We start from the raw sequence: 57,671 nt of genomic DNA on the forward strand, positions 1-57,671 counted from the left end.
TGCCGAATGAAAAAGCGGCGGATTTCTGGCGTGCGCTGGTGGAGGCGGGCGTGAAGCCGTGCGGTCTTGGCGCGCGCGACACGCTGCGTCTGGAAGCAGGCATGAACCTGTACGGTCAGGAGATGGATGAAGGTATCTCTCCGCTGGCGGCTAATATGGGATGGACTATCGCCTGGGAACCTGCTGACCGCGACTTTATTGGCCGTGAGGCGCTGGAGATGCAGCGTGAAAAAGGCCATGAGCAGCTTGTCGGTCTGGTGATGACCGAGAAAGGCGTATTGCGTAATGAACTGCCGGTGCGTTTTACCGATGCGCAGGGCAACCAGCAAGAAGGCATTATCACCAGCGGGACGTTTTCCCCAACGTTGGGCTACAGCATTGCGCTGGCGCGCGTTCCGGCGGGCATCGGCGAGACGGCGATTGTACAAATTCGTAACCGTGAAATGCCGGTAAAAGTGACTAAACCTGTTTTTGTGCGTAACGGCAAAGCCGTCGCGTGATTCATCCTTTTTTGGAGATTAATTGATGAGCAACGTACCCGCAGAACTGAAATACAGCAAAGAACACGAATGGCTGCGTAAAGAAGCGGATGGCACTTACACCGTTGGCATTACTGAACACGCTCAGGAGCTGTTGGGCGATATGGTTTTTGTTGATCTGCCGGAAGTCGGCGCGACCGTAAGCGCGGGCGACGACTGCGCCGTGGCGGAGTCCGTAAAAGCGGCGTCCGACATTTATGCGCCGGTAAGCGGCGAGATCGTAGCGGTAAACGATGCGCTGAGCGACTCCCCGGAGCTGGTGAACAGCGAACCGTATGCCGGTGGCTGGATCTTTAAAATCAAAGCCAGCGATGAAAGCGAACTTGAATCGCTGCTGGATGCCACCGCGTACGAGGCATTGTTAGAAGACGAATAATGTTGTGCCGGATGGCGCTAATGCTTATCCGGCCTACTCACTGCAACGCGAATTATTTTGCGTATTCGTTTTCGCACGCGTAGGCCCGGTAAGCGTCAGCGCCACCGGGCAACTGAGTTAGAGACAATCACGATTCACTGCACGTTTCAGGAACCATCGCCCATGACACAGACGTTAAGCCAGCTTGAAAACCGCGGCGCTTTCATTGAACGCCACATCGGACCGGACGCCGCGCAGCAGCAAGAGATGCTGAATGTGGTTGGCGCCGAGTCGTTAAACGCGCTGACAGGTCAGATTGTGCCGAAAGACATTCAGCTCGCGACTCCGCCGCAGGTTGGCGAGGCGGCAACCGAATATGCCGCACTGGCGGAATTAAAAGCCATCGCCGGGCGTAACAAGCGCTTCACGTCCTACATTGGCATGGGCTACACCGCCGTGCAGCTACCGCCGGTTATCCTGCGCAACATGCTGGAAAATCCAGGCTGGTACACCGCTTATACCCCGTATCAACCGGAAGTCTCTCAGGGGCGTCTGGAAGCGCTGCTCAACTTCCAACAGGTGACGCTGGACCTGACGGGGCTGGACATGGCTTCCGCCTCGCTGCTGGATGAAGCGACCGCCGCCGCTGAAGCGATGGCGATGGCAAAGCGCGTCAGCAAACTGAAAAATGCCAACCGGTTCTTTGTCGCCTCTGATGTCCATCCGCAAACTCTGGACGTCGTGCGTACTCGCGCCGAAACCTTTGGCTTTGACGTCATTGTGGATGACGCGGCGAAAGCACTGGATCACCAGGATGTGTTTGGCGTGCTGTTGCAGCAGGTTGGCTCCACGGGCGAAATTCACGATTACAGCGCGCTGATTAGCGAACTCAAAGCCCGTAAAGTGATTATCAGCGTCGCCGCCGACTTTATGGCGCTGGTGCTGCTGACGGCTCCGGGCAAACAGGGCGCGGACATTGTTTTCGGCTCTGCGCAACGTTTTGGCGTACCGATGGGGTACGGTGGCCCGCACGCGGCGTTCTTTGCCGCCAAAGACGAATTTAAACGCTCCATGCCAGGCCGTATTATCGGCGTCTCAAAAGATGCGGCGGGCAATACCGCACTGCGCATGGCGATGCAGACTCGCGAGCAGCATATCCGTCGTGAGAAAGCGAACTCCAACATTTGTACCTCGCAGGTACTGCTGGCTAACATCGCCAGCCTGTATGCCGTTTATCATGGTCCGGTCGGTCTGAAGCGCATCGCTAATCGTATCCACCGCCTGACCGATATTCTGGCGGCAGGTCTGCAACAAAAAGGACTGAAGCTGCGTCATGCGCACTACTTCGACACCCTGTGTGTGGAAGTGGCTGATAAAGCTGCGGTACTGGCGCGTGCGGAAGCGGCAGAGATCAACCTGCGCAGCGATATTCATAACGCGGTGGGTATTACCCTCGATGAAACCACCACCCGTGAGAATGTGGCGCAGTTGTTCAATGTTTTGCTGGGCGACAGCCACGGTCTGAACATTGAAACACTGGATAAAGACGTGGCGCTTGATAGCCGTTCTATTCAGCAAAGTATGCTGCGTGACGATGCGATTCTGACGCATCCGGTATTTAACCGTTACCACAGCGAAACCGAGATGATGCGCTATATGCACTCGCTGGAGCGTAAAGATCTGGCGCTGAACCAGGCGATGATCCCGCTGGGTTCCTGCACCATGAAGCTAAACGCCGCCGCCGAGATGATTCCTATCACCTGGCCGGAATTCGCTGAACTACATCCGTTCTGCCCGCCGGAACAGGCCGAAGGATATCATCAGATGATTAGCCAGCTTTCGGACTGGTCGGTGAAACTCACCGGGTACGACGCCGTCTGTATGCAGCCGAACTCCGGAGCACAGGGGGAATACGCGGGGCTGCTGGCGATTCGTCACTATCACGAAAGCCGCAACGAAGGGCATCGCGATATCTGCCTGATCCCGGCTTCTGCTCACGGCACTAACCCTGCTTCTGCACATATGGCAGGAATGCAGGTGGTGGTTGTGGCGTGTGATAAAAATGGCAACATTGATCTGACTGATCTGCGCGCGAAAGCCGAACAGGCGGGTGATAATCTCTCCTGCATCATGGTGACCTATCCGTCCACCCACGGCGTCTATGAAGAAACGATCCGCGAAGTGTGTGAAGTTGTGCACCAGTTCGGCGGTCAGGTTTACCTTGATGGCGCGAACATGAACGCCCAGGTCGGCATCACCTCACCGGGCTTTATTGGCGCGGACGTTTCGCACCTCAATTTGCATAAAACTTTTTGCATTCCGCACGGCGGCGGCGGCCCAGGCATGGGACCGATCGGCGTGAAAGCGCATCTGGCACCGTTTGTACCGGGTCATAGCGTGGTGCAAATCGAAGGCATGTTAACCCGTCAGGGCGCGGTGTCTGCGGCGCCGTTCGGCAGCGCCTCCATTCTGCCAATCAGCTGGATGTACATCCGCATGATGGGCGCAGAAGGCCTGAAGCAGGCAAGCCAGGTCGCGATTCTTAACGCTAACTACATTGCCAGCCGTCTGAAAGACGCGTACCCGGTACTGTATACCGGTCGCGATGGCCGTGTGGCGCACGAATGTATTCTTGATATTCGCCCATTGAAAGAAGAAACCGGCATCAGCGAGCTGGATATTGCCAAGCGTCTGATCGACTACGGTTTCCATGCGCCAACCATGTCGTTCCCGGTGGCGGGCACGCTGATGGTTGAACCGACGGAATCTGAAGGTAAGGCTGAGCTGGATCGCTTTATCGATGCGATGCTGGCTATTCGCGCAGAGATTGACCAGGTGAAAGCCGGTGTCTGGCCGCTGGAAGATAACCCGCTGGTGAACGCGCCGCACATTCAGAGCGAACTGGTCGCCGAGTGGGCGCATCCGTACAGCCGTGAAGTTGCCGTATTCCCGGCAGGCGTGGCAGACAAATACTGGCCGACGGTGAAACGTCTGGATGATGTTTATGGCGACCGCAACCTGTTCTGCTCCTGCGTACCGATTAGCGACTACCAGTAATTTACTGATTCGACTGTTTTCTAAAGGCGCTTCGGCGCCTTTTCAGCTTGTTAATAAAGTGCGTTTTGTTTATGTCGGATGCAGTGTGAGTGCCTTATTCAGGCTACAAAGTGTTACTAATTCAATACATTACAGTAAATCGTTGGCTCCTGTCAGGCAACCTGGCGTCTGTATCAGTGTATTAGCCAGAATTAAATTACCGGTTTTTTAGAGCCTAATGATTCATTGTGCATCATTTTTACCTTGCTGTTATTTAATCAAAACAACACAGTATATTTACATGTAGTTACAAATAGTTTCTCTCCGGAATCGTTATTTACCTCTCAATATAGTTACAAAAATTTCCGTATATTAAATTCATCAAGTTATTAATTTAAATTATAAATTAGAAATAAACATAAATAACGTAAATATTTATTAACTTAGCGCTTTGTTTTTTTATACCTGGAGGGAATAATGAAACGATTTATATTTCTGCCATTAATGACATATTTTCTATTAATGAATGCAATGGCAGCTAACGGAGAAAATAATCCCAGTAATCTATTAGGTGCACCAGTTAATACCGCTATTTCTGGTGGTTCAGTATTGCCGGAAGGAAAGTTATTAACCGCCGTGAATAGCTCATTTCGCGATAAAGATCATCAAATCGAGGGGCACGGAAGTCCGGATGTTTACTCCCAGATATGGTTATTGAAGATTCGTTACGGTTTGACCGACAGACTGGAATTATCAACTGTGGGTTCCTATATCAATAACAAACGAGACAATCTGTCTCCTGAGCACATAGAGGGAATGGGCGACCAATCGGTGGGGGTCAATTATGCTTTAATGAGCCAGCGAAGAGGTGATCCGTTTTGGGTTACGGTAGGTGGGGCAGTATTACTACCCACCGGGCAAGATGGAGATAATCATTTGCCTGGGAATAGCGCCTGGGGAGGAAGAGTAACACTCACTTTAACAAAATTATTTACTCCTAACATTAAAGGGGATATGGGTTTTGTATATCAGGGACCATTTGAGCGCGGTAACAAGGACGTGAAACGAGGTAACGAATTCCAGTGGAATACCCAGGTACGGTATATGTTTAGCGATTTACCGTTGGATCTTGGTCTGGAAAGTGCCTACAGCAATAATGCCTCTGGAACGAAAAAACTGTCTAATGGCAGCGTAATTAATAACCATTCTGGAACTACCGAATGGGTTGTTGGTCCGTCATTTAATATTGCCGTCGATTCACTGAAATTATGGTTTGGTGCCGGAGCCTTCTTCCCGGTAATGCAGGAAGCGAAGTCGCCAACCAAAATGGAAGATGTACGCTGGGAATTTAAAATAGGTAAGACCTGGTAAGACTCGTTCAAAGTGTTACCCGCCGACTGGCGGGTAACGTGCAGGAGTTAAAGCTTCTCGCCGTTGCTGGCAATCACCTCTTTGTACCAGTTGAAGCTCTTCTTACGCGAACGCGACATATCGCCCGTACCGTCATCGTGCTTGTTCACGTAGATGAAGCCGTAGCGCTTGCTGTACTGACCGGTGGTGAACGACACGCAGTCGATGCAGCCCCACGGCGTGTAGCCCATCAGGTCGACACCATCGTAAGTCACCGCTTTTTTCATCTCTTCAATATGGGCGCGCAGGTAGTCAATTCGGTAGTCGTCGTTGATGCTGCCATCTTCTTCTACTTTGTCGTAAGCACCAAAACCGTTTTCGACAATAAATAGCGGCTTTTGATAGCGTTCGTACAGTTCACACAATGAATAACGCAGGCCCACCGGGTCAATCTGCCAGCCCCAGTCAGAGGCTTTAACATAGGGGTTCGGTACGCTGCCTTCAAAACCGGAAATCGCATCGCCGCTACCGCCTTCGGCTTTGACCGCGTTGGTCATGTAATAACTGAAACCAAGATAATCGCAGGTGCCTTCGCGCAGCACTTCAAGATCGCCATTTTCCATTTTGATGTTAAATCCGCGGCGCTCCCACTCGTTCAACACATAGGACGGGTAGTAGCCGCGCAGCTGTACATCGGTAAAGACGTAGCGTTCACGCATCGACTCCTGAGCAAACATCACATCTTCTGGTTTACAGGAGAAAGGATACAGCGCGACCATCGCCAGCATACAGCCCACTTTCATCTGCGGGTTAATGCGACGTGCCGCTTTTACCGCCAGCGCGCTGGCGACAAACTGATGATGTAAGACCTGATACATGGTTTCTTCTGGATTCTCATGCTCGGTATACACCACGCCGGAACAGCAGTAGCCAAACAGCGGCGCGCGCCAGTTACGCTGGTTGTTAATTTCGTTGAAGGTCATCCAGTATTTGACCTTATGTTTGTAGCGTTCAAACACGACTTCAGCAAAACGGACAAAGAAATCAACCACTTTACGATTGGTCCAGCCGCCGTAGTGCTGTACCAGATGTAATGGCATTTCAAAGTGGGAAAGGGTGATGACCGGTTCGATGTTGTATTTGAGTAACTCATCAAACATGTCGTCGTAGAATTTCAGACCGGCCTCGTTTGGCTGGGATTCGTCGCCATTCGGGAAGATACGCGTCCAGGCAATAGAGGTACGGAAGCATTTGAACCCCATTTCGGCGAAAAGACGGATGTCTTCTTTGTAATGTCCGTAAAAATCCACCGCCTCGTGGTTCGGATAGTATTTGCCAGCAACGACATTCTGGGTGATTTCGCGTGGCACGCCGTGTGCGCCGCTGGTTAGCACGTCGCAGATGCTGGGGCCTTTACCGTCTTTATTCCAGCCGCCTTCAACCTGGTGTGCAGCAACCGCGCCGCCCCATAAAAAATCTTTTGGCAAGGTGAGTTTTCTCATTGTTGCATAATCTCAATTTATTTAGTCTGTTATCATTCATTCTGCACCAAGTGGCATGTAAAGCGTACGCAAAATTCCAGGATGCTCGCGTGTCGGGGCAAGAACACATTCAGATCGTAACATCCACTTCAAGGGGCCATATTCAGGGGGATAACCACATGCAGCCAAATGACATTACTTTCTTTCAACGTTTCCAGAATGACATTCTGGCAGGGCGTAAAACCATCACTATTCGTGATGCCTCCGAGTCCCACTTTAAAGCAGGCGATGTTCTACGCGTGGGGCGGTTCGAAGATGATGGCTATTTTTGCACAATCGAAGTGACAGGAACGTCAACTGTGACGCTGGATACGTTGAACGAAAAACATGCGCAACAGGAAAATATGTCACTTGATGAGCTGAAACGGGTCATTGCTGAAATCTATCCCAACCAGACGCAATTTTATGTGATTGATTTTAAATGCCTTTGATAAATATGAACGCGTGTTAGTTGAGTTTTTGTAGTTAATTTGTTGAATAATAAACAAAATTTAATTTTGCGAATTTATTTTAGCTAACATGTGTTCACTGGAACCATTCTCAGTTACGCTAGAGGTGCAGTTCATCGTTATGAACGTTTCTCCGGAGTAAGTTATGGTGCAAAAACCATTAATGACGCAGGGATATTCGCTGGCTGAGGAAATCGCCAACAGTATTAGCCACGGCATTGGATTGGTATTTGGTATTGTCGGCCTGGTGCTGTTGTTGGTTCAGGCGGTAGAGGCGAATGCGGGTATGACGGCTATCGCCAGCTACAGTTTATATGGCGGGAGCATGATCCTGCTTTTTCTTGCCTCAACGCTTTATCATGCCATTCCTCATCAGCGGGCAAAAATCTGGTTAAAGAAATTTGATCACTGCGCTATCTATCTGCTCATTGCCGGAACCTATACGCCATTTCTGCTGGTAGGTCTGGATTCGCCGCTGGCGCGCGGACTAATGATTGTGATCTGGAGCCTGGCGCTATTCGGTATCCTCTTCAAGTTGACGATTGCGCACCGATTTAAAGTGCTTTCACTGGTTACGTATCTGGCAATGGGCTGGCTGTCGCTGATAGTGGTTTATCAGTTGGCGATTAAGCTGGCGATAGGCGGCGTGACGCTGCTAGCGGTAGGTGGCGTCGTTTACTCGCTGGGCGTAATTTTCTATGTTTGCAAACGCATACCTTATAACCACGCCATCTGGCATGGCTTTGTGCTGGGCGGCAGCGTGTGCCATTTCCTGGCCATCTATTTGTATGTGGGACAGGCATAATTCCCGGATGCCGGTGCCGGATGGCGGCGCTGTCGCACCTTATCCGGCCTTGTATCCTGAACAGATAGCTGATTAGCTGTCAGCTATCTGAAACGGGAGAAGCTTGTATCCGGCCTGAAGACTCTGAGCTTCCGATGTAGCTTAAGCCTCCCGTTTCACCTTTCACGTCACTCAAAATCCGAACGGTAACCAGAAGCGTTGACTTCGTATGTACAAGGCTGGAATGGCGTGTTGGCTCAGGTGAAAGGAGGTGTTCTGTGTGTACTCTCGGTATTGATGTCAGTAAAAATAAAATCGATCTTTGTCTGCTTACTGCCGGCCCCGGCGGTAAAAAAAAGCACAAGGTTCTGACTAACGAACCCGCCGTTGCCCGTAAAGTTATCGACTGGCTGAACGCACAAAAATGTGTTCCTGAAAGCGTGACTGTCGTACTGGAAGCGACGGGTATTTACCATGAAAATCTGGCGTATGGCCTGCATGAGGCCGGTGTCAGCGTCTGCATGGCCAACCCCTGTCGTGTCCGCGAATTTGCCCACGGGATGGATATCCTCAACAAGAATGATGCTGTCGATGCCTTCGTGCTGGCCTGTTATGGCGAGCTGAAGTCCCCGGCTGTCTGGGTTCCTCCTTCGCCTGAAGTACGTAAGCTGAGGGCATTGCTGCGCCAGCGGGATGCGCTGAGAGAGGATGTACAGCGTACGGTGAACCGGCTGGAAAAAGCGAATTCCACATCCACACCACAGGAGGTCATCCGTTCACTTGAGCGAACAAAGAGCTGGCTGAACGAGGAACTGGCCCGGATAGAGAAGCTGATAACCGATCATACGGATAACGATCCGGGGCTGAAGGCTGATCTCGAGTTACTGAAATCAATCAAGGGAGTGAAAGATCAGGTCGGGCGGGAGATGCTGGCGTTGCTGAAAGACGGGACGTTCAAAAGCGCCTCACAGGTGGCGGCCTATCTGGGACTGACACCGGTAGAGAAAACGTCGGGGAGCTCAGTGCGTGGCAGACCACATATGTCAAAAACAGGACCGTCAGGAGTGCGGGCTAAGCTGTACGTTGCAGCGCTGACCGCGAGCCGCTGGAACAAACAGGCGAAGGCTATCTATGAAAGGCTGGTCGCAAAGGGCAAGGCGAAGAAAGCCGCGCTGGGAGCTGTGATGCGCAAACTGGTACATTTATGCTTCGGCGTGTTGAAAACGCGGCTTCCGTGGGATGAAAATTATGTAGCTACCGCTTGACGTTCAAGACGGTAGCTACGAGAACAGCACGTGCGAGCCTGATGGCGTTGCGCTATCAGGCTATCCGGCTTTTAACGTGATATCACTCTTCCAGCGAGTAGGGCAGCGGGACGATATGCAGGGTGTTGGCATCGTCGCGAACGCGGAAGACGCTTTCGGCTTCTAAATCGTTATTCATGACGGCCTGAACCAGTAACTGACCATCGTCCAACTGCGTCGCCGCCAGAATAGCGCCGGTACGACGCCAGTTCTCGCCCATCTGTAGCTCCAGATCTTCTCCTGCTTCCGGTACCCGGCTGGCTTTGCCCGCCAGCAACCAAAGCGCGCGTTTATTGGCGCCGCGGAATTTTGCCCGTGCGACCATCTCCTGTCCGGTGTAGCAGCCTTTCTTGAAGCTGATGCCGCCCAGCGCCTGTAGGTTAGTCGCCTGGGGGATAAACTGACCGCTGTTCGCCGCGTCAATCACCGGAATGCCTGCTTCAATATCCAATGCCAGCCACTGTTGGCTGTTATTCAGTTCGGCTTCGCCATGTAACTTCTCCGTTAACATGTTGGCCGTCGCGACATCGGTGACAAGCAGGAATCGTTCCGCAGGATGTTCAAACCATAGCAGCGTGGAGGCGCCGTCTCTGACCACCTGATTTTCGCTATTGGGCAGTACGCTAAAGACATTAGCCAGCGCCGCGCGGGCCTGAAAACCTGCCACGCCAAGCAATACGCGTTCGTCATCCGGCGCGATGACCACTTTGGAAAATACGGCGTACTTTTTCAGCTCCGTTAATTGCGCTTCACGCACGCTACGGCGTTCAATCCAGGTGAAACCGTCGCGCTCACGGAACAGGCGCAGAGTGCTCCACATCTTACCTTTAGCATCGCAGTGGGCGGCGAGAAGGTGTTGCTGTTCAGTCATCTGGCTTACGTCAGCGGTGACCTGGCCCTGAATATACTTTTCACTGTCTACGCCGGTAATGGTCGACAGCGCCCAGTCGTCAAGCGCGATCAGCGTCAGCGGCAGGCGGGCTGACGATGAAGGATGACGTGGTGGAAAGGAGATAAAAGCCATAAATAATGTCCTGGTTAGCTGCAACAATAATGGTTAATGGTAAAAGAGCCATCGGTCATTGCAAGTGCTTTAAATAGCCCATTGAGAGCGGATTGATCGTTTTGCGAGGCGGTATCCAAAACGGATGAACGTATTGATTCCCAGCCTTTTATTTCGCGATCGCGTTCCAGATTACTGAGATTCCCGTAAAACAACGCCAAAAACACGTTACAATAGCCCGGTACTTCATTTTCGCGAGGCAGGAAGAACATGGATATTCACAATAAAGCACGTATTCACTGGGCATGTCGTCGCGGTATGCGCGAACTTGATATTTCCATCATGCCGTTTTTTGAACATGAGTACGATAGTTTAAGTGATGAAGAAAAGCGTATTTTTGTCCGTTTGTTGCAGAGTGATGACCCGGATTTATTTAACTGGTTAATGAATCACGGTAAACCGGCTGACGCTGAACTGGAACAGATGGTCCGACTCATTCAGACACGGAATCGGGAACGTGGTCCTGTGGCAATCTGATTTACGCGTCTCATGGCGCGCTCAGTGGATCTCATTGCTCATTCATGGGCTGGTTGCCGCGGTGATTTTATTGATGCCCTGGCCGCTGAGTTATACCCCGTTATGGATGATACTACTGTCGCTGGTCGTGTTTGACTGTGTACGTAGCCAGCGCAGGATTAATACCTGTCAGGGAGAGATCAAGCTACTCATGGACGGGCGCTTACGCTGGCAGGGGCAGGACTGGACGCTCTTGCATCCGCCCTGGTTACTGAAGAGCGGGATGGTGTTGCGTTTACGCGCAGAGTCTGGACGTCATCAGCATTTATGGCTGGCGGCGGATAGCATGGAAGAAGCGGAATGGCGTGAGTTGCGTCGGATACTGTTACAGCAGCCGATATCAGGCCAACACTGACGGAACGGCGTAAACGCGGTTCCGTCGAGAGGGAAATACAGCGAGTAAGGCTTCAGGCGTAGTGTTCGGCCATTTCGCCGAGAATTTGTTCACACCAGGTCTGTATACGCTCATCGCTGAGATCGTACTGGTTCGTTTCATCCAGCGCCAGGCCGACAAACAGTTGCCCATCCGCAATGACCGGTTTATTGCTGGTAAATTCGTAGCCTTCTGTGGGCCAGTAGCCGACAAATTTAACGCCTTTGAGGGCAAGTTTGTCATGCAACATACCCAGCGCATCCAGGAACCACTCACCGTAGCCGAGCTGGTCGCCCATACCGTAAAGCGCAACGATTTTGCCTTCCAGATTGAGATCGTCCAGTTGCTCCCAGACGGCTTCCCAGTCCTCCTGAATTTCGCCAAAATCCCAGGTGGGAATGCCTAAAATGAGCACGTCGTACTGCTCCATTAAGGCGGGGGCGTCATCCTTAAGGTTATGTAATGTCACCAGCTCCGGGCCGAGGATATCGCGAATTTTCTCTGCGGCCATCTCGGTGTAGCACGTGCTGGAACCGTAAAAAAGACCCATGTTCATTACGTTACATCTCGATTCTGCTATAGCGTTGCGGGTAGTGTAACAGAATCGCTGCATTCACGGCACAATGAGGCATAATGCACCCAAAGTCAGCGTGAAGTGGGGAGCGCGAATGGAACAGGATTTAGCGCGTATTGAGCAGTTTCTGGATGCCCTGTGGCTGGAACGAAATCTGGCGGAAAATACATTAAGCGCGTATCGTCGCGATTTATCGATGGTCGTTGCGTGGTTGCATCATCGCGGAAAAACGCTTGCGACGGCGCAGGCTGATGATTTACAAACGCTATTGGCTGAACGGGTGGAGGGCGGATACAAAGCGACCAGCTCCGCACGCCTGTTAAGCGCTATGCGGCGCTTTTTCCAGCATCTGTACCGTGAAAAGTATCGTGAGGATGATCCGAGCGCGCAGTTGGCCTCGCCTAAGCTTCCGCAGCGTTTACCGAAAGACCTTAGCGAGGCGCAGGTTGAGCGGCTCTTGCAGGCGCCGCTTATTGATCAACCTTTGGAGTTGCGCGATAAAGCTATGTTGGAAGTGCTGTATGCCACCGGTTTGCGCGTGTCGGAACTGGTGGGGCTGACAATGAGCGATATCAGTCTGCGGCAGGGCGTGGTGCGGGTTATCGGTAAAGGTAATAAAGAGCGGTTGGTGCCGTTAGGCGAAGAGGCGGTATATTGGCTGGAAACGTATCTGGAGCATGGGCGTCCTTGGTTACTCAATGGCGTATCGATTGACGTATTATTCCCCAGTCAGCGTGCGCAGCAGATGACGCGGCAGACCTTCTGGCACCGTATTAAACATTATGCGGTACTGGCTGGAATCGATAGCGAAAAACTATCGCCGCATGTTTTACGTCACGCTTTCGCCACGCATTTGCTGAATCACGGCGCCGACTTGCGCGTTGTACAAATGCTACTTGGGCATAGCGATCTTTCGACGACACAAATTTATACGCATGTCGCAACGGAGCGTTTGCGTCAACTTCATCAACAGCACCATCCGCGGGCATGAGTGCTGACAGGAAAGGATAGTTTATGAAAAAGCGTTTTATGATGTTCACTTTACTGGCGGCGGCGTTTTCAGGCGTGGCCCATGCGGATGATGCGGCTATCCGTCAGTCGCTGGCTAAGCTGGGCGTTCAGAGTACGGAAATTCAGGCCTCGCCAGTGGCAGGGATGAAAACCGTCCTCACTCACAGCGGCGTACTGTACGTCACTGACGATGGCAAACATATTATTCAAGGGCCGATGTATGACGTGAGCGGCGCGCATCCGGTAAACGTGACGAACAAACTGCTGATGAGCCAGCTAAATGCGCTGGAAAAAGAGATGATCGTCTATAAAGCGCCGGATGAGAAACATGTCATTACTGTTTTTACCGATATCACCTGCGGCTATTGTCATAAGCTACATGAAGAGATGAAAGATTATAACGCGCTGGGGATCACGGTACGTTATCTGGCCTTCCCGCGCCAGGGGCTGGAAAGCCAGGCGGAGCAGGATATGAAATCTATCTGGTGCGCCAAAGACAAAAACAAAGCGTTTGATGACGCCATGGCAGGTAAGGGCGTGAAACCGGCAAGCTGTGACGTGAACATTGCTGATCACTATGCGTTAGGCGTGCAGTTGGGCGTTAGCGGTACGCCAGCCATTGTATTGAGTAACGGCTATGTGGTGCCTGGCTATCAGGGACCGAAAGAGATGAAAGCGTTTCTTGATGAGCATCAAAAACAGACCAGTGGTAAATAATACGCGTGAAACAACAGAGACAACTTCGTCGGCGTGAGGCTGATGAGGCGGCGGAACTCCCCGCCGATCTTCCTCCATTACTACGACGTTTATATGCCAGCCGGGGCGTTCGTAGCGCCCGCGAACTGGAGCGCAGCGTGAAAGGAATGCTGCCCTGGCAACAGCTTAGCGGCATAGATAACGCGGTGGAGATCCTCTACCACGCCTTTCGCGAAGGTACCCGCATTATTGTTGTTGGCGATTTTGACGCCGACGGCGCGACCAGTACTGCGCTAAGCGTATTGGGAATGCGTGCGTTGGGATGTGACAATATCAGTTATCTGGTGCCTAATCGCTTTGAAGACGGCTACGGTTTAAGCCCGGAAGTGGTCGATCAGGCGAAGGCGCGCGGCGCGCAGCTTATCGTCACCGTAGACAACGGCATTTCATCCCACGCCGGCGTAGCGCATGCAAAGACGTTGGGGATTCCGGTGATCGTGACCGATCACCACCTGCCAGGCGACACGTTGCCGGATGCCGAAGCGATTATTAATCCCAATCTGCGCGACTGCGAATTCCCGTCTAAGTCGCTGGCGGGCGTCGGCGTGGCGTTTTACCTGATGCTGGCGTTGCGAACATTTTTGCGCGACAAAGGATGGTTCGACGAGCGCAACATTGCGCCGCCGAATTTGGCGGAGCTGCTGGATTTAGTGGCGTTGGGAACGGTAGCAGACGTTGTGCCGCTGGACGCCAACAACCGTATTCTGACCTGGCAAGGGCTAAGTCGTATTCGTGCCGGGAAATGCCGTCCGGGAATTAAAGCGTTGCTGGAGATATCGAATCGCGATCCGCAGCAGCTTGCCGCCAGTGATTTAGGCTTCGCGTTGGGGCCTCGCCTGAATGCCGCCGGCAGGCTGGATGATATGTCCGTTGGCGTGGCGTTACTGTTGTGCGACAACCTCGGCGAAGCGCGTGTTCTGGCCAGCGAGCTGGATGCGCTTAACCAGACGCGCAAAGAAATAGAGCAGGGGATGCAGGCGGAAGCGCTTATCCTGTGCGAAAAGCTTGAGCGCAGTAGTGAAACGCTTCCGGGCGGTCTGGCGATGTATCATCCTGAATGGCACCAGGGCGTGGTCGGAATTCTGGCGTCGCGCATTAAAGAGCGTTTTCACCGCCCGGTGATCGCCTTTGCGCCTGCGGGCGACGGCACGCTAAAAGGCTCAGGCCGATCGATTCAGGGGCTGCATATGCGCGATGCGCTGGAACGGCTGGATACCCTTTACCCTGATCTGATGATCAAGTTCGGCGGTCATGCGATGGCGGCGGGATTGTCGTTGGAAGAGCATAAATTCGAGCAGTTTCAGCAACGTTTTGGCGAGCTGGTGACGGAATGGCTCGATCCTGCCCTGTTGCAAGGCGAGGTGATCTCCGATGGTCCATTAAGCGCGGCGGAGATGTCTATGGAAGTGGCGCAACTGTTGCGGGATGCCGGACCGTGGGGGCAAATGTTCCCGGAACCGTTATTCGATGGTCGTTTCCGTCTGCTACAGCAGCGTCTGGTGGGCGAGCGTCACCTCAAGGTGATGGTGGAGCCTGTCGGCGGTGGCCCGCTGTTGGATGGCATCGCATTTAATATTGATACGACCTGTTGGCCGGATAACGGCGTGCGGGAGGTAGAACTGGCTTATAAACTGGACATTAACGAGTTTCGCGGCAACCGTAGTTTACAGATTATTATCGATGATATTTGGCCGCTATGATCGGGGCGATTTAACAACACTTTCGCTGTAATTAAGGGGCGAAATCCGCTAATATTTCGCCCTTATAACCGCATTTTGACAAGTCAAATAAAAGAAATCAGACCATGTTTGAAATTAACCCGGTGAATAACCGCATTCAGGACCTCACGGAACGCACCAACGTTCTTAGGGGGTATCTTTGACTACGATGCTAAGAAAGAGCGTCTGGAAGAAGTAAACGCCGAGCTGGAACAGCCGGATGTCTGGAACGAACCTGAGCGCGCGCAGGCGCTGGGAAAAGAGCGTTCATCGCTCGAAGCGATCGTCGATACGCTTGATCAAATGACTCAGGGGCTGGACGACGTTTCCGGGCTGCTGGAACTGGCGGTAGAAGCTGACGACGAAGAGACGTTTAACGAAGCCGTCGCGGAGCTGAATACGCTGGAAGAGAAGCTGGCGCAGTTAGAATTCCGCCGGATGTTCTCCGGCGAGTACGATAGCGCCGATTGCTATCTCGATATTCAGGCCGGTTCTGGTGGTACTGAAGCGCAGGACTGGGCCAGCATGTTGCTGCGTATGTATCTGCGTTGGGCGGAAGCGCGCGGCTTCAAGACAGAAGTCATTGAAGAGTCGGAAGGGGAAGTCGCCGGCATTAAGTCCGCGACTATCAAAATCTCCGGCGAATATGCCTATGGCTGGCTGCGCACTGAAACCGGCGTACATCGTCTGGTGCGTAAAAGCCCGTTCGACTCCGGCGGTCGCCGTCATACCTCGTTTAGCTCCGCGTTTGTGTACCCGGAAGTGGACGACGATATCGATATCGACATTAACCCGGCGGATCTGCGTATCGACGTCTATCGCGCGTCTGGCGCAGGCGGTCAGCACGTTAACCGTACGGAATCCGCAGTGCGTATCACCCATATTCCCACCGGGATTGTGACGCAGTGCCAGAACGACCGTTCGCAGCACAAAAACAAAGACCAAGCCATGAAGCAGATGAAAGCGAAGCTTTATGAACTGGAGATGCAGAAAAAGAACGCTGAAAAACAGGCGATGGAAGACACTAAGTCCGATATCGGCTGGGGAAGCCAGATTCGTTCCTATGTCCTGGACGATTCCCGCATTAAAGACCTGCGTACTGGGGTGGAAACCCGCAATACACAGGCGGTACTGGACGGTAGTCTGGATCAATTTATCGAAGCAAGTTTGAAAGCAGGGCTATGAGGAATCAACATGTCTGAACAAAACGCACAGGGCGCTGACGAGGTAGTCGATCTTAACAATGAAATGAAGGCACGTCGCGAGAAGCTGGCTGCACTGCGTGAGCAGGGTATCCCGTTCCCGAACGATTTCCGTCGTGACCGTACCTCAGACCAACTGCACGCAGAGTTTGACGCGAAAGAAGCTGAAGAACTGGAAGCGCTGAATATTGAAGTGTCCGTCGCGGGCCGTATGATGACTCGCCGTATTATGGGTAAAGCCTCTTTTGTTACCCTGCAAGACGTAGGCGGCCGCATTCAGCTGTATGTGGCGCGCGATGATCTGCCGGAAGGCGTTTACAACGAGCAGTTCAAGAAGTGGGATCTTGGCGATATCCTCGGCGCGAAAGGTAAGCTGTTCAAAACCAAAACCGGCGAGCTGTCTATCCACTGCACCGAACTGCGCCTCCTGACGAAAGCGCTGCGTCCGTTGCCGGATAAATTCCACGGCCTGCAGGACCAGGAAGCGCGCTATCGCCAGCGTTATCTGGATCTCATCTCTAACGATGAATCCCGTAACACCTTCAAAACCCGTTCGAAGATCCTGGCCGGTATTCGCCAGTTTATGGTTGCTCGCGGCTTTATGGAAGTCGAAACGCCGATGATGCAGGTGATCCCAGGCGGCGCGTCTGCCCGTCCGTTTATCACCCATCACAACGCGCTGGATCTGGACATGTACCTGCGTATCGCGCCGGAACTGTACCTCAAGCGTCTGGTGGTTGGCGGCTTCGAACGCGTATTCGAAATTAACCGTAACTTCCGTAACGAAGGCATCTCCGTGCGCCATAATCCTGAGTTCACCATGATGGAACTCTATATGGCGTATGCGGACTACAAAGACCTGATCGAGCTGACTGAGTCTCTGTTCCGTACGCTGGCGCAGGATGTTCTGGGCACCACCCAGGTTCCGTACGGTGATGAAGTGTTTGACTTCGGTAAGCCGTTCGAAAAACTGACCATGCGTGAAGCGATCAAGAAATATCGTCCGGAAACGGATATGGCTGATCTGGACAACTTCGACTCCGCGAAGGCGATTGCTGAAAGCATCGGCATTCACGTCGAGAAGAGCTGGGGTCTGGGCCGTATCGTCACCGAGATCTTTGACGAAGTCGCTGAAGCGCATCTGATTCAGCCGACCTTCATCACCGAATATCCGGCTGAAGTGTCTCCGCTGGCGCGTCGTAATGATGTGAACCCGGAAATCACTGACCGCTTCGAGTTCTTTATCGGCGGTCGTGAAATCGGTAATGGCTTTAGCGAGTTGAACGATGCGGAAGACCAGGCGCAGCGTTTCCTGGATCAGGTTAATGCAAAAGCGGCGGGCGACGACGAAGCCATGTTCTACGACGAAGACTACGTGACGGCGCTGGAACACGGTTTACCGCCGACAGCGGGTCTGGGAATTGGTATCGACCGTATGGTGATGCTGTTTACTAACAGCCACACGATCCGCGACGTTATTCTGTTCCCGGCGATGCGTCCGGTGAAATAAGATGTAAATTGCCGGATGGGGCATTAGCCGCCATCCGGCATCTCTTCGTTCAGGCGTAGCGCCATCAGGCAATCTTTAACGCTGGCAGTAATTGAGCAGTCGTTCACGCGCTTGTTCGTCTGACGCTTGCATGACCATCCACGGGCTAAATGCCCACGGCGTAGCGAGAAGGCTTTTCCAGACGCTTTTAAATTCGCTCCACTGATAGTCCATCACCTCTTCGCTGTTAACCTGTAACACACTGGTTGCCCGCGCGGCAAATACCGGACAGACTTCATTTTCCACAATACCGTTTGGATCTGTCGCTCGATAGCTGAAGTGCGGATAGACGGGGGTGAGATCGGTAATTTCCACGCCGAGTTCGAACCGACAACGGCGGATGATCGCCTCTTCGGTGGTTTCGCCTTGTTGCGGATGACCGCAAACCGAATTCGTCCACACGCCTGGCCAGGCTTTCTTGCTCAGCGACCGTCGTGTTACCAGCAACTGACCATCTTCGTTAAATAGCCAGCAGGAGAAAGCCAGATGCAAAGGCGTATTAAGCGTATGAGCCGCATACTTTTCCAGTGTGCCGGAAGGCTTATCCTGCTCATCCAATAAAACGACATGTTCCTCAGTCATGAAAGCTCCTGAAAATTAAAATGACCCGGCAGCATGGCCAGGCCATATACTCAGACGATCAGCGTAGCGCATAACAGAAAGAAAGGCATTACCAAAACAGGCCCTGACAGAACGCAGACGAGCGCCATTGTGCCGTGATTCGATATTATGCTGGCATATCGGATATTCGCGGCATCATCATCCACGCGGCCCCTTTCCGGCGTCAATGGATTGGGCATACGGCATTTGGCTGCTATCATAAGGCGTCTGTCAATAGAGTGAGGAATGGTTTTGAGCGCAGGACGCCTGAACAAAAATAGCCTGGGTATTGCGGTGCTGTTATGCGCAGGGCTGCTGCTGGCGGGGTGTTCCAGTAATTCCGGCTCAGGAACGTATTCCGGCTCCGTCTATACCGTTAAGCGCGGTGATACGTTGTATCGTATATCGCGCGCTACGGGAACCAGCGTGAAAGAACTGGCCCGACTGAATGGCATTTCTCCGCCTTATACTATTGAGGTGGGGCAGCGAATTAAAGTGCGCGGCAGCGCAAAGAGTAGCAGTTCAACACGCAAAACCAGCAATAAAACAGCAACAAAAACTGCTGCGGTCAGACCGTCATCTTCGGTGCCAAAATCCTCCTGGCCGCCGGTGGGGCAGCGTTGTTGGGTATGGCCTGCTAACGGTAAAGTGATTTTACCTTATTCCACCGCGGAGGGCGGAAATAAGGGGATCGATATTGCGGGCGCGCGCGGAACGCCTGTTTATGCGGCGGGAGCGGGTAAAGTTGTCTATGTCGGGAACCAGCTGCGCGGTTACGGCAATCTCATCATGATTAAGCACAATGAAGATTACATTACGGCTTACGCTCATAATGACACCATGCTGGTTAATAATGGACAAAGCGTTAAAGCGGGGCAAAAAATCGCTACGATGGGCAGCACGGATGCCGCATCCGTAAGACTACACTTCCAGATTCGCTACCGGGCGACGGCCATCGATCCGCTGCGTTATCTGCCGCCGCAGGGGAGTAAACCGAAGTGCTGACGGCGAATTAATCGCCAGTCAGCCAGTAAGTCTCTTGCCAACCAGAGCGTAAGGTTTATAATGCCTTACGCATCTCAAAGCGGGCGTAGTTCAATGGTAGAACGAGAGCTTCCCAAGCTCTATACGAGGGTTCGATTCCCTTCGCCCGCTCCAGACAAATATCTTCTAGTATTTACTAAAACCACGAATTTACAGCAATTTTCCGTGTCGGCCCCACAGTACACAGGGTTTCAATACCTATGTCGGACGGCTATTATCAGCTGGCGACTCCGGTAATGACTTTATCATTCAGCCCGCAGCACAACGATGCCCGGTCTGGAATGCATGTATTCCATAAACGGTGTGTCCACCACTTTTCTGTTTGCGGCCAATGAGGAGGCGTTCCTGAACCACACCTGTTCATCATGGCGAACTACGATACCCACATGTGAAACGTCCAGCCCGTCAAGCGGGGAGTAGACACCGATATAATCCCCGTTTTTTAGGTGGTTCATGACCTGCTGGTTGATGGCTCTTCCGGGAATGTAATTTATTTTACGAGGATGGATGCCCAGACCAGGAATGTACTCGCCGCCATCAGGTTTATGGTTAAGCTGCTTGTCAACAACGACATAATCAGGGCTGATATCCGGCGTTACATCCCGTGCATTACGCGGTGCTGCGGCGAACCAGTCAGAGAAGAAGTGCCGGCGGCTGAGATAAGCAACTTTGCCCGCGGCGTAGCGAGTCCTGGCAAGATTATGCAGAAACGATTTCTGATTATCGCTGCGGGCCAGGGCTTCAACGTAATCAGCCAGGGTAAAGCAGTCCACGCCGTTGAAATTCGCTACAAGGACTTCGGGGATGCCGGGCCCACCGATGAGCGTATCCGCCTGATAAGGTGTTCCGAGAAAAGCAGACGATACGCGGCTGATAACTTCTCCATGGTTTTCGCCTTTATAAGGAATGACATCCGACTGGATAATCCGGCTTATTTTTTCTGCCGTAACGCTGTCCATGCTGGTCTGATATTTTTCTGTGCCAGGGACGGCACAGGCCGTCAGATGCGCCGACATAAGCAAAATTGTCCATGCATTTACCTTCATTATCATCTCCGGAAAGGTTCAAATCCCTTTTTTACCTTTACCGGAAATGGTTGTGATGGATACAGAAAAACGCCAGAGGTTGATTACAGGTTGAGTAATATGAACGCTGATGATGATAAATGTGAAGATCATCATACGACTTTATTCGCCGTTGTTTTTTGCCTGATCGTCAAAGCCAACATGCCCCTTCAGGCTGGCTTATAAGTCAGAGTGTAGATTGCGACGTGTCCGATCAGCGATTCTGACGCGTCCACCTCGGTGTGGCGGTCGTCGCTGACGATCACTTTGACATGGAGAATTTTGTACTCACTGAATGTTCGAACCGGACCACCTCCCAAGAGGTGAAGGAATAGTCCATCAGACGGATTTCCTGTCGCGCGGTCTCAATTATCTTAAGAACAAGCTGGAGATCTGTACCTTCCGGATAAAATCCTGCCTCAATGATGGCTGCGTAAGTATGCGGTACTGGCGCACACCGAGCCAGACCGAGCAAACCGGGCAGAAGCCATGGGCACATATGTTTTTTATGCCTTGTTTGCATGGTATTTCCTTCATTGGATGTATTCAGAAATGCCGGAGTCGGACAAGGATGCCCTGCGGAGTGCGCGTCATGTGACTGGATTATTTTTTCCTGTATATCTCTTTGACATATACATCGCCTCTACTCATAATGGATATACGCGTTGTATATCCAGAAAGGAGGCAGTTATGCACACAACACTTTTTTTTAGTAACCGGACCCAGGCAGTCAGATTGCCTAAATCGATATCCTTTCCGGATGATGTGAAACATGTCGAAATCATTGCGGTTGGTAGAAGCAGAATCATTACTCCAGTCGGAGAATCCTGGGACAGCTGGTTCGATGGCGAAGGCGCCAGTACTGATTTTATGAGTACCAGAGAACAACCCGCAGTACAGGAACGGGAAGGATTCTGATGCTGAAATTCATGCTTGATACCAATACCTGTATTTTCACCATCAAAAATAAGCCCGAACACATCAGAGAACGCTTCAACCTCAATACATCCCGAATGTGTATCAGCTCCATCACCTTAATGGAGCTGATTTACGGTGCTGAAAAAAGCCTGGCGCCGGAGCGTAATCTTGCCGTCGTGGAGGGATTTATCTCCCGCCTTGAGGTTCTGGATTACGATACACAGGCAGCGATACATACCGGTCAAATCCGTGCCGAACTGGCCCGCAAGGGAACACCTGTCGGGCCTTATGACCAGATGATTGCTGGCCATGCCCGTAGCCGCGGACTGGTCGTCGTCACAAACAATCTCCGCGAGTTTGAACGCATTCCGGGTATCCGAATCGAAGACTGGTGCTAATTTCTGCATCAGATGTTATCCCCGGATTCAAACTCTTTTCCGGATTTAGTGGCACAGTCAATTTGGTTACCTGCTTAATGGTGGTTTGCATCACATTTTTAGCTGGTGGTATTTTTTTATGTTGACTGGAGATATCTGCCAACAGCATAACTTTTACGGCCAGATAATAAATAAAAGAGTACCAAAATGTCGTATTCTGACATGTTTACGAAGGGAGTACCGCTCCCTTCTTTTTTTTCCTGGATACTCACTGAACAATGCCGTTACTGCCCGATAACTGCCGCACCCCCCTCTCCATAGCCGTTTCCTGCAACTTAAATCACAGACGTTGATTTACCAGGCCGATATGCCTTCTTTCCCGTTATATACCCTTCATACTTCAAGTTGCTTATGTGTTGGCTACGGATTACTCGGTCCATCCATGGGCCTCGCCCTGACGGGCCGTCGCACGCGACGTTCAAATCTGCTCCCGGCAGAATTGTCGCTCACCCCAGTCACATCATTATCTATGCTACTGGGGACTCACTCCCTTGCCGCCTTTAAGCAACTCAAATTATTTTGGGTATATATCAGTGAACTTCTATTTTTGTCAGTTTTTATTTTTCAGTTTATTTATTATTAAATACTGTTTCTGGTCTGGATATATTTTCGTGAATAGCTTCCCGACAGCCGGAGACAAAGATATTTGCTGGCGTAACAGCGCTCATAATTTAAAAGATTTATTTATAGTTTGTTATCACGGAAAGATTTTAACTTAATACATGCCAGTAAGGCATCAGGTAAAAATAACCGGAGAGAAGAAGATGAACAAAATGCTATTAGCCGGAAGTGCCGGTATTGTTCTGCTGTCTGCTGCAGCCAGTCCGGTATGGGCAGACGATAATGCCAGTACATTTTCACTTGGATACGCCCAGTCCCATACTAATCACGCCGGGACGTTGCGTGGGGTTCGGCTGGCAAACAACTATGAAATGTCACCGGACTGGGGGCTGACAACCTCATTTGCCTGGCTAAATGGAAGCCAGCGCTATTCCGATGAAAGCAGTAATGGTCGTGTAACAACCCGTTATTACTCCCTGCTTGCAGGCCCCTCATGGAAAATAAATAACCAGTTAAGTCTGTATAGTCAAGTGGGCCCCGTATTATTGCATCAGCGTGATCACGGGGTAAATGAGTCTGACAGTAAGGTCGGATATGGTTATTCTGCTGGCGTGGCTTATACGCCGGTCAGTAATGTCGCTATAACTCTGGGTTATGAGGGCGCGGATTTTGATGCTACCCATAACAGCGGAAGCCTTAATAGCAATGGTTTTAATCTTGGCGTGGGTTACCGGTTCTGAATAGGATAATCCGATAAAAAATGTTACTTTGTGGAGATGATGGATTATGAAAAGCCATATTATGCCAGGCGTTGCGCTGATGGTTATCCTGTTTTCAGGAAATATTATGGCCGCAACAAACATGACTGATAACGTTACTCTGAATAATGACAAGATATCCGGACAGGCCTGGCAGGCCATGCGTGATATCGGAATGTCGCGATTCGAGTTGTTTAATGGTCGCACCCAAAAGGCGGAACAACTGGCTGCGCAAGCAGAAAAACTCCTGAACGATGACAGCACTGACTGGAAGCTGTATGTCAAATCAGATAAAAAAGCCCCGGTTGAAGGAGACCACTATATTCGGATAAATTCATCGATTACGGTAGCCGAAGATTATCTCCCTGCGGGCCAGAAAAATGATGCTATTAATAAAGCAAACCAGAAAATGAAAGAAGGAGATAAAAAAGGGACTATAGAGGCCCTGAAACTAGCAGGCGTCAGTGTTATTGAAAATCAGGAACTCATTCCTCTTCAGCAAACCCGTAAGGATGTGACCACAGCGCTTTCCTTGATGAACGAAGGAAAATACTATCAGGCAGGTCTGTTACTGAAATCAGCTCAGGATGGCATAGTTGTAGACTCTCAGTCAGTTCAGGAATCATCCACGCCCCCCGTGCAGCACGACGCCGCGCATTAATATCCCCCAGCCTGCTGTATATATTACAGCAGGCAGCATTATGTCTGACAGCTATTACCAGTTTGTTCTTTGCTGTCGGCATTGTTTTTAAATTTCATCCGCGAAGTTCAGAAATGTCAGGGTACCTGCATTTATATCTATTGTGATGCCCATCACAAATACAGAAGAATATCATTTCATTTATTATTTTTTATTCCTTCCACTTATGATGGTTCATAATGATTTATTAAGTTAATGTTTTGGAATTAAATGCCTTTTACTTGCATTATATCCAGTTTTTTATGCTACCAGTAATTTCATTGTTATATATGATTAGTATTATGTTTTGTAAATATCCAGTGTAATGGAAAAGCAAAACATACATTCCATATAACATATTACAAAATATTTCATGTCCGCTGCGAATATCTGTCTGTTAGGTATTCACCCGCTTATAATTACATTAAAAAGTATTTCTTTGATGATTATTCTTAAATTACGATCATAATCATCGATCGTATCGATCTATTTTTATTGTTTTAATTTGAATAAGAATTTTCTTACAACTGATTAGGCATTAGCTGAAATCAATATTTTTCGATGGAAAGTTCAGGTGCTTCGTTTAACACCAGGCGTTTATTATTCATGCGAATCTTTTCTGAACGCTTTCATTAATACCCTCAGATTTGTTTTCAGCCTTTGCAAAATAATTCTCATTCACCCAAAGGACATATTATCTATGCGTAATAAAATAATACTTGCCATGGCGGCTGCCGGTATGATGTATGGCGCTTCTGTATATGCAGTCGATCCACCAACAGCAGGCCCGTTCGGCTCAGGTAAAATTACCTTTACTGGCACCATCACCAACTCCCCCTGTGATATCGCGCCGGGTGACGATGCGATCACCGTTCCGTTTGGACAGATTTCTTACCGTAAACTGAATACCGCCGATGCAACCACGGACTCAAAACCGTTCACTATTCATCTGCAGAACTGCGCCTTCGATCCGAATGATGCAGGTTCAAATCCTGCTGGCTCCGCAGGGAAAATGTCTAAAGTGACCGTCTCTTTCTCTGGCGGAGCCAATGTCGCGAAAAAGGCTTACACCACCAGCGGCAGCGCACAGCATGTTGGTGTCCAGCTACTGAAGAGTGACAACACCGCAATTATCGAGCCCAACACCCAGATGCCGGAGGACGACGCTCAGCAACTGCAGGCCGGAAACAACGAACTCAACTTCTATGCCCGGCTAATAGCACTGGATAATGGCGTCACGCCCGGTGACTTCACCGCATCTGTCACCTACACCCTGAAATACCTGTGATTTTACGCGGTAAATAACGACAGGGAGAAGCCGTCCACGGAGGGGTTCGGACGGCTTTTATATCTGACCATGCCTGCGGGCTGTCTGTTACACGGACGACAACACGAAAGCGCCATGCCATGAAAATTACCCGGCTTGCCATTCTGATTACCCTGACATTTTCCGTCCTGAAGTCGCAGGCCACGGAGTTCAATGCCAGCCTGCTGGACAGCGGGAACCTGTCCAACGTGGACCTCACGGCCTTCAGCCGCGAGGGGTATGTGGCGCCCGGTAACTATATTCTCGATATCTGGCTCAATGACCAGCCGGTACGGGAACAGTATCCGGTCAGAGTTGTACCGGTTGCCGGACGCGACGCGGCCGTCATCTGTGTGACAACAGACATGGTGGCCATGCTGGGTCTTAAGGATAAGATTATTCATGGCCTGAAACCCGTTACCGGTATCCCGAACGGGCAATGCCTTGAGCTGCGCTCCGCTGACAGTCAGGTACGGTACAGCGCTGAAAATCAGCGTCTGACCTTCATTATCCCCCAGGCCTGGATGCGTTATCAGGACCCGGACTGGGTGCCCCCTTCACGCTGGAGCGACGGCGTCACCGCCGGCCTGCTCGATTACAGCCTGATGGCCAATCGCTATATGCCGCAGCAGGGAGAGACCTCTACCAGCTACAGCCTCTACGGCACCGCCGGGTTTAATCTCGGCGCCTGGCGGTTGCGGAGCGATTATCAGTACAGCCGTTTTGACAGTGGGCGGGGCGCATCACAGTCCGATTTTTATCTGCCGCAGACGTATCTGTTCCGTGCCCTGCCAGCACTGCGCTCAAAACTGACGCTCGGACAGACGTACCTCAGCTCCGCTATTTTTGACTCCTTCCGCTTTGCCGGGCTCACTTTGGCCAGCGATGAGCGCATGCTGCCGCCCTCTCTTCAGGGGTATGCCCCGAAAATCAGCGGCATTGCGAACAGTAATGCACAGGTTACCGTCAGCCAGAATGGCCGCATTCTGTACCAGACCCGGGTGTCGCCGGGGCCTTTTGAGCTTCCCGACCTGAGCCAGAATATCAGCGGCAACCTGGATGTCAGCGTCCGGGAAAGCGACGGCAGCGTCCGGACCTGGCAGGTCAACACGGCCAGCGTCCCCTTTATGGCACGCCAGGGACAGGTTCGCTATAAGGTGGCCGCCGGACGTCCGCTGTACGGCGGAACGCATAACAACAGCACGGTCAGCCCTGACTTTCTGCTCGGGGAGGCCACCTGGGGAGCATTTAACAACACGTCGCTGTATGGCGGCCTCATTGCTTCCACCGGCGACTACCAGTCCGCGGCGCTCGGGATCGGCCAGAATATGGGGCTGCTGGGCGCTCTGTCTGCGGACGTCACCCGCTCAGATGCGCGGTTGCCGCATGGGCAGAAGCAGTCCGGTTACAGCTACCGTATCAACTATGCCAAAACGTTTGATAAAACCGGCAGTACCCTGGCGTTCGTCGGATACCGCTTTTCGGACCGCCATTTTCTTTCCATGCCGGAGTACCTGCAGCGTCGGGCCACCGACGGCGGCGATGCATGGCATGAAAAACAGAGCTACACCGTGACTTACAGCCAGTCCGTTCCGGTACTCAACATGAGCGCGGCCCTCTCGGTAAGCCGGCTCAATTACTGGAATGCGCAGTCCAACAATAACTACATGCTCAGCCTCAACAAGGTGTTCAGTCTCGGCGACCTTCAGGGACTCTCGGCTTCGGTGTCGTTTGCCCGTAACCAGTACACCGGCGGGGGGAGCCAGAACCAGGTCTACGCCACCATCAGTATCCCGTGGGGAGACAGCCGCCAGGTGAGTTACAGCGTACAGAAAGATAACCGGGGCGGCCTGCAGCAGACCGTGAATTACAGCGATTTCCATAACCCGGACACCACATGGAACATCAGCGCCGGTCATAACCGTTATGACACCGGCAGCAACAGCAGCTTCAGCGGTAGTGTGCAGAGCCGTCTGCCGTGGGGCCAGGCGGCAGCGGACGCCACCCTGCAGCCCGGACAGTACCGCAGCCTGGGCCTGAGCTGGTACGGCTCGGTGACGGCCACCGCCCACGGCGCCGCCTTCAGCCAGTCGATGGCCGGGAATGAGCCCCGCATGATGATAGATACCGGAGACGTGGCCGGTGTGCCGGTGAACGGTAACAGCGGGGTGACCAACCGCTTCGGGGTGGGCGTGGTGAGCGCCGGCAGCAACTACCGCCGCAGCGATATTTCGGTTGATGTGGCCTCCCTGCCGGAGGACGTGGACGTCAACAGCTCCGTCATCAGCCAGGTGCTGACGGAGGGCGCGGTGGGCTACCGGAAGATTGACGCTAGCCAGGGGGAGCAGGTGCTCGGTCATATCCGGCTGGCGGACGGTGCCAGTCCGCCGTTTGGCGCTCTGGTAGTGTCCGGGAAAACCGGCAGAACCGCGGGGATGGTCGGAGATGACGGTCTGGCCTACCTGACAGGTCTCAGCGGGGAAGACCGCCGGACCCTGAATGTGTCCTGGGATGGCCGGGTGCAGTGCAGGCTCACCCTGCCGGAAACGGTGACACTCAGCCGGGGGCCGCTGTTACTGCCCTGCAGATAAAAATATCCCTGTCATAGATCAGGACTAAAGGAGAAAACAGGTGAAAAACAGCAGAAGAAGCCGTGTGATTTTACTCGCACTGGCGGCAGCATGGAGCCAGTGCAGCCCGGCGGCCGTCAATGTCGACCGGACCCGTATTATCATGGATGCGCCACAGAAAACGGTGGCCATCACGCTGAATAACGATGACAAAACCACGCCGTTCCTGGCGCAGTCCTGGGTGACGGATGCTGACGGGGTGAGAACCGATGCGCTGATGGCGCTGCCGCCGCTGCAGCGTATTGATGCCGGACAGAAATCCCAGGTCCGCATCACCCAGGTTCGCGGGCTGACAGATAAGCTCCCTCAGGACAGGGAAACGCTGTTCTGGTTTAACGTGCGGGGCGTTCCCCCGAAGCCGGAAGACGACAACGTCCTGCAGCTGGCCATGCAGAGCCAGCTGAAACTGTTTTACCGTCCGAAAGCCATTATCAGAAGCAGCAATGACCAGCCGGAAAGAAAGCTGACCGCTGAGCGGAATGCGGGACACCTGACCCTCAGAAACCCGACGCCGTACTACATCACTGTGGCGTGGCTGGGAGCAGACCGCAGCCACAGGCTCAGCGGTTTCCGCGAGGGCGTGATGGTGCCGCCCCTGGGGAGCCTGCCTTTAAAGGCTGTTCTGCCGGCAGAAACCCGGACGCTGTGGGTGGGGTATATTGATGATTACGGTGGACTGCAGATGAACCGCTACGCCTGCGATGCCCTGAACTGCGCGTTTAAGGACGCAGGGGCAACATCATGACAGAATGGATTTTTAATCTGAAAACAAAACTGACCGTGCTGGTGATGATGTTGTGTTCTTTATGTGTGACTAAAGTGTATGCGGTTGAGCCAGGTATAAATGAATGTGTAGTCACTTCTGGTCAGAATATTAATTTAAGAAGTATAAATTTGACAACCGATGATTTTAAACCTGGCCCGGATTCGGTTATCTATTCAATCAATCAGGATGCAGTTTTCAAATGTTCAATGGGATATGGCACGCAATTTCCACAGCTGGTATTTAATCAGGGCTACTTCAGTAAATTTACCCAGACACTAGATGCGATGGGACTTGGATTCAGAATGTCCGTTAAAGAAACAGAAAATGCTTCAAATGTTGTTTCGTTCTCCTGGGATGAAATAAAGAGCACTCAGTCAGGAAATGAGTTACGAAAAGAGTTTGGCACAAAACTACCTGTTGGAACTACAGAACGAAAAGTAAGGATAACACTGGATTTCTTATATACAAAAGCATATTCAGAGAGTAGTGCAGTTACAGCTTTTACGGGGATAAGTAATGTTTTAAATATTGTACCTTTTCCTTATTCTTTGAGACAAAACGGATTTGTTTTATCTGGTTTTAATGTGAGAATTCTCAGAAACGGATTGGGTAAAGTTGACATTGTTCCATTACAGGTCAACTTTGGGCATATTTATACGACTTATGAACCTTCACAGACCAGACAGGCAAATTTTACAGTGATCGCCAGGCAGGTTTTACGACCAGCTATGGGACAGGAATTCACGATCCCTCTGGCCATCACCTTCGGGAAAGGTGCGCTGACACAGGATACCGGGCAAACTCTGAATCTTGTCAGTCTGGATGGCCCCAACAAAGGTCAGCCTAATGGACTCCGGCTTTCAATAAAAGATGATAAAGGAAAAGAGATTACTTTTGATAAACAAGAAGTACTGGGGGATATTACTATTACAGGAACTGTCACCGGTAATGTGTCAAAGGTATATACTGCAGTAATAACCCCGACCCCGGGGGGAAGTGTAAAGACAGGAAAGTTTTCTGCTGCAATACCCGTTACTGTTACCTATAACTAATCGGGGGGGGCAGATAATAAAAATAAAAGAACTGACTGAGTTATCGGGGAACTAATCCCGAATAAACACACATTAATAATAAATACTATTTAAGAGTTGTTCTTCACCTCCGGGAAATCATTTACCCAGTTATGGAGAGGTTTTATGTGCCCTGATAATACACACGCAAAAAAGCAGTACCTTACCCCTGGTAACGATATTCATTATCCCGGACAGACCAACCATGATGCCTGTTTTATTCCGGTAAGTGTCCGCCAGTATGCCGGCGAGCCCCTGTATATCATCGTGGCACACTGGTGCCTGTTGCAGCAGAACTGGGTTCAGCGTAACCAGATAGCAGAGGCGTTTCACATCACGGCCAGACGGGCCAGCTACCTGATTGCCTATCTGCGAAGCAAAACATCGCGGGTGGTCAGCATCTGCCGTCACCAGACCCTGCCCAATAAAGCACGACGCTATGAGATTTATGTTATCCGGGTTCTTGACAGTCCCACCCCGTCCACGCGTCGTGAAAAAGCCGGACCGCCGCCGGTATCAAAACGCCGGGTCGGTAATGGTGACAGGTCGATGGCAAATGAACTGTGGAACCGGCTGTGCAGTAACAGAAATGCGGGGAAGATCCTGAAAAAGAAGGAGGATGAGGATGACGGAACATAACCGGATGCCGGCCCGGCAGATTATCGTTTACGGTGACTGCTGGCCGGTGACGATCGCCGTGGCACACCTGGTCCGAAGATTTCTGCCGGGCTGCAACTGTGAAACCGCATACAGGCTGCCTGTTCTGTTGCAGCAATTACGTCGGAAACCGGAGGCCATACTGATACTGTGTCTGCGTCCCCGTGAACATCTCTTTTTGTTCTATTCCCTGAGACAGATACTGCCGGACTACCCGGTTATGGTTATCAGCGATGAGCTGTTTTTCAGCGACCGGGTGGTACTGAAGGTATACGGCGGCATCCCGGCGCTGCTGGAGCAGGAACTGGCGGAGATACTTATCCGGGGGCGGCGGGATGAACAGTGGGCCGGGGGCGCACGCCTGCGCAGGACAGGAGCGCTGGACGCCTTTTTGTTATCTCCGGATCCGGTGACGGGCTTTCTGGAAGTGCCGCCGATATTTAACAATCCGAAGCGGTTGATGAACTATATGGATCAGTTGATGCACCGGGAGATACTGGCATGCGGAGTGAGCCTGGCCCAGTTACGCTTGCTTCAGGAAGTTTACCGTGGACGGGGAAGGTTGTCAGCGTTGTGTGGAAGGCTGAATACGCAGGAGAAGCAAATCTGGCAGGACAAATACCGGTTACTGGTGAAGCTGGGAATGCGGAACCGATTACGGGAACTGCTGTTTGGTACCCGGTTTTGTAAATCACTGCAGCGAACTCCGTTTATCGCTCCGCAATAACCCGCCTCCGGCGACCCTATCCAGAAACACTGACACTCCGGCTAAACCCGGTGGCGGTGGGGTATGTTTTGCCTGTGGTGTAGTGGAGTAAAATACAGAATTCAGGCGGGACGCTGAATGTATGGCCTTTCATACCGTTTGATAAGTAAAAACGCTTCTGGAATGAAACCCGAAGTGAATGATACGGCCTGAGCAGAAGCGTTACATATTTACTGCATGATCCCGGTATAGCCATGAATTCCCATATACACGCCGACCAGACCAATCAGAATGCTCGAAAAATAGGGCGCCCGCCGGGCAAGCGTCGAAAAACCACTCCAGCGCTTTGCTGCCTGTTGAACGCTTATCGCCGCGCCAACGCCTACCGTCACCAGCGTTAATGCCAGGCCAAGACTAAAGCTCAGCACCATCGTGGCGCCCAGCGTAAACGCTTTAAGCTGGATACAAATCAGTAAAACGGTGATCGCAGCCGGACAGGGGATAAGCCCTCCGGTCAGGCCGAACAGCAGGATCTGTCCATTATTCACTGTTTGACCATCAAAACGGCGTTGAATATCGGCAGCATGGGCGCGTTCATGGGCATCCTGATACGCTTTTGACGTTGCGCCTTCCGGATGTATGTGACCATGATGGTCATGGTCATGGTCATGGTCATGGTCATGGTCATGGTCATGGCCGTGGTCGTGATGGTGGTCGTGATGGTGGTCGTGATGGTGGTTTCCCGCCAGCCACTGCTGCTCGCCTCGCCATGTCCGCCAGAACATCCAGCACGCGGTGCTCAGAATAATAATCGCAGAAATTAACTGCAGCCATGGTTCCACTGATTGTGCGGTGAATGCCCGGCTAAGATACATCCCACCCAGAGCGATTAACCAGACGATCGCGGTATGAGAAAGCGTTGCTGCCAGACCGAGCATGACAGCCTGTTTAACCGTACCTTTAATGGCAATGATAAAAGCCGCCATCATAGTTTTGGAGTGCCCTGGTTCAAGCCCGTGCAAAATACCTAATAAAATGGCGCTGGGAATGAAGAACCAGCCGTTTCCTTGCTGAAGAAGTGTCGAAAATTCACCCATGAGAATGATTCTTAGTTGTTTTATGTGGGCGTCATTCTACTCCCCCCCAGTATGGAATACTACCCCCCAGTAGCATCGTAATGCTATAATTTGTATTCGTTAATGTTAGTGAGGTGTTGTAATGTCACATACCATCCGGGACAAACAAAAGCTTAAAGCCAGAACCAGCAAGATTCAGGGGCAGGTGATAGCGCTAAAAAAAATGCTGGATGAACCGCATGAATGCGCGGCCGTGTTACAACAGATCGCGGCGATTCGCGGCGCGGTAAATGGCTTAATGCGTGAGGTTATTAAAGGGCATCTGACCGAGCATATCGTTCATCAGAGTGATGAAGCCAGACGTGAAGAAGATCTGGACGTAATATTAAAGGTGCTGGATTCTTATATAAAATAGCCGGGAGTTATATCCCGGCTATCTTTTACTTTAGCCGAAAAACATCACCGATACGCAAAGTAAACCGACGACCAACGTAATGAAATTGCCTACTGAACGGTAGGGTTTCAATGCCGGTATCAGGTACGTTGACAACGTGGGCATAATAAACAGAATCATCGCAATGAGCGGGCCGCTAATGGCATAAATCATAGAGATGGCATTCGGGTTAATACAGCAAATAATAAACGTAATCCCGGAAACCAGCATGATAGACAGCGCGCGATTGAACGCCCGGCTTTTTTTCACGCCAACCTGCTGTAGGGTGGTTCTTACCATTTCGGTTGCGCCCTCGATGACGCCGAAATAGGTGCCGAGGAAAGATTTCGACATGGCCACGACGGCAACGATAATACCGGAAATAGAGAGCCAGGCCGGCGCATTGGGCATCATCGAGAGCGCGGAAAGGATGGTAACGCCTTCGTTGCGCGCGTCTTCAATGTATGACGGCGGAATGGAGAGCAGGCAGCTAAAGACAAAGAACAGCACGCTCAGGCAGATAATCAGATAGGCGACCTTCATGATCTTTCTGCATTTATCCATGGCCTGATCGCCAAAATTTTCCCGTCTGTCGATGGCAAACGTCGAAATAATGGGCGTATGGCTAAAAGCAAAAACCATCACCGGAATAGAAATCCATACCTGGTGCAACGTGTGACTATCCAAAGACATCTGCCCGGTCAGTAACGAGGGTTGCCAGCTTCCGGTTAAGTAGAGCGAAAGGAACAAGAAGTAAGCGATAAGTGGAAAGACTAAAAAGCCCATTACGCGAAGAGTGGCATGTCTTCCCATTAAGAAAATCATATTCAGGATAAGTACTACGCCGAAGCTAACTGCCATCCGGATGCGAATATCTATCTGAATATGCTTCGCTAATTGTTCTGTCAGGGAATTGGTAATCGCCACAGCATAAATTAATACCACGACAAAAAACGCAATGAAATAAAGCGTGGTAATAATACTGCCGATTTTCTTGCCGTAATAATGAGTAACGGCGCCAGTAATTCCCTCACCGGCAGAAGTCTTTGAGGAAAGAATAAACTGACACAGCGCCTTATGCGGCCAGTATGTCAGAGGCCAGGCGACCAGCGCGGTAATAAATAGCACGATTGCGCCTGCCGATCCCAACTGGATGGGAAGGAAAAGAGTGCCTGCGCCTACAGCCGTTCCGTATAATGCAAAACTCCAGAGAGTCTCATCTTTTGACCAAATTTTAGACATTATTTGAATTTATCAACTATAAAACACACAAAAAGAAGCGCAATTTACCATAAATAGCGTCAGTTGGGGGCGTTTTAAGCAGATGGATGTCGTGGAGGCGGAGGGCCGGGAGCGTTGCGATCCCGGCAAAAAAGAGCAATATCATGCACTAACGCGCTGTTGGCGGCGAGTCACTATTCGTTGGCGTAAAACATCGTATGCCCAGTTGTACAGCATCGTGTACGGCAAAAAGAACAGGAAGAAACCAATTTCCAGGGTGAATGCTTGTAGCAGGCTGACATTCAGTACCCAGGCGACAATACTCACGCCAATGACAATAAACCCACTTTCAAATCCTAACGCATGGAGTGCGCGCACTTTGGCGGTTCGTCTCACCTGATGCGCAGGCCACAGTCGATCAAACAGAGCGTTATAAATGATATTCCAGATCATGGCCGTCGTTGCCAGCAATATCGTCAGGCCGCCCATCTCTAGCACCGAGCGCTGCATTAGCCAGGCGGTCGTTGGCGCCAGTATCGCAGTCGCAATACCTTCAAAACAGACAGCATGGAAAATACGCTCCGGCAGCGAGCGACGTTGTATGGCGTCATGTTGCATAAACGAAAAAACCTTACTCTTAATCAAAATAAAGAAATTTCCGCTATTTTATCGTTTAATGTGATACCTAAAAGATAATATCCATCGATAAAGTAGATAGGTTATGCGTTACTCACCTGAAGCGTTAATGGCATTTGTTGAGACCGTCTCTTGCGGTTCGTTTTCTGCGGCGGCGCGCCGCCTGCGTAAAAGCCAGTCCACCATTAGTACCGCCATTGCGCATCTGGAGGCGGATCTGGGATTTTCATTATTTGATCGATCTTCGCGCCAGCCCGTTCTGACCGAAGAAGGAAAACGGGTGCTTAGCTATGTTCAGGCTATTTTATCGGCGAGCGATCGTTTGGATGAGGTGGCGCTGACGTTATCCGGCGAGACGGAGGCAAGACTCACGTTCGTCCTCTCTGATACCCTGCACCCTGACAGTCTGGAAGAGTTAATGGCGCAGTTTGATCGTCAATTTCCGCATACCGAGTTTGAATGCTTGATCGGAGAAAATGATGATGTCATCGACCTGTTGCAAAAAGGGCGCGCCCAGATAGGCCTGATTGAAGCGCGTGATGACTATCCCACAGACATTGGCGCGACGCGTCTGCCTGTTCAAAGCTGGATGGGGGTTTATGTGGCGACCACGCATCCGTTGGCGTCGCAGACGAACCTGCAATGGGAGCAACTGCATACCTGGCGCGAGCTGCGTCTGAATACCTACCTTGAATCTAATGCCAACATTACGCGCGGCCCGGCCTGGTCAGCGCCAAACTATTTATTACTGTTGAGCATGGCGGTTCAGGGATTTGGCTGGTGCGTATTGCCCTGCGCGCTGGTGGAAGAGTTTGCGGCGGAAAAACCGCTGGCCCAGCTGGAAGTTCCTGGCTGGCCGAGGGCGATTGCTATTGATTTGCTGTGGAACAAGAAGACGCCGCCCGGAACGGCAGGGAACTGGCTTCGCTACCATTTGCAGCAGAATTAAGCTGCGTCACCGTCAAATCAGCGTCATTTCCTTTGTGATAAAACTCACTTTTTTTAAACAATCAAGATAACTAATTTTAACAATGCTCTACTATGGCGGTGTCATTTTGCGCTGAGGTGGTAATGAAAGAGGTTGTGATAGTGGGGGCTTTACGGACACCCATCGGCTGTTTTCAGGGAACGCTGGCCCGTCATTCCGCCGTCGAGCTGGGGAGTATGGTCGTAAAAGCGTTAATTGAGCGCACCGGCGTGGACGCTAATGCTATCGATGAGGTCATCCTCGGTCAGGTACTGACGGCTGGCGCCGGGCAGAATCCGGCGCGCCAGTCAGCCATCAAAGGAGGGCTGCCGACTACCGTTTCCGCTATTACCATTAATGACGTTTGTGGTTCCGGTTTAAAAGCGTTGCACCTGGCGACGCAGGCTATTCAGTGCGGCGAAGCGGACATTGTTATTGCGGGCGGGCAGGAGAATATGAGCCGTGCGCCGCATGTCCTCAATGACAGCCGTACCGGCGCGTTGCCTGATGCCGACAATCTGGTGGATAGTCTGGTTCATGATGGCTTATGGGATGCCTTCAACGATTATCACATTGGCGTGACGGCAGAAAACCTGGCGCGGGAATATGGCATCAGCCGCGAGTTACAGGATGCTTATGCGCTCAGTTCGCAGCAAAAAGCCAGGGCCGCGATTGATACCGGGCGTTTTAAAGATGAGATTGTCCCCATCGTCACGCAACGTAATGGGCAGACCGCAATTGTCGATACGGATGAACAACCGCGGGCCGACGCCAGTGCGGAGGGGTTAGCCCTGCTGCATCCGGCGTTTGATAGTTTAGGTTCGGTGACGGCGGGTAATGCCTCCTCAATCAACGATGGCGCCGCCGCGGTGATGATGATGAGCGAGGCGAAAGCCCAGGCGCTGGGGCTGCCGGTGCTGGCGCGCATCCGCGCGTTTGCCAGCGTCGGCGTCGATCCTGCGCTAATGGGGATTGCGCCGGTATATGCTACCCGGCGCTGTCTGGAGCGTGCCGGCTGGCAACTGACGGAGGTCGACCTTATCGAAGCCAACGAAGCGTTTGCCGCCCAGGCGTTGTCGGTAGGAAAAATGCTGGAATGGGATGAGCGACGGGTAAACGTTAATGGCGGCGCGATTGCGCTGGGGCATCCTATTGGCGCTTCCGGTTGTCGAATTCTGGTTTCACTGGTGCACGAAATGGTTAAACGCGACGCGCGTAAAGGCCTGGCGACGCTGTGTATCGGTGGCGGCCAGGGCGTTGCTTTAACCATTGAACGCGACTGATCCTACGCCAGCCATCCTTTTCCTGCTTTAGTATTCCTGTCATAAAAAGCCCTCTATCACGAGGGCAAAGCCAGTGACAGACCCCCTTTTTCGTTATAGCGCAGAACGACTTGCCGCGTCGGGCATTGCAGACGCATACCGCTTTTAATTCAATTCGCACATCAGACCTCGTTCTAAAACAAGCTCCAATTTTTATCTGGGTAACCGCATACAGCATCTGGCGCGCATGTCTGAAAATCAGACAAGTGCGTAAGTTTTAGCGCTGATCGTGATCGCTACAGCAGTTTTAAAAATAACCAGACATAAAAATGAAACGTTGTTTTATTTATTGTTGAAAACCTTTATCCAGGCGACTATGATGCCGTTAAATAAATCAAAACAGTGTTTTGATTTTATGCCGTTGCGATCGATTTATCATTGGAGGGAAAGGTGGACGTAAGGCAAAGTATCCATAGCGAGCACGCTAAAACGCTGGACACCCAGGCGCTGCGACGCGAGTTTTTAATAGAAAATATTTTTGTCGCTGATGAATATACGATGGTCTACAGCCATATCGACCGTATTATTGTCGGCGGCATTATGCCCGTCAGCCATCCCGTTGAAATCGGCGGAGAGGTGGGTAAACAGCTTGGCGTTTCCCGGTTACTGGACCGCCGCGAGCTGGGCGTCATTAATATTGGCGGCGCGGGCGCCATTATTGTTGACGGGCAGCGCCATGACATTGGTCATCGTGATGCTCTGTATATTGGTAAAGGGGCGAAAGAGCTGGTCTTCGTCAGCAATGAGGCGAGCAGACCGGCGAAGTTTTATTACAACTGCGCGCCAGCGCACACCGCTTATCCGACGAAAAAAGTGTCGCCTGCCGACGTTGCGCCCGTCACCTTAGGCGATAACCTCACCAGTAACCGTCGCACTATCAATAAATATTTCGTACCGGATGTACTGGAAACCTGTCAGCTCAGTATGGGACTCACCGAACTGGCGCCCGGCAATCTATGGAACACCATGCCATGCCATACCCATGAGCGCCGTATGGAGGTGTACCTCTATTTCAATATGGAAGAGGACAGTTGCGTTTTCCATATGATGGGGCAGCCTCAGGAAACCCGTCATATTGTGATGCGTAATGAACAGGCGGTTATTTCCCCAAGCTGGTCAATACATTCCGGCGTTGGCACCAAAGCCTATACGTTTATTTGGGGCATGGTGGGAGAAAATCAGGTCTTCGATGACATGGATCACGTTGCGGTACAAGATCTGCGCTAGTCGCGACCGGTGATAACGCCTGTGTGACAGGCATGACAAAAATAAGGATTAACAATGATTTTGAATGCATTTTCTCTTGAAGGTAAAGTCGCGGTTGTGACGGGGTGCGATACCGGATTGGGGCAGGGGATGGCGTTAGGGCTGGCGGAAGCGGGCTGTGACATTGTCGGTATTAACATTGTTGAACCGACGGAAACTATTGCGCGCGTCACCGCTCTGGGACGTCGTTTTTTAAGCCTGACGGCCGATCTGCGTCAAATCGATGGTATTCCGGCGCTACTGGAACGGGCGGTGGCGGAATACGGTCATATTGATATTCTGGTGAATAACGCGGGTTTGATCCGTCGTGAAGATGCGATTGATTTCACGGAAAAAGACTGGGATGACGTCATGAACCTGAACATTAAGAGCGTGTTCTTTATGTCTCAGGCGGCGGCAAAATATTTTATTGCCCAGGGCAACGGCGGCAAAATTATTAATATCGCGTCAATGCTCTCCTTCCAGGGCGGTATTCGCGTTCCGTCTTATACCGCGTCGAAAAGCGGCGTAATGGGAATAACGCGTCTGATGGCGAACGAGTGGGCGAAACACAATATCAATGTAAACGCCATCGCGCCGGGCTATATGTCCACGAATAATACCCAACAATTGCGCGCTGATGCACAACGTAGCGCCGAAATTCTCGACCGTATTCCGGCTGGACGTTGGGGACTACCGGGCGATTTAATGGGCCCGGTAGTCTTCCTGGCATCCAGCGCCGCTGATTATATTAACGGCTATACCATAGCGGTAGATGGCGGTTGGCTGGCGCGTTAATCCGCTACTGACAAATGCGTTTCTGGGAAAATCGACTCTTTGGCCGAAAAAACTGATAAAGCCCTGTCCTCGTACAGGGTTTTTTTATGATCTCATTAGCATAGTCCATATTGTGGGTTTAACTTAATCCATATATTGTTAAATAATAGCTATAATCAATGATTTAACTTATTGAAATATTGGTGGTTTGAAAAAATACCCGGCAACGGCGTTAAATTTAAAAAGTGTAATATCCATCACATATCACTATAGCGTAGCCATTTAATCCATATTTATGCCGTTTCCAGCCTGACACTTGAGGAAGAGTATCCCGTACTTTCAGGCTATGTCTTACTCTGTGGTGGCAGGAAAATATGGTCTCTATTAATGACTCTGCTTTAACGCCGCGTTCGCTTCGCGACACACGACGTATGAATATGTTTGTTTCGGTTTCTGCAGCGGTAGCGGGACTGTTATTTGGTCTGGATATCGGCGTTATCGCCGGGGCGCTGCCTTTTATTACCGACCATTTCGTACTGACCAGCCGGCTGCAGGAATGGGTCGTCAGCAGTATGATGCTTGGCGCGGCAATTGGCGCATTATTTAACGGCTGGCTTTCATTTCGGCTGGGGCGTAAGTATAGCCTGATGGCTGGCGCGATTTTGTTCGTGCTCGGCTCGCTGGGGTCGGCGTTTGCTTCCAGCGTGGAAGTATTGATTGGCGCCCGCGTGATACTGGGCGTAGCAGTAGGGATTGCCTCCTATACCGCGCCGCTTTATCTCTCTGAAATGGCTAGCGAAAATGTTCGCGGCAAAATGATCAGTATGTATCAACTGATGGTGACGTTAGGCATTGTGCTGGCTTTTTTATCCGATACGGCATTCAGCTACAGCGGCAACTGGCGCGCGATGTTGGGCGTACTGGCGCTGCCTGCGGTGTTGCTCATTATTCTGGTGGTATTCCTGCCGAATAGTCCGCGCTGGCTGGCGCAAAAAGGTCGCCATATCGAAGCGGAAGAGGTGCTGCGTATGCTGCGCGATACCTCGGAAAAAGCCCGTGATGAACTGAATGAGATTCGGGAAAGCCTCAAACTCAAGCAGGGCGGATGGGCATTATTTAAAGCTAACCGCAATGTTCGCCGCGCCGTGTTCCTCGGTATGTTGCTACAGGCAATGCAGCAGTTCACCGGCATGAACATCATTATGTACTATGCGCCGCGCATTTTTAAAATGGCCGGCTTTACCACCACGGAACAGCAAATGATCGCTACGCTGGTGGTCGGACTGACCTTTATGTTCGCGACGTTTATCGCCGTCTTTACGGTCGATAAGGCCGGGCGTAAACCGGCGTTAAAAATCGGTTTCAGCGTAATGGCGTTAGGGACATTGGTGTTGGGCTACTGCCTGATGCAGTTTGATAACGGTACGGCATCAAGCGGTCTCTCCTGGCTTTCCGTTGGGATGACGATGATGTGTATCGCCGGTTACGCGATGAGCGCCGCTCCGGTGGTGTGGATACTGTGTTCGGAAATCCAGCCGCTGAAATGCCGTGATTTTGGCATTACCTGTTCAACCACGACAAACTGGGTATCGAACATGATCATCGGCGCGACATTCCTGACACTGTTGGACAGCATTGGCGCGGCAGGTACATTCTGGCTCTACACCGCGCTGAATATCGCTTTTATCGGCATCACTTTCTGGCTGATTCCGGAAACCAAAAATGTCACCCTGGAGCACATCGAACGCAAGCTGATGGCGGGCGAGAAGCTAAGAAATATTGGCGTGTAATCACCCCTCCCATGCCGGATGACGCCTGTTATCCGGCATGATGAAAAATAGACTGGAAACGGATGTGTAAGTTTGTTTCACTGCCATAATGCTTTACAAAAAGGAGAGCGCAGTGAAAACGATCGGACTGTTGGGTGGTATGAGCTGGGAATCGACTATCCCTTATTACCGTTTAATCAATGAAGGCATTAAACAGCAGCTGGGAGGCCTGCACTCGGCGAGCTTACTGCTGCATAGCGTAGATTTCCACGATATTGAAGTATGTCAACGCCGCGGCGAATGGGATAAAGCGGGCGATATCCTGGCGCAGGCCGCGCAGGGGTTACAGCAGGCGGGCGCAGAAGGCATTGTGCTGTGTACCAACACCATGCATAAAATCGCGCACATTATTGAATCTCGTTGTTCTCTGCCTTTCCTACACATCGCGGATGCTACCGGGCGAGCCATCGCCCGTCAGGGGTTGCATCGCGTGGCGCTATTAGGGACCCGCTATACGATGGAGCAGGATTTTTATCGCGGGCGGCTGGAACAGCAATTTGCGATTGAGACCATCGTGCCGGAGGCGGACGATCGGGCGCGTATCAATCAGGTCATTTTTGACGAGCTCTGCCAAGGGACATTCACTGACGCGTCGCGCCACTATTATTTACAGGTTATCGAACAACTGGCTGCGCAAGGCGCGCAGGGCGTTATTTTTGGCTGCACTGAAATAGGTTTGCTTGTTCCCCAGACGCAAAGCGCGCTACCGGTTTTCGATACCACGGCAATTCATGCCGCAGATGCCGTGAGCTTTATGCTTTCGTCATCGGCCCCAGAATAACCTCCAGCGGTTCGACCAGGCGCGAAAGATGCGTTTGTAAATGCTTACTGAAGGCGTCAACCAGCGCGGAGGCGGGGCGGTGTAGCGGGCGAATCAGGCTGACGGTAAAGGGCACGTCAATGCTGAAGCGGCGAACGGTGACGCCGCTGGCGGCATAGTCCAGCGCGGTCAGCGGGTTAACGATCGAAACGCCCGCCCCGGCGCGCACCATCGCGCAGACGGAGGCCGCGCTATGCGTTTCCACCACCATTCTGCGCTTCACCTGATGTTCGGCAAATAACGTATCCAATAACTGTCGATAGCTGTCCAGGCGGGAGAGGCTGATAAAGTTTTCCCCCTGAAAATCGTCTGGCGTCAGTACCGTTTTGGCGGCAAGCGGATGGTCGCAGGGCAGTACGCACACTTCATTTAGCGTTAGTAACTCGGTGCGGGTTGTTCCTGCCGGGGCATGAAGCGTCTCCGTCAGCCCTAAATCGTGGCGCTGGGCGGAGAGCCACTCTTCCAGCAACGGCGACTCCTGCGGCACAATATTCAGGCTGACATCCGGATAACGCGCCAGAAAAGGCGGTAGTAACGGCGGCAAAAAGGATTGTGAAAAGACCGGCAGGCAGGCGATAGAGAGCTCGCCCTGACGGAACTCGCGCAGACTTTCCGCCGCGCTGACGATGCGATCCAACCCATACCAGGAGCGTTGTACCTCTTCGAACAGGCGTAGCCCTTGCACTGTCGGATGTAAGCGCCCGCGTGTGCGCTCAAACAGCGTTAATCCCAGCACTTTCTCAAAACGCGCCAGCTCGCGACTGACGGTAGGCTGCGAGGTATGCAGCAGCCGCGCCGCTTCGGTGAGATTTCCGGCGGTCATTACGGCATGAAAAATTTCAATGTGACGTAAATTAACGGCAGCCATACGTTTCCCTGAATCATTTATCCCATATCATTTTTGCATAGACTGACAATAAAACGATATTTTTTATTCTTTCTAAGGTATGGCGTAATCGTTAAAAAGCCTGTTCCGGAGTTTGTTATGTCATTGCCGCATTATCACGCTGAAACTGACCTTAACGCTGAAAATTTGCTCAGATTGCCTGCTGAATTCGGCTGTCCGGTCTGGGTCTATGACGCGCACATTATTCGCCGTCAGATAGCCGCCCTGCAGCAGTTTGACGTTGTGCGTTTTGCGCAAAAAGCCTGTTCGAACATTCATATCCTGCGCTTAATGCGCGCGCAGGGCGTCAAGGTGGATTCTGTTTCATTGGGGGAGATCGAACGTGCGCTGGCGGCGGGCTACGATCCGCAAACGTGCCCTGATGATATCGTTTTTACCGCCGATGTGATTGACGCCGCCACGCTGGCGCGCGTCAGTGAACTGCATATTCCGGTCAATGCCGGCTCGGTAGATATGCTGACGCAGCTTGGTCAGGTTTCGCCTGGGCATCGCGTCTGGTTGCGCGTGAATCCTGGCTTTGGTCACGGCCACAGCCAGAAAACCAACACCGGGGGCGAAAACAGCAAACACGGCATCTGGCATAGCGATCTTCCGGCGGCGCTGGCGGTAATGCAGAAATACCGACTGAAACTTGTCGGTATCCATATGCACATTGGTTCCGGCGTCGATTATGGTCATCTGGAGCAGGTTTGCGGCGCGATGGTACGCCAGGTGCTGGAATGTGGTCAGGATGTGGACGCGATTTCGGCAGGCGGCGGACTCTCGATACCTTATCGTGAGGGAGAAGAGCCCGTTGATACGCGCCATTACTATGGTCTGTGGAACGCGGCGCGCGAGCAAATCGTCCGCCATCTGGGACATGCGGTCAAACTTGAGATCGAACCCGGACGTTATCTGGTGGCGCAATCGGGCGTGCTGGTAACGCAGGTGCGTAGCGTAAAACAGATGGGAAGCCGCCATTTCGTGCTGGTCGACGCTGGTTTTAACGATCTGATGCGCCCGGCGATGTACGGTAGCTATCACCGTATTTCGGCGCTGGCGGCGGATGGTCGCGCGCTTGAAAATGGCCCGTGGGTCGAGACGGTGGTAGCCGGGCCGCTATGCGAATCAGGCGATGTTTTTACGCAGCAGGAAGGGGGAATGGTTGAAACACGCGCCTTACCTGCGGTCATCCCCGGCGATTACCTCGTATTGCACGATACCGGCGCGTACGGCGCGTCTATGTCATCGAATTACAACAGCCGCCCGCTCCTGCCGGAAGTACTGTTTGACAATGGACAGGCGCGGCTGATCCGCCGTCGTCAGACCATTGAAGAGCTGTTAGCGCTGGAGATGCTCTGAAGCGCCTCATTAGGCCGGACGTTGAAAAAACGGGCCCGCGGCGACGGACTCGCGCAGAATCAGCGTGCCGGTAAAGGGCGGGATCGGGGCGACCGGCTCGCTGTTCGCCAGACGAACGGCCTGATCGATCGCGGTGGCTATCATATCCTCGATGGGTAAATAGACTGTTGAAAGCCCCGGTTCAAGCCAGGTTGCGCCCGGCGCATCGTCAAAACCAAACAGCGACACATCCTGCGGGATGCGTAATCCGGCCTGGCGCAGCGCTTTTGCCGCGCCCAGCGCCGTGTCATCATTACAGGCGAATAGCGCGCTAAACGTGACGCCTTCCTCCAGTAATTCCCGGCAGGCGTCATAGCCGCGCGTCAGCGTGTAATCGCCGTATTTCACTTTTGCCGGTTGCCAGGGGATGCCATATTTTTCCAGCGCCTTGCGATAACCCGCTACGCGTGATGTGCCAGTGGGAGTATGAACAGGCAGCGTAATACAGGCGATATCGCGATGGCCTTGCGTAATCAGATATTCCACCGCCTGGAATGCCGCCGTCTCCTGCTCGAAGAAAATAGCGCGATCGCGGGCCTGAGTGACGTTGCGATTAATAATCACCAGCGGCATTTCCGTGGCGTCAATCAACGACAAAATCGCCAGCTCATCCATATAGCGAGTGTAAAGAATAATAGCGTCGCACTGTCTGTCGGCCAACATTTGTACGGCTTTCTGCTCTCGTTCCGGCGTATCGTGACCATCGGTGACGATCAACTGCTTGTTATGAAACTCCGCCTGGCGCGACGCCCGGCGCAACAAACTGCCAAAATAGAAGCCGTCAAACGTAGAGACGACCAGACCGATGCTGTTGCTGGTGCGATTCGCCAGCGAGCGTGCCAGCAGGTTAGGGCGATAGTCCAGAGCCTGCATCGCCGTAAACACTTTCTGGCGCGTACTTTCTTTTACCTGCCCCGTTCCATTTAGCACCCGTGAGACGGTGGCCTTTGATACGCCCGCATGGCGGGAAACATCCAGCATTGTCGCCATCATGCTACCCTGATTAATCGGTTGTCGACAGGTGCCCGGTATCCGTCGGCGTGGACACCGAATGTCGGCGTACCAGTGTCGGACTAAATACATGAGTTACTTCTGGCGTAGGGCATTTCCCTGCCAGCGCTAACGCCAGCTCCGCCGCCTGTGTCGCCATGGTGACGATCGGATACCGAATGGTGGTCAGTCGGGGACGCACATAGCGTGAGACCAGTACATCATCAAAACCGATGAGCGATACTTCGCCCGGCACCCCCACGCCATTATCATTTAATACTCCCATTGCGCCGGCCGCCATCGAGTCGTTATAGCAGGCCACCGCGGTAAAATTTCTGCCGCGACCTAATAACTCAGTCATCGCCTGCTCGCCGCCGCTTTCATCCGGTTCGCCGAACGTCACCAGCCGATCGTTAGCCGGAATATGGCTTTCCGCCAGCGCATCGTAATAGCCCCTCAGGCGATCTTCGGCATCAGAGATGGTGTGGTTGGAACAGATATACCCAATACGCGTATGACCTTGCTGGATCAGATGTCGGGTCGCCAGCCATGCCCCGTAACGGTCATCCAGCGCGACACAGCGGTGTTCTAACCCCGGTAAAATGCGGTTAATCAGCACCATGCCGGGGATTTGCTTCATTAATGAGGCCAGGTCCGCATCCGGAATCATTTTGGCGTGTACCACTAACGCTGCGCAACGATGGCGAATCAACTGTTCAATAGCCTGACGCTCTTTTTGTTCGTTATGATACCCGTTGCCAATCAGTAAAAAATTGCCGGTGTGATACGCCACCTGTTCAACGGCTTTCACCATCGCGCCGAAAAAAGGATCGGAAACGTCGCCGACCACCAGACCGAGGGTTTCCGTTGCCTGCTGTGCCAGCGCGCGCGCGTTGGCGTTAGGGTGATAGCTCAGGGACTCCATTGCGCTGGTCACCGCCAGCCGGGACGCTTCGCTGGCTTTTGGCGAATCGTTAATAACGCGAGAAACGGTGGCGACTGAAACACCGGCCAGTCGGGCTACATCTTTTATGGTCGCCATGATAATACCTATAGTGGGTAAACGCTTACATTACGCCAGTTTTACGGAAAATGAACGTCTGTTCAAGCCTCTTGCCCCGCCGTGTCGGGCAAATGTGACCTGCACGGGAGAAATGCGTCTGTAAAGTGACAATACAAATCTTTCGTTACAGTTTGCGAAGCGCTGTTGCGATTGTCTGCTGGCAGGCCAGCGAGTCAGGTTGATAGAGTGGTGATCCCAGAGGTATTGATAGGTGGAATCAACGTCATTGTTGATCACACGAATTACACCAACCTGCGTAGAGATGCGCAGGTTTTTTTTTGTTTCGCCTGAACCTGTAACAGTAACGGATAATTTACACAACTCGTTGCATTTCCGTTTATTCCTTTGCGTTTTCGGACTGGCGATGCAGACGCGCGAAGCCCACAATCAAGATCCCAGAGGTATTGATTGGTGAGATTATTCGGTACGCTCTTCGTACCTGTCTCTTGCACCAACCTGCGCGGATGCGCAGGTTTTTTTTCGAACCTATTTTGCTATCGCTCCTGTTACGCAACTCGTGTAATCTGCCACAATTCATGTTTTAGCGAATTGTCGGCCAAAGGGAGTTGAAATGCTGTTTGGATTTTTCCGTAACCTGTTTCGCGTGCTTTATCGTGTGCGCGTCACTGGCGATGTCCGGGCGCTACAGGGGAACCGGGTCTTAATTACCCCCAATCACGTTTCATTTATCGATGGTATGTTACTGGCGCTGTTTTTGCCGGTACGGCCTGTCTTTGCGGTATATACCTCCATCAGCCAGCAATGGTATATGCGCTGGTTAACGCCGCTGATCGATTTTGTACCGCTCGATCCCACTAAACCCATGTCCATTAAACACCTGGTACGTCTGGTGGAGCAGGGGCGTCCAGTGGTGATTTTCCCGGAAGGGCGGATTTCCGTGACCGGCTCGCTGATGAAAATTTATGACGGCGCAGGCTTTGTGGCGGCAAAATCGGGCGCAACCGTCATTCCGCTCCGTATTGACGGCGCGGAGCTTACGCCTTTCAGTCGGCTGAAAGGTCTGGTTAAACGGCGCTTATTCCCCCGCATTCAGCTTCATATTTTACCGCCGACGCAAATACCGATGCCTGAAGCGCCGCGCGCGCGCGACAGACGTAAGATAGCGGGTGAGATGCTGCACCAGATCATGATGGAAGCGCGTATGGCGGTGCGCCCGCGCGAGACGTTATACGAATCGTTGCTGGCGGCGCAATATCGTTACGGCGCGGGTAAAAACTGTATTGAGGACATTAACTTTACGCCGGATACGTATCGTAAGTTACTGACCAAGACGCTTTTTGTTGGCCGGATTCTGGAAAAGTACAGCGTTGAGGGCGAGAAAATCGGTTTAATGCTGCCGAATGCCGCCATCAGCGCGGCGGTGATTTTCGGCGCGGTTTCTCGTCGCCGCATTCCGGCCATGATGAACTACACAGCGGGGGTAAAAGGGCTGACCAGCGCGATTACCGCGGCGGAAATTAAAACGATTTTTACCTCCCGCCAGTTCCTCGATAAAGGTAAATTGTGGCACCTGCCGGAGCAGCTAACGCAGGTTCGCTGGGTTTACCTGGAAGATTTAAAAGCGGACGTCACGCCCGCCGACAAGCTGTGGATTTTTGCCCACCTCCTGGCGCCGCGACTGGCGCAGGTAAAACAGCAGCCGGAAGACGCGGCGATTATTCTTTTTACCTCCGGCTCGGAAGGGCACCCGAAAGGGGTGGTGCACAGCCATAAAAGTATTCTGGCGAACGTCGAGCAGATAAAAACGATTGCGGATTTCACCGCCAATGATCGTTTTATGTCGGCGCTGCCGCTCTTTCACTCGTTCGGTTTGACGGTGGGCCTGTTTACGCCGTTGTTGACCGGCGCGGAAGTGTTTCTTTATCCAAGTCCGCTGCACTACCGCATTGTGCCGGAACTGGTCTATGACCGTAACTGTACCGTGCTGTTTGGTACATCAACCTTCCTCGGCAACTATGCGCGCTTTGCCAATCCGTATGATTTTTATCGCCTGCGCTATGTGGTGGCCGGTGCGGAAAAACTTCAGGAGAGCACCAAACAACTGTGGCAGGATAAATTCGGTCTGCGCATTCTTGAGGGCTACGGGGTAACGGAATGCGCGCCAGTAGTCTCGATTAACGTGCCGATGGCGGCTAAGCCTGGCACTGTTGGCCGCATTCTGCCTGGCATGGACGCGCGTCTGCTGGCGGTGCCCGGTATTGAAAACGGCGGTCGGCTACAGCTGAAAGGGCCGAATATCATGAATGGCTATCTGCGCGTGGAAAAACCGGGCGTGCTGGAGGTGCCGTCAGCGGAAAACGCCAGAGGCGAAACCGAGCGCGGCTGGTACGACACGGGCGACATTGTACGCTTCGATGAAAATGGTTTTGTGCAGATTCAGGGGCGCGCGAAACGCTTTGCGAAAATTGCTGGCGAAATGGTCTCGCTGGAGATGGTCGAGCAACTGGCGCTTGGCGTTTCGGCGGACAAAATGCACGCTACCGCCATTAAAAGCGATGCCAGCAAAGGTGAAGCGCTGGTACTGTTTACGACTGACAGCGAACTCACCCGAGAAAAGTTACAGCACTATGCCCGTGAACACGGTATTCCGGAACTTGCTGTCCCGCGTGATATCCGTTATCTGAAGCAGCTTCCCTTGCTTGGCAGCGGGAAACCCGATTTTGTGACGCTGAAAAGTTGGGTGGATGCGCCGGAACAACATCATGAGTGAGTCAGTACGTACTAACACCTCCATCTGGTCGAAAGGGATGCTGTCGGTGATTGTCGCGCAGTTTCTCTCGGCTTTTGGCGATAATGCGCTGCTGTTTGCGACGCTGGCACTGCTGAAAGCTCAGTTTTACCCGGACTGGAGCCAGCCTGTTTTGCAAATGGTGTTTGTGGGCGCTTACATTCTTTTTGCGCCGTTTGTCGGCCAGATAGCGGACAGCTTTGCCAAAGGCCGGGTGATGATGGTCGCCAATGGTCTTAAACTGGCGGGAGCGGCAGGTATCTGCCTCGGCGTAAATCCTTTTGTCGGTTATACGTTGGTCGGGATTGGCGCGGCGGCTTATTCTCCGGCGAAATACGGTATTCTGGGCGAACTGACGACGGGCGATAAGCTGGTGAAAGCCAATGGCCTGATGGAAGCCTCTACGATTGCGGCGATTTTGCTCGGTTCCGTCGCGGGCGGCGTATTGGCCGACTGGCATGTCATCGCCGCGCTGGTTGCCTGCGCGTTGGCCTACGCTGGCGCAGTGGCGGCGAACCTGTTTATCCCGAAGCTTGTGGCGGCGCGTCCAGGACAATCCTGGCGGTTGTCGGCGATGACGCGTAGCTTCTTCAGCGCTTGCGTTGTCCTTTGGCGTAACGGTGAAACGCGTTTTTCGCTGGTGGGGACCGGGCTATTCTGGGGCGCAGGCGTGACGCTGCGTTTTCTGCTGGTGCTGTGGGTGCCGGTGGCGCTGGGTATTACGGATAACGCCACGCCGACTTACCTGAACGCCATGGTGGCGGTAGGCATTGTGGTCGGCGCGGGCGCGGCGGCAAAACTGGTGACGCTGGAGACCGTATCGCGCTGTATGCCCGCTGGGATTTTGATTGGCGTTGTGGTTGCGATCTTCTCATTACAGCACGCATTGCTGCCTGCTTATGCCTTGTTGCTGTTGATAGGTATGCTGGGCGGCTTTTTTGTGGTGCCGCTCAACGCTTTGCTCCAGGAGCGCGGTAAGAAGAGCGTTGGCGCCGGGAATGCCATTGCCGTACAAAATCTGGGCGAGAATAGCGCCATGCTATTAATGCTGGGACTGTACTCGCTGGCGGTGCTGGTTGGCGTTCCGGCAGTGGCGATAGGTATCGGCTTTGGCGTGCTGTTCGCGCTGGCGATCGCGGCGCTGTGGATCTGGCAGCGCCGGCAGGCATCATACTGAGTGAATATGCCGGGCGGCGAGCGCGCGTTATCCGGCTTACATTGTCTCTGTTAGCCCGGAAGCGTAGCGCCACCGGGCACTGACCATCACGGCGCCGGATAGGTATAAACCTGATGCGCCGCCTCAATCTCCGCCAGAACCTCTTCGCTTAACGTCAGATGCAGACTTTCCACATTCGTCTTGAGCTGCGCCATCGTGGTTGCGCCCAGTAACGTACTGGCGACAAACGGCTGGCGGCGAACAAAGGCCAGCGCCATCTGCGCCGGATCAAGATTGTGACGCTTCGCGATATCGACGTAGGCGGCAACGGCTTTTTGCGCCTGTTCGCCGCTGTAACGTGTGAAGCGGCTGAACAAGGTATTCCGCGCGCCTGCGGGTTTGGCCCCGTTCAGGTATTTACCGGTTAATGTGCCAAACGCCAGACAGGAATAGGCGAGCAATTCAACACCTTCATACTGGCTGACTTCCGCCAGCCCGACCTCGTAGCTGCGGTTTAACAGGCTATAGGGGTTCTGGATCGTGACAATACGCGGTAGGTCATGTTTTTCCGCCAGATGCAGATAGCGCATAACGCCAAACGCTGTCTCATTTGAAACGCCAATATAACGAATCTTACCCGCTCGCTGAAACTCACTTAGCGCGTCTAACGTCTCCAGCAGACTTACTACTGGCGTGGAGTCCGTCCAGTTATAGCCGAGTTTACCGAAGCAGTTAGTGGGGCGCTGCGGCCAGTGCACCTGATACAAATCCAGATAGTCGGTCTGCAATCGGGTCAAACTGTCGTGTAGCGCTTCGCGAATATTTTTACGATCCAGCGCCTGATGAGGCCGGATGCCTTGATCATTATTACGTGCCGGTCCGCTAACTTTGCTGGCGATGATCAGTTTTTCACGGTTGCCGCGTTTGGCGAGCCAGTTACCGATATAGGATTCCGTCAGCCCTTGTGTTTCCGGGCGCGGCGGTACCGGATACATCTCGGCGGCGTCGATAAGGTTAATGCCATTTGCGATGGCATAGTCGAGCTGTGCGTGAGCGTCGGCTTCGCTGTTTTGTTCACCAAATGTCATTGTGCCCAGCCCTAGCGTACTTACTTCGAGCGAGCTGTGGGGTATACGGTGATAGTGCATAGCCGTTTCCTTTTTATTATGAAGTCAGAAATTCCCGACAAAGGACAATAAAAATGGCAGAGGGAAGGCAAAAGGGAAAGTAAAATTGTAGGCTGCGCGGCGTAATTGTTACCGGGCGTGGTCGCCACGCATCGTTACGGGGCGCAGCCTGAAGGCCTGCAGAACGCTGACCTTGATCACAGGCCACCGCTTAACGTTCGATAATTTGGGATACTTCGTCACGGTTGATTTGCATCTCGTTTCCCTGTGCATCGGTATAGCTGACCAGACCGGTATCATCGTCAACTTGCGGTTTTCCATCGGTCAGGATCATACGACCATCTTTCGTCGCCATTACATAATCGCTGCTGCATCCGGATACCGCAAAAGCCAACCCTACTGCGGAAATTACAACTGCCCACTTTTTCATCCGTTTGTCCTCACGTAGCCTGCATCTGATAATAGTCTGTTAATCATATGTCTGATAATAGTCTAGTAATAACGCGCAGCTCTGCATGTCGGAAGCAGCAAAATCTTAATCTGTGAGAAGAAAGGAAATAAAGTGAGTATTCGCTCCCCAGCGGGGGAGCGAGACAGGATTACAGCGGATTCTTTTTATTACGCAACAGGTTCAGGCTCTCTACTGCGATAGAGAAGAACATGGCGAAGTAGATATATCCTTTCGGAACGTGAACGTCGAAACTTTCCAGAATCAGGGTAAAGCCAACCAGGATCAGAAAGGAAAGCGCCAGCATTTTTACCGACGGATGACGATCGACAAACTCGCCGATAGGCCGTGCCGCAAACATCATGACGCCCACGGCAATAACGACTGCCGCCATCATAATAAACAGATGATCGGAGAGGCCAACCGCTGTGATAACTGAATCAAGGCTGAAAATAATATCCAGCAGCATAATCTGCACTATTGCGCCCAGGAAAGAAGAAACCCGGGTTTTTAACCCTTCTTCTTCGCCTTCGATGGACTCATGGATCTCCTTGCTGGCTTTCCAGATTAAAAATAACCCACCCAGTAACAGAATGAGATCGCGGGCGGAAATCGCTTCGCCGAAAAGTTCAAACAGCGGATTAGTCAGCCGAGTGACCCAGGCGATTGACGCCAGCAGCGCCAGGCGCATAACCATCGCCGCCGCCAACCCAAGCCGCCGTGCGTGGTTCCGTTGCGCCGTAGGAAGTTTTGCTACCACCAGAGAAAGAAAAATAATGTTGTCGATCCCAAGTACAATCTCCAGCAGCGTCAGCGTACCGAGCGCCAGCCAGGCATTAGGATCGGTTATCCATGCAAATAACATCGAACAAAGTCCTGCCAAAAAAAGAAGCGGTAATTATAGGCCCGTCGAGTGACGGGCGAAAGCCCAGGCTGAATTTGCGCAACCAGGAACGGTGTAAAATAGCGGCGACAATACGCTTACGTTTATCCGGCGTCGGCCCGACGCGTAGCCATAGCGGAGGCGCATTTGCGTGTAATGGACGTTACGGATTCTGCAATAAAAAATGGCGAGCCAGCAGCGCCTGCGTAAAATTTTTTTTCAGATAAAATCCACGCGGTAGCGTCAAAATAGGTTCCCCGCGCGCGCCGATAGCCTCGGTGAGCGCCCTGGCATTGGCGGCTTTGGGTCGCAGTTGCAAGACTTCGCCATGGCGGGCGGTAATGCGTTCCACCTGGCCCAGCACTATCATGTCCATCAGCTCTTCCCAGTCGAGGCGTAGCTGTCTGTCTTCTTCTTCACTCGGACTCCAGAGTAGCGGCGAACCTACGCGGCGTTCGGCTAACGGTATGCTGCGATCGCCTTCGACCGGCACCCATAGCACGCGCTTCAATTTATGCCGTACGTGACTTGTCTCCCAGGTCACGCCGCTGTTACCGGTTAACGGCGCCACGCAAACAAAGGTTGTTTCCAGAGGACGACCCAGACTATCCACCGGGATGGTTTTCAGTTCTACGCCTAACGCGGCGAAATCCTGCTCCGGCTTGCTCCCGGCGCTGGCGCCGAGCCAGATCTCCAGCAAGACACCGATCCAGCCTTTGTCTCGCTTCAAATCTTTAGGCGTGGTAATGCCGGCCATCGCCGCCAGCTCGCCTAACGTATAGCCGGAAAGCTGCCGCGCCTGGGCTAACAGCAATGCTTCCGAAGCAGGCGGAGTCAGTAGCGGACAAAGAGCGGACATGACAATTACCTTAGGTCAAAAAATGAGCAGTGATTTTATACCGTATGGGCAGAGTTTATCTTTTTCTGTGTCTTATATTCAATAGACTGATTTTTATTGCCTTTTTTGTGTTGTTTCTTCGTGTTGCGCAACGCTGAAGCGGGTTTTCCAATTCTGGTCACTGACAATAAACAGGATCTTACACTATGTTATCCACAGAAAGTTGGGATAACTGTGTAAAACCACCACTACTGTTTCCATTTACAGCCTTGACGTGCGACGAAAATCGAAAATTCAGACAAATAGTGCGTAAGTTATTGGCACAATCTGTGGATAAAACCGACGCTGGTTGATCTTTCATCAGCATAAGGATCTTAGATGTGATGCTGGTCACGCTTTATGAAGGTAGCATGTAAGATTTGTCTATAACGCAATGAATATAAGGCACTATTTTTACTGTCTCCAGCATGAGGAATTCAGACTGTTCTGGGTTTTCCCGTGGTAATTCCATACTTCTTCACAACTATATCCACAGAAAAGGTGAATAAAATGGCGCAAGGGCGTCATCATCTGTTTATAACTCGGCTATTTACTGTGAGTTATTCAATTGTTATTAGGCTGTGTCACTATTACAGAGTGGTTTACCGCCTCACTGGAGTATGAAACAATCGTTCATATATAAGGTTTATGTTGAGGTAGTCCGGTGATTGATGACGATGGCTACCGCCCAAATGTAGGTATCGTAATTTGTAATCGTCAGGGGCAGGTGATGTGGGCCCGGCGATTTGGTCAGCACTCCTGGCAGTTCCCGCAGGGCGGGATAAATCCAGGGGAGTCGGCAGAACAGGCGATGTACCGGGAACTGTTTGAAGAAGTTGGGTTAAGCCGTAAAGATGTGCGGATCCTTGCTTCTACTCGCAACTGGTTGCGTTACAAGTTACCAAAACGTTTGGTGCGTTGGGACACAAAGCCGGTATGTATCGGCCAGAAACAAAAGTGGTTTCTTTTGCAGTTAATGAGCGCCGACGCCGAAATCAATATGCAAACCAGCAGTACGCCGGAGTTTGACGGCTGGCGCTGGGTAAGTTACTGGTATCCGGTTCGACAAGTGGTGTCATTTAAACGCGATGTCTACCGCAGGGTAATGAAAGAGTTTGCAAGTGTTGTCATGGCGCTTCAGGATAATCCCCCTAAGCTACAAAGCGCGCCTGCTTATCGACGTAAAAGAGGTTAAGCCACGCAAATTATGCTCACTCGCCTGCGCGAAATAGTCGAAAAAGTGGCCAGTGCGCCGCGTCTGAACGAGGCGCTGAATATTCTGGTCACGGATATCTGTCTTGCGATGGATACAGAGGTTTGCTCGGTTTACCTGGCCGATCATGACCGACGCTGTTATTACCTGATGGCGACGCGGGGGTTGAAAAAACCGCGTGGTCGAACCGTTGCGCTTGCGTTTGATGAGGGGATCGTCGGTCTGGTGGGCAGACTGGCGGAACCCATTAACCTTGCCGATGCGCAAAAACATCCCAGCTTTAAATACATTCCTTCGGTAAAAGAGGAGCGTTTTCGCGCGTTTCTCGGCGTGCCGATCATTCAGCGTCGCCAACTTCTCGGCGTGCTGGTCGTACAGCAGCGCGAATTGCGCCAGTACGATGAAAGCGAAGAGTCTTTCCTCGTCACGCTCGCTACGCAGATGGCGGCTATCCTGTCACAGTCGCAGGTCACAGCGCTGTTCGGGCAATACCGGCAGACGCGAATCCGCGCGCTTCCTGCGGCGCCGGGCGTGGTTATCGCAACGGGCTGGCAAGACGCGACCATGCCGCTGATGGAACAGGTTTACGAAGCGTCTACGCTGGATACCTCTCTTGAACGCGAACGATTGACCAGCGCGCTGGAAGAGGCGGCGAACGAGTTCCGACGATACAGCAAACGCTTTGCCGCCGGCGCGCAAAAAGAGACGGCGGCCATTTTCGATCTGTACTCACACCTGCTTTCAGACGCCAGACTGCGTCGCGAACTCTTCGCCGAGGTCGACAAAGGCGCTGTTGCGGAGTGGGCCGTTAAAAAAATCATCGAAAAATTTGCCGAGCAATTTGCGGCGCTAACCGATAACTACCTCAAAGAACGTGCGGGAGACTTACGCACGCTGGGGCAGCGGCTGTTATTCCACCTTGATGATTCAGTTCAGGGGCCAAACGCCTGGCCGGAACGTTTTATTCTGGTCGCGGATGAGCTGTCGGCGACCACCCTGGCGGAGCTGCCGCAGGACAGGCTGGCGGGCGTTGTGGTGCGCGACGGCGCGGCAAACTCGCATGCGGCGATTATGGTGCGCGCGCTCGGTATCCCGACCGTCATGGGCGCGGATATCCAACCTTCGGTGCTACATCGCCGTACGTTGGTGGTGGATGGCTATCGCGGTGAATTACTGGTCGATCCTGAACCCGTGCTTATTCAGGAATATCAGCGGCTCATTAGTGAAGAGATAGAACTCAGTCGTCTGGCGGAGGACGACGTCAATCTTCCCGCCCAACTGAAAAGCGGCGAGCGAGTCAAAGTGATGCTGAATGCCGGGCTCAGTCCCGAGCATGAGGAAAAGTTAGGCAGTCGGATCGACGGTATCGGCCTGTACCGTACTGAAATTCCCTTTATGCTGCAAAGCGGGTTTCCCTCGGAAGAAGAGCAGGTGGCGCAGTATCAAGGGATGCTGCAAATGTTTAACGATAAACCGGTGACGCTGCGGACCCTGGATGTGGGAGCGGATAAGCAACTGCCCTATATGCCGATCAGCGAGGAGAACCCGTGCCTAGGCTGGCGCGGGATCCGCATTACGCTGGATCAGCCGGAGATCTTTTTGATCCAGGTCCGCGCGATGCTGCGCGCCAATGCGGCGACTGGCAACCTCAGCATTTTGCTGCCGATGGTCACCAGTATTGATGAAGTCGATGAAGCGCGACGTCTGATCGAACGCGCCGGGCGCGAGGTCGAGGAGATGATCGGCTATGCGATCCCGAAACCGCGTATCGGCATTATGCTGGAAGTGCCATCAATGGTATTTATGCTGCCGCATCTGGCTAACCGGATCGACTTTATCTCGGTCGGCACCAACGATTTAACGCAATATATCCTGGCGGTAGATCGCAACAATACCCGCGTGGCCAGTATTTACGACAGTCTGCATCCGGCTATGCTGCGCGCACTGAGCATGATTGCGCAGGAAGCCGAAAAAAATGGCCTCGATCTTCGCTTGTGCGGCGAGATGGCGGGCGATCCGATGTGCGTGGCGATTCTTATCGGTCTGGGATATCGCCATCTTTCGATGAATGGCCGTTCGGTAGCGCGTGTGAAATATCTGCTGCGGCATATCGATTTTGAAGACGCGCAAACCCTTGCCAGACGCAGCCTTGAGGCGCAGATGGCGACCGAAGTGCGTCATCAGGTGGCGGCGTTTATGGAGCGCCGCGGGATGGGGGGATTGATTCGAGGAGGGTTGTAACGACTGGAGCGGGAAAAGAGAGTGACTGTGGATTCACGGCGCAGACAACACGCCTGCAAGATGAAAGACAATGCGTATACATATCTTTTAACGGTAATCGGCATCTCGCTTTTAACCCTTGTGCTATTATTCGCACCTTTGGAGCGTCTGCAACGCGCAGGCGCGCTTATCAATCGCTATCTCTTCAGCGAAATAACAAGAAATTGTGGTGACAGATGACCAGTAGCTATCTGCATTTTCCGGACTTTGATCCGGTCATTTTCTCAATTGGGCCCGTCGCGCTTCACTGGTATGGCTTGATGTATCTGGTGGGGTTCGTTTTCGCGATGTGGTTGGCGGTGCGTCGCGCTAACCGTCCGGGAAGCGGTTGGACCAAAAACGAAGTTGAAAATTTACTCTATGCAGGTTTCCTGGGGGTCTTCCTGGGGGGGCGTATTGGCTATGTCCTGTTTTATAACTTCCCTCTGTTTCTGGATAACCCGCTCTATTTATTCCGCGTCTGGGACGGCGGCATGTCCTTCCACGGCGGGCTTATCGGCGTGATACTGGTGATGATTATCTTCGCCAGGCGCACGAAGCGCTCGTTCTTTCAGGTGTCTGATTTTATTGCGCCGTTAATTCCGTTCGGCCTGGGCGCCGGGCGTCTGGGCAACTTTATCAACGGTGAATTGTGGGGGCGCGTCGATCCTAACTTCCGGTTTGCCATGCTCTTTCCTGGCTCACGCGCGGAAGATATTGCGCTGCTGCCGTCACATCCGCAATGGCAGCCTATTTTTGATACCTACGGCGTATTGCCGCGCCACCCTTCCCAGTTGTATGAACTGGCATTAGAAGGCGTGGTGCTGTTTATCATCCTTAATCTCTTTATTCGCAAACCGCGTCCGATGGGCGCAGTCTCCGGATTATTCCTGATTGGCTATGGCGCGTTTCGTATCATTGTTGAATTCTTCCGCCAGCCGGACGCGCAATTTACCGGCGCGTGGGTACAGTACATC

At 52.3% G+C, this 57,671-nt stretch carries 54 protein-coding genes and 1 tRNA gene (2 of these 55 only partly in view); 39 read left to right on the forward strand and 16 right to left on the reverse strand.

Annotated features, from left to right (window positions below):
• From gcvT to HU143_RS04270, 4 genes are all read left to right on the forward strand, one after another.
• A protein-coding gene (gcvT, locus tag HU143_RS04255) for a glycine cleavage system aminomethyltransferase GcvT (protein WP_000068738.1) crosses the window boundary here: on the forward strand, positions 1–500 show its end. The gene continues 595 nt to the left of window position 1, outside the view; the window shows 500 of its 1,095 coding nt (coding positions 596–1,095); its start codon lies beyond the left edge, outside the window; it ends in the stop codon at positions 498–500.
• 25 nt (positions 501–525) lie between these two features.
• Positions 526–915, forward strand: a complete 390-nt coding sequence (gcvH, locus tag HU143_RS04260; RefSeq protein WP_001295377.1) for a glycine cleavage system protein GcvH — start codon at positions 526–528, stop codon at positions 913–915.
• Between the two features lie 162 nt (positions 916–1,077).
• Positions 1,078–3,951 carry an aminomethyl-transferring glycine dehydrogenase gene (gene gcvP, locus HU143_RS04265; RefSeq protein WP_051129289.1) on the forward strand — a complete coding sequence of 958 codons (2,874 nt, stop codon included), beginning with the start codon at positions 1,078–1,080 and terminating at the stop codon, positions 3,949–3,951.
• 456 nt (positions 3,952–4,407) lie between these two features.
• Positions 4,408–5,301, forward strand: coding sequence for a transporter (locus HU143_RS04270; RefSeq protein WP_023226767.1), 894 nt, complete (start codon positions 4,408–4,410; stop codon positions 5,299–5,301).
• Between the two features lie 47 nt (positions 5,302–5,348).
• Here HU143_RS04270 and bglA read toward each other — a convergent pair whose 3' ends face one another.
• Positions 5,349–6,782, reverse strand: a complete 1,434-nt coding sequence (gene bglA / locus HU143_RS04275) for a 6-phospho-beta-glucosidase BglA (protein ID WP_023226768.1) — start codon at positions 6,780–6,782, stop codon at positions 5,349–5,351.
• Positions 6,783–6,940: 158 nt separating this feature from the next.
• Here bglA and yqfB point away from each other — a divergent pair, with 158 nt between their 5' ends.
• From yqfB to HU143_RS04290, 3 genes are all read left to right on the forward strand, one after another.
• Positions 6,941–7,252, forward strand: coding sequence for a N(4)-acetylcytidine aminohydrolase (gene yqfB / locus HU143_RS04280; RefSeq protein ID WP_001182976.1), 312 nt, complete (start codon positions 6,941–6,943; stop codon positions 7,250–7,252).
• 163 nt (positions 7,253–7,415) lie between these two features.
• Positions 7,416–8,075 (forward strand): PAQR family membrane homeostasis protein TrhA, encoded by a 660-nt coding sequence (gene trhA / locus HU143_RS04285; RefSeq protein WP_000250289.1) that lies wholly within the window; start codon positions 7,416–7,418, stop codon positions 8,073–8,075.
• A gap of 257 nt (positions 8,076–8,332) precedes the next feature.
• A complete protein-coding gene (locus HU143_RS04290) occupies positions 8,333–9,319 on the forward strand; it encodes an IS110 family transposase (protein WP_023226548.1) in 987 nt (328 codons plus the stop codon).
• An 82-nt stretch (positions 9,320–9,401) separates the two neighbouring features.
• Here the strand turns inward: HU143_RS04290 and ygfZ are convergent, their stop codons facing one another.
• Entirely contained in the window at positions 9,402–10,382 is a 981-nt protein-coding gene (ygfZ, locus tag HU143_RS04295; protein WP_017441090.1) for a tRNA-modifying protein YgfZ, read from the reverse strand.
• A gap of 249 nt (positions 10,383–10,631) precedes the next feature.
• Here ygfZ and sdhE point away from each other — a divergent pair, with 249 nt between their 5' ends.
• Positions 10,632–10,898 (forward strand): FAD assembly factor SdhE, encoded by a 267-nt coding sequence (sdhE, locus tag HU143_RS04300; protein ID WP_000351186.1) that lies wholly within the window; start codon positions 10,632–10,634, stop codon positions 10,896–10,898.
• The gene (locus HU143_RS04305; RefSeq protein WP_000244755.1) at positions 10,879–11,292 is read left to right on the forward strand and encodes a protein YgfX; all 414 of its coding nucleotides are present in this window, start codon (positions 10,879–10,881) and stop codon (positions 11,290–11,292) included. Before sdhE ends, HU143_RS04305 begins: the two co-directional genes overlap by 20 nt.
• 52 nt (positions 11,293–11,344) lie before the next feature.
• On the opposite strand, the gene fldB is transcribed toward HU143_RS04305, so the two are convergent.
• On the reverse strand, positions 11,345–11,866 hold the full coding sequence (gene fldB, locus HU143_RS04310) for a flavodoxin FldB (RefSeq protein ID WP_001055885.1): 522 nt from the start codon (positions 11,864–11,866) through the stop codon (positions 11,345–11,347).
• Between the two features lie 112 nt (positions 11,867–11,978).
• Between fldB and xerD the strand changes: the two genes are divergently transcribed.
• The 5 genes from xerD to lysS all read left to right on the forward strand — a co-directional run bounded on the left by xerD (position 11,979) and on the right by lysS (position 18,081).
• Positions 11,979–12,875, forward strand: coding sequence for a site-specific tyrosine recombinase XerD (gene xerD, locus HU143_RS04315; RefSeq protein WP_000434302.1), 897 nt, complete (start codon positions 11,979–11,981; stop codon positions 12,873–12,875).
• A 23-nt stretch (positions 12,876–12,898) separates the two neighbouring features.
• Positions 12,899–13,612 carry a bifunctional protein-disulfide isomerase/oxidoreductase DsbC gene (gene dsbC / locus HU143_RS04320; protein ID WP_000745614.1) on the forward strand — a complete coding sequence of 238 codons (714 nt, stop codon included), beginning with the start codon at positions 12,899–12,901 and terminating at the stop codon, positions 13,610–13,612.
• A 5-nt stretch (positions 13,613–13,617) separates the two neighbouring features.
• Positions 13,618–15,351, forward strand: a complete 1,734-nt coding sequence (gene recJ / locus HU143_RS04325) for a single-stranded-DNA-specific exonuclease RecJ (protein WP_023227724.1) — start codon at positions 13,618–13,620, stop codon at positions 15,349–15,351.
• A gap of 104 nt (positions 15,352–15,455) precedes the next feature.
• A protein-coding gene (gene prfB, locus HU143_RS04330; RefSeq protein ID WP_010989230.1) for a peptide chain release factor 2 occupies positions 15,456–16,554 on the forward strand; the annotation gives its coding sequence in 2 pieces (ribosomal slippage) (positions 15,456–15,530 and positions 15,532–16,554; 1,098 coding nt in all).
• Between the two features lie 9 nt (positions 16,555–16,563).
• Positions 16,564–18,081: a lysine--tRNA ligase gene (gene lysS, locus HU143_RS04335; protein ID WP_000003339.1), complete on the forward strand. Its 1,518-nt coding sequence runs from the start codon at positions 16,564–16,566 to the stop codon at positions 18,079–18,081.
• Between the two features lie 75 nt (positions 18,082–18,156).
• Here lysS and idi read toward each other — a convergent pair whose 3' ends face one another.
• Entirely contained in the window at positions 18,157–18,702 is a 546-nt protein-coding gene (idi, locus tag HU143_RS04340; RefSeq protein ID WP_000133994.1) for an isopentenyl-diphosphate Delta-isomerase, read from the reverse strand.
• 264 nt (positions 18,703–18,966) lie between these two features.
• On the opposite strand from idi, the gene actS reads away from it, so the two are divergent.
• Together actS and HU143_RS04350 are read left to right on the forward strand one after the other, a co-directional pair.
• Positions 18,967–19,725, forward strand: a complete 759-nt coding sequence (actS, locus tag HU143_RS04345) for an amidase activator ActS (RefSeq protein ID WP_000244318.1) — start codon at positions 18,967–18,969, stop codon at positions 19,723–19,725.
• 79 nt (positions 19,726–19,804) lie between these two features.
• Positions 19,805–19,878, forward strand: a tRNA-Gly gene (locus tag HU143_RS04350).
• Positions 19,879–20,009: 131 nt separating this feature from the next.
• On the opposite strand, the gene HU143_RS04355 is transcribed toward HU143_RS04350, so the two are convergent.
• A complete protein-coding gene (locus HU143_RS04355) occupies positions 20,010–20,816 on the reverse strand; it encodes a DUF1460 domain-containing protein (RefSeq protein ID WP_010989071.1) in 807 nt (268 codons plus the stop codon).
• A gap of 274 nt (positions 20,817–21,090) precedes the next feature.
• Positions 21,091–21,351 (reverse strand): hypothetical protein, encoded by a 261-nt coding sequence (locus HU143_RS04360; protein ID WP_023227725.1) that lies wholly within the window; start codon positions 21,349–21,351, stop codon positions 21,091–21,093.
• 167 nt (positions 21,352–21,518) lie between these two features.
• On the opposite strand from HU143_RS04360, the gene vapB reads away from it, so the two are divergent.
• From vapB to HU143_RS04410, 10 genes are all read left to right on the forward strand, one after another.
• Positions 21,519–21,746: a toxin-antitoxin system antitoxin VapB gene (vapB, locus tag HU143_RS04365; RefSeq protein WP_000557545.1), complete on the forward strand. Its 228-nt coding sequence runs from the start codon at positions 21,519–21,521 to the stop codon at positions 21,744–21,746.
• Positions 21,746–22,144 (forward strand): tRNA(fMet)-specific endonuclease VapC, encoded by a 399-nt coding sequence (vapC, locus tag HU143_RS04370; RefSeq protein ID WP_000911337.1) that lies wholly within the window; start codon positions 21,746–21,748, stop codon positions 22,142–22,144. Before vapB ends, vapC begins: the two co-directional genes overlap by 1 nt.
• Positions 22,145–22,947: 803 nt before the next feature.
• Complete coding sequence (locus HU143_RS04375; protein WP_023227726.1) at positions 22,948–23,484, forward strand: STM3031 family outer membrane protein; 537 nt, start codon at positions 22,948–22,950, stop codon at positions 23,482–23,484.
• A 46-nt stretch (positions 23,485–23,530) separates the two neighbouring features.
• Positions 23,531–24,163, forward strand: coding sequence for a YfdX family protein (locus HU143_RS04380; protein WP_023227727.1), 633 nt, complete (start codon positions 23,531–23,533; stop codon positions 24,161–24,163).
• A 718-nt stretch (positions 24,164–24,881) separates the two neighbouring features.
• The gene (locus tag HU143_RS04385; RefSeq protein WP_023227728.1) at positions 24,882–25,469 is read left to right on the forward strand and encodes a fimbrial protein; all 588 of its coding nucleotides are present in this window, start codon (positions 24,882–24,884) and stop codon (positions 25,467–25,469) included.
• Between the two features lie 119 nt (positions 25,470–25,588).
• The gene (stdB, locus tag HU143_RS04390; protein ID WP_064441659.1) at positions 25,589–28,078 is read left to right on the forward strand and encodes a fimbrial outer membrane usher protein StdB; all 2,490 of its coding nucleotides are present in this window, start codon (positions 25,589–25,591) and stop codon (positions 28,076–28,078) included.
• Between the two features lie 40 nt (positions 28,079–28,118).
• The gene (gene stdC / locus HU143_RS04395) at positions 28,119–28,862 is read left to right on the forward strand and encodes a fimbrial biogenesis chaperone StdC (RefSeq protein WP_000798491.1); all 744 of its coding nucleotides are present in this window, start codon (positions 28,119–28,121) and stop codon (positions 28,860–28,862) included.
• Positions 28,859–29,935: a fimbrial OM outer membrane protein gene (locus tag HU143_RS04400; RefSeq protein WP_023227730.1), complete on the forward strand. Its 1,077-nt coding sequence runs from the start codon at positions 28,859–28,861 to the stop codon at positions 29,933–29,935. Before stdC ends, HU143_RS04400 begins: the two co-directional genes overlap by 4 nt.
• Positions 29,936–30,079: 144 nt before the next feature.
• The gene (locus HU143_RS04405; protein ID WP_000336260.1) at positions 30,080–30,592 is read left to right on the forward strand and encodes a CaiF/GrlA family transcriptional regulator; all 513 of its coding nucleotides are present in this window, start codon (positions 30,080–30,082) and stop codon (positions 30,590–30,592) included.
• On the forward strand, positions 30,579–31,337 hold the full coding sequence (locus HU143_RS04410; RefSeq protein ID WP_023227731.1) for a hypothetical protein: 759 nt from the start codon (positions 30,579–30,581) through the stop codon (positions 31,335–31,337). Before HU143_RS04405 ends, HU143_RS04410 begins: the two co-directional genes overlap by 14 nt.
• Positions 31,338–31,546: 209 nt before the next feature.
• Here HU143_RS04410 and HU143_RS04415 read toward each other — a convergent pair whose 3' ends face one another.
• A complete protein-coding gene (locus tag HU143_RS04415; RefSeq protein ID WP_159307493.1) occupies positions 31,547–32,413 on the reverse strand; it encodes a nickel/cobalt efflux protein RcnA in 867 nt (288 codons plus the stop codon).
• Positions 32,414–32,534: 121 nt separating this feature from the next.
• Here HU143_RS04415 and rcnR point away from each other — a divergent pair, with 121 nt between their 5' ends.
• Positions 32,535–32,807, forward strand: a complete 273-nt coding sequence (gene rcnR, locus HU143_RS04420) for a Ni(II)/Co(II)-binding transcriptional repressor RcnR (protein WP_000019953.1) — start codon at positions 32,535–32,537, stop codon at positions 32,805–32,807.
• Positions 32,808–32,837: 30 nt separating this feature from the next.
• Here the strand turns inward: rcnR and HU143_RS04425 are convergent, their stop codons facing one another.
• The gene (locus HU143_RS04425) at positions 32,838–34,067 is read right to left on the reverse strand and encodes an amino acid permease (protein WP_000036841.1); all 1,230 of its coding nucleotides are present in this window, start codon (positions 34,065–34,067) and stop codon (positions 32,838–32,840) included.
• Positions 34,068–34,208: 141 nt separating this feature from the next.
• Positions 34,209–34,664: a multidrug/biocide efflux PACE transporter gene (locus HU143_RS04430; RefSeq protein ID WP_001519547.1), complete on the reverse strand. Its 456-nt coding sequence runs from the start codon at positions 34,662–34,664 to the stop codon at positions 34,209–34,211.
• Between the two features lie 103 nt (positions 34,665–34,767).
• Between HU143_RS04430 and HU143_RS04435 the strand changes: the two genes are divergently transcribed.
• From HU143_RS04435 to HU143_RS04460, 6 genes are all read left to right on the forward strand, one after another.
• The gene (locus HU143_RS04435) at positions 34,768–35,631 is read left to right on the forward strand and encodes a LysR family transcriptional regulator (RefSeq protein ID WP_023227733.1); all 864 of its coding nucleotides are present in this window, start codon (positions 34,768–34,770) and stop codon (positions 35,629–35,631) included.
• Between the two features lie 122 nt (positions 35,632–35,753).
• Positions 35,754–36,932 (forward strand): acetyl-CoA C-acetyltransferase, encoded by a 1,179-nt coding sequence (locus HU143_RS04440; RefSeq protein ID WP_000665980.1) that lies wholly within the window; start codon positions 35,754–35,756, stop codon positions 36,930–36,932.
• Between the two features lie 429 nt (positions 36,933–37,361).
• Positions 37,362–38,198, forward strand: coding sequence for a 5-dehydro-4-deoxy-D-glucuronate isomerase (gene kduI / locus HU143_RS04445; protein WP_000383270.1), 837 nt, complete (start codon positions 37,362–37,364; stop codon positions 38,196–38,198).
• 54 nt (positions 38,199–38,252) lie between these two features.
• Positions 38,253–39,014, forward strand: a complete 762-nt coding sequence (kduD, locus tag HU143_RS04450) for a 2-dehydro-3-deoxy-D-gluconate 5-dehydrogenase KduD (RefSeq protein WP_000602495.1) — start codon at positions 38,253–38,255, stop codon at positions 39,012–39,014.
• A 353-nt stretch (positions 39,015–39,367) separates the two neighbouring features.
• Positions 39,368–40,783, forward strand: a complete 1,416-nt coding sequence (gene araE, locus HU143_RS04455) for an arabinose-proton symporter AraE (protein ID WP_000253635.1) — start codon at positions 39,368–39,370, stop codon at positions 40,781–40,783.
• 112 nt (positions 40,784–40,895) lie between these two features.
• The gene (locus tag HU143_RS04460) at positions 40,896–41,603 is read left to right on the forward strand and encodes an aspartate/glutamate racemase (RefSeq protein ID WP_000848629.1); all 708 of its coding nucleotides are present in this window, start codon (positions 40,896–40,898) and stop codon (positions 41,601–41,603) included.
• Here the strand turns inward: HU143_RS04460 and HU143_RS04465 are convergent.
• Positions 41,575–42,510, reverse strand: coding sequence for a LysR family transcriptional regulator (locus HU143_RS04465; RefSeq protein ID WP_000741798.1), 936 nt, complete (start codon positions 42,508–42,510; stop codon positions 41,575–41,577). The genes HU143_RS04460 and HU143_RS04465 overlap by 29 nt on opposite strands.
• Positions 42,511–42,627: 117 nt before the next feature.
• Here HU143_RS04465 and lysA point away from each other — a divergent pair, with 117 nt between their 5' ends.
• Positions 42,628–43,890, forward strand: a complete 1,263-nt coding sequence (lysA, locus tag HU143_RS04470; protein WP_023227734.1) for a diaminopimelate decarboxylase — start codon at positions 42,628–42,630, stop codon at positions 43,888–43,890.
• Between the two features lie 9 nt (positions 43,891–43,899).
• On the opposite strand, the gene HU143_RS04475 is transcribed toward lysA, so the two are convergent.
• Together HU143_RS04475 and galR are read right to left on the reverse strand one after the other, a co-directional pair.
• The gene (locus HU143_RS04475) at positions 43,900–44,922 is read right to left on the reverse strand and encodes a LacI family DNA-binding transcriptional regulator (RefSeq protein WP_072162151.1); all 1,023 of its coding nucleotides are present in this window, start codon (positions 44,920–44,922) and stop codon (positions 43,900–43,902) included.
• A 10-nt stretch (positions 44,923–44,932) separates the two neighbouring features.
• Entirely contained in the window at positions 44,933–45,961 is a 1,029-nt protein-coding gene (gene galR, locus HU143_RS04480) for an HTH-type transcriptional regulator GalR (RefSeq protein ID WP_000201030.1), read from the reverse strand.
• A gap of 592 nt (positions 45,962–46,553) precedes the next feature.
• Between galR and aas the strand changes: the two genes are divergently transcribed.
• Entirely contained in the window at positions 46,554–48,713 is a 2,160-nt protein-coding gene (aas, locus tag HU143_RS04485; protein ID WP_000896101.1) for a bifunctional acyl-ACP--phospholipid O-acyltransferase/long-chain-fatty-acid--ACP ligase, read from the forward strand.
• Positions 48,706–49,908 carry a lysophospholipid transporter LplT gene (lplT, locus tag HU143_RS04490; RefSeq protein ID WP_000004686.1) on the forward strand — a complete coding sequence of 401 codons (1,203 nt, stop codon included), beginning with the start codon at positions 48,706–48,708 and terminating at the stop codon, positions 49,906–49,908. The genes aas and lplT overlap by 8 nt, the downstream gene beginning before the upstream one ends.
• A gap of 86 nt (positions 49,909–49,994) precedes the next feature.
• Here the strand turns inward: lplT and HU143_RS04495 are convergent, their stop codons facing one another.
• The 4 genes from HU143_RS04495 to mutH form a co-directional block, all read right to left on the reverse strand.
• On the reverse strand, positions 49,995–51,035 hold the full coding sequence (locus HU143_RS04495) for an NADP(H)-dependent aldo-keto reductase (RefSeq protein WP_000558960.1): 1,041 nt from the start codon (positions 51,033–51,035) through the stop codon (positions 49,995–49,997).
• A gap of 190 nt (positions 51,036–51,225) precedes the next feature.
• On the reverse strand, positions 51,226–51,444 hold the full coding sequence (locus HU143_RS04500) for a YgdI/YgdR family lipoprotein (RefSeq protein ID WP_000758662.1): 219 nt from the start codon (positions 51,442–51,444) through the stop codon (positions 51,226–51,228).
• A 169-nt stretch (positions 51,445–51,613) separates the two neighbouring features.
• Positions 51,614–52,327, reverse strand: a complete 714-nt coding sequence (locus tag HU143_RS04505) for a TerC family protein (RefSeq protein WP_000895635.1) — start codon at positions 52,325–52,327, stop codon at positions 51,614–51,616.
• 181 nt (positions 52,328–52,508) lie between these two features.
• Positions 52,509–53,204, reverse strand: coding sequence for a DNA mismatch repair endonuclease MutH (gene mutH / locus HU143_RS04510; protein WP_001274930.1), 696 nt, complete (start codon positions 53,202–53,204; stop codon positions 52,509–52,511).
• 682 nt (positions 53,205–53,886) lie between these two features.
• On the opposite strand from mutH, the gene rppH reads away from it, so the two are divergent.
• The 3 genes from rppH to lgt form a co-directional block, all read left to right on the forward strand.
• The gene (gene rppH / locus HU143_RS04515) at positions 53,887–54,417 is read left to right on the forward strand and encodes an RNA pyrophosphohydrolase (RefSeq protein WP_000564481.1); all 531 of its coding nucleotides are present in this window, start codon (positions 53,887–53,889) and stop codon (positions 54,415–54,417) included.
• Between the two features lie 12 nt (positions 54,418–54,429).
• Positions 54,430–56,676: a phosphoenolpyruvate--protein phosphotransferase gene (gene ptsP, locus HU143_RS04520; protein WP_195184462.1), complete on the forward strand. Its 2,247-nt coding sequence runs from the start codon at positions 54,430–54,432 to the stop codon at positions 56,674–56,676.
• 215 nt (positions 56,677–56,891) lie between these two features.
• Positions 56,892–57,671, forward strand: the 5' portion of a protein-coding gene (gene lgt, locus HU143_RS04525) for a prolipoprotein diacylglyceryl transferase (RefSeq protein WP_000204647.1). The gene runs 96 nt beyond the window's last position; the window shows 780 of its 876 coding nt (coding positions 1–780); its start codon is at positions 56,892–56,894; its stop codon lies off the right edge, out of view.

It is taken from the genome of Salmonella sp. SJTUF14076, from assembly GCF_015534835.1.
Lineage (GTDB): Bacteria > Pseudomonadota > Gammaproteobacteria > Enterobacterales > Enterobacteriaceae > Salmonella > Salmonella enterica.

Coding starts and splice junctions, on each gene's coding strand:
- rcnR (WP_000019953.1), top strand. CDS start 32,535: ATGTCACATACCATCCGGGACAAACAAAAGCTTAAAGCCAGAACCAGC.
- HU143_RS04465 (WP_000741798.1), bottom strand. CDS start 42,510: ATGGCTGCCGTTAATTTACGTCACATTGAAATTTTTCATGCCGTAATG.
- HU143_RS04355 (WP_010989071.1), bottom strand. CDS start 20,816: ATGATAATGAAGGTAAATGCATGGACAATTTTGCTTATGTCGGCGCAT.
- HU143_RS04505 (WP_000895635.1), bottom strand. CDS start 52,327: ATGTTATTTGCATGGATAACCGATCCTAATGCCTGGCTGGCGCTCGGT.
- bglA (WP_023226768.1), bottom strand. CDS start 6,782: ATGAGAAAACTCACCTTGCCAAAAGATTTTTTATGGGGCGGCGCGGTT.
- actS (WP_000244318.1), top strand. CDS start 18,967: ATGGTTTTGAGCGCAGGACGCCTGAACAAAAATAGCCTGGGTATTGCG.
- araE (WP_000253635.1), top strand. CDS start 39,368: ATGGTCTCTATTAATGACTCTGCTTTAACGCCGCGTTCGCTTCGCGAC.
- kduD (WP_000602495.1), top strand. CDS start 38,253: ATGATTTTGAATGCATTTTCTCTTGAAGGTAAAGTCGCGGTTGTGACG.
- ptsP (WP_195184462.1), top strand. CDS start 54,430: ATGCTCACTCGCCTGCGCGAAATAGTCGAAAAAGTGGCCAGTGCGCCG.
- HU143_RS04410 (WP_023227731.1), top strand. CDS start 30,579: ATGACGGAACATAACCGGATGCCGGCCCGGCAGATTATCGTTTACGGT.
- HU143_RS04380 (WP_023227727.1), top strand. CDS start 23,531: ATGAAAAGCCATATTATGCCAGGCGTTGCGCTGATGGTTATCCTGTTT.
- yqfB (WP_001182976.1), top strand. CDS start 6,941: ATGCAGCCAAATGACATTACTTTCTTTCAACGTTTCCAGAATGACATT.
- vapB (WP_000557545.1), top strand. CDS start 21,519: ATGCACACAACACTTTTTTTTAGTAACCGGACCCAGGCAGTCAGATTG.
- HU143_RS04495 (WP_000558960.1), bottom strand. CDS start 51,035: ATGCACTATCACCGTATACCCCACAGCTCGCTCGAAGTAAGTACGCTA.
- lysS (WP_000003339.1), top strand. CDS start 16,564: ATGTCTGAACAAAACGCACAGGGCGCTGACGAGGTAGTCGATCTTAAC.
- lplT (WP_000004686.1), top strand. CDS start 48,706: ATGAGTGAGTCAGTACGTACTAACACCTCCATCTGGTCGAAAGGGATG.
- HU143_RS04360 (WP_023227725.1), bottom strand. CDS start 21,351: ATGCAAACAAGGCATAAAAAACATATGTGCCCATGGCTTCTGCCCGGT.
- sdhE (WP_000351186.1), top strand. CDS start 10,632: ATGGATATTCACAATAAAGCACGTATTCACTGGGCATGTCGTCGCGGT.
- HU143_RS04375 (WP_023227726.1), top strand. CDS start 22,948: ATGAACAAAATGCTATTAGCCGGAAGTGCCGGTATTGTTCTGCTGTCT.
- HU143_RS04435 (WP_023227733.1), top strand. CDS start 34,768: ATGCGTTACTCACCTGAAGCGTTAATGGCATTTGTTGAGACCGTCTCT.
- fldB (WP_001055885.1), bottom strand. CDS start 11,866: ATGAACATGGGTCTTTTTTACGGTTCCAGCACGTGCTACACCGAGATG.
- HU143_RS04430 (WP_001519547.1), bottom strand. CDS start 34,664: ATGCAACATGACGCCATACAACGTCGCTCGCTGCCGGAGCGTATTTTC.
- gcvP (WP_051129289.1), top strand. CDS start 1,078: ATGACACAGACGTTAAGCCAGCTTGAAAACCGCGGCGCTTTCATTGAA.
- HU143_RS04270 (WP_023226767.1), top strand. CDS start 4,408: ATGAAACGATTTATATTTCTGCCATTAATGACATATTTTCTATTAATG.
- HU143_RS04440 (WP_000665980.1), top strand. CDS start 35,754: ATGAAAGAGGTTGTGATAGTGGGGGCTTTACGGACACCCATCGGCTGT.
- trhA (WP_000250289.1), top strand. CDS start 7,416: ATGGTGCAAAAACCATTAATGACGCAGGGATATTCGCTGGCTGAGGAA.
- ygfZ (WP_017441090.1), bottom strand. CDS start 10,382: ATGGCTTTTATCTCCTTTCCACCACGTCATCCTTCATCGTCAGCCCGC.
- HU143_RS04415 (WP_159307493.1), bottom strand. CDS start 32,413: ATGGGTGAATTTTCGACACTTCTTCAGCAAGGAAACGGCTGGTTCTTC.
- HU143_RS04475 (WP_072162151.1), bottom strand. CDS start 44,922: ATGATGGCGACAATGCTGGATGTTTCCCGCCATGCGGGCGTATCAAAG.
- lysA (WP_023227734.1), top strand. CDS start 42,628: ATGTCATTGCCGCATTATCACGCTGAAACTGACCTTAACGCTGAAAAT.
- idi (WP_000133994.1), bottom strand. CDS start 18,702: ATGACTGAGGAACATGTCGTTTTATTGGATGAGCAGGATAAGCCTTCC.
- gcvH (WP_001295377.1), top strand. CDS start 526: ATGAGCAACGTACCCGCAGAACTGAAATACAGCAAAGAACACGAATGG.
- HU143_RS04400 (WP_023227730.1), top strand. CDS start 28,859: ATGACAGAATGGATTTTTAATCTGAAAACAAAACTGACCGTGCTGGTG.
- stdB (WP_064441659.1), top strand. CDS start 25,589: ATGAAAATTACCCGGCTTGCCATTCTGATTACCCTGACATTTTCCGTC.
- HU143_RS04425 (WP_000036841.1), bottom strand. CDS start 34,067: ATGTCTAAAATTTGGTCAAAAGATGAGACTCTCTGGAGTTTTGCATTA.
- galR (WP_000201030.1), bottom strand. CDS start 45,961: ATGGCGACCATAAAAGATGTAGCCCGACTGGCCGGTGTTTCAGTCGCC.
- xerD (WP_000434302.1), top strand. CDS start 11,979: ATGGAACAGGATTTAGCGCGTATTGAGCAGTTTCTGGATGCCCTGTGG.
- mutH (WP_001274930.1), bottom strand. CDS start 53,204: ATGTCCGCTCTTTGTCCGCTACTGACTCCGCCTGCTTCGGAAGCATTG.
- dsbC (WP_000745614.1), top strand. CDS start 12,899: ATGAAAAAGCGTTTTATGATGTTCACTTTACTGGCGGCGGCGTTTTCA.
- aas (WP_000896101.1), top strand. CDS start 46,554: ATGCTGTTTGGATTTTTCCGTAACCTGTTTCGCGTGCTTTATCGTGTG.
- vapC (WP_000911337.1), top strand. CDS start 21,746: ATGCTGAAATTCATGCTTGATACCAATACCTGTATTTTCACCATCAAA.
- HU143_RS04405 (WP_000336260.1), top strand. CDS start 30,080: ATGTGCCCTGATAATACACACGCAAAAAAGCAGTACCTTACCCCTGGT.
- HU143_RS04385 (WP_023227728.1), top strand. CDS start 24,882: ATGCGTAATAAAATAATACTTGCCATGGCGGCTGCCGGTATGATGTAT.
- HU143_RS04500 (WP_000758662.1), bottom strand. CDS start 51,444: ATGAAAAAGTGGGCAGTTGTAATTTCCGCAGTAGGGTTGGCTTTTGCG.